Annotated in this window: 55 protein-coding genes, 1 pseudogene and 1 other annotated feature (1 of these 57 running past the window's edge); of the genes and pseudogenes, 45 read left to right on the forward strand and 11 right to left on the reverse strand. The window is 26.1% G+C overall.

Going from position 1 to position 57,671, the window contains the following annotated elements; genetic code table 11:
• Positions 1-262: 262 nt before the first annotated feature.
• Positions 263-424 carry a hypothetical protein gene (locus tag ABUA17_RS04560; RefSeq protein ID WP_172676141.1) on the reverse strand — a complete coding sequence of 54 codons (162 nt, stop codon included), beginning with the start codon at positions 422-424 and terminating at the stop codon, positions 263-265.
• A gap of 247 nt (positions 425-671) precedes the next feature.
• Between ABUA17_RS04560 and ABUA17_RS04565 the strand changes: the two genes are divergently transcribed.
• The 5 genes from ABUA17_RS04565 (at position 672) to ABUA17_RS04585 (ending at position 7,139) form a co-directional block, all read left to right on the forward strand.
• Positions 672-2,435 carry an aminopeptidase P family protein gene (locus tag ABUA17_RS04565; protein WP_042399648.1) on the forward strand — a complete coding sequence of 588 codons (1,764 nt, stop codon included), beginning with the start codon at positions 672-674 and terminating at the stop codon, positions 2,433-2,435.
• A 368-nt stretch (positions 2,436-2,803) separates the two neighbouring features.
• The gene (locus ABUA17_RS04570) at positions 2,804-3,619 is read left to right on the forward strand and encodes a hypothetical protein (protein ID WP_055291155.1); all 816 of its coding nucleotides are present in this window, start codon (positions 2,804-2,806) and stop codon (positions 3,617-3,619) included.
• Positions 3,620-3,630: 11 nt separating this feature from the next.
• Positions 3,631-4,761 carry an ATP-binding protein gene (locus ABUA17_RS04575; protein ID WP_055291157.1) on the forward strand — a complete coding sequence of 377 codons (1,131 nt, stop codon included), beginning with the start codon at positions 3,631-3,633 and terminating at the stop codon, positions 4,759-4,761.
• 3 nt (positions 4,762-4,764) lie between these two features.
• Complete coding sequence (locus ABUA17_RS04580; RefSeq protein WP_055275465.1) at positions 4,765-6,171, forward strand: vWA domain-containing protein; 1,407 nt, start codon at positions 4,765-4,767, stop codon at positions 6,169-6,171.
• A gap of 68 nt (positions 6,172-6,239) precedes the next feature.
• The gene (locus ABUA17_RS04585; protein WP_042399693.1) at positions 6,240-7,139 is read left to right on the forward strand and encodes a tetratricopeptide repeat protein; all 900 of its coding nucleotides are present in this window, start codon (positions 6,240-6,242) and stop codon (positions 7,137-7,139) included.
• A gap of 53 nt (positions 7,140-7,192) precedes the next feature.
• On the opposite strand, the gene queF is transcribed toward ABUA17_RS04585, so the two are convergent.
• Positions 7,193-7,675 carry a preQ(1) synthase gene (queF, locus tag ABUA17_RS04590; protein WP_042399636.1) on the reverse strand — a complete coding sequence of 161 codons (483 nt, stop codon included), beginning with the start codon at positions 7,673-7,675 and terminating at the stop codon, positions 7,193-7,195.
• Between the two features lie 3 nt (positions 7,676-7,678).
• Positions 7,679-8,158, reverse strand: a complete 480-nt coding sequence (locus ABUA17_RS04595; protein ID WP_242833253.1) for a QueT transporter family protein — start codon at positions 8,156-8,158, stop codon at positions 7,679-7,681.
• Positions 8,159-8,553: 395 nt separating this feature from the next.
• Between ABUA17_RS04595 and ABUA17_RS04600 the strand changes: the two genes are divergently transcribed.
• The gene (locus tag ABUA17_RS04600) at positions 8,554-9,141 is read left to right on the forward strand and encodes an ECF transporter S component (protein WP_042399633.1); all 588 of its coding nucleotides are present in this window, start codon (positions 8,554-8,556) and stop codon (positions 9,139-9,141) included.
• Positions 9,142-9,277: 136 nt separating this feature from the next.
• Here the strand turns inward: ABUA17_RS04600 and ABUA17_RS04605 are convergent, their stop codons facing one another.
• Positions 9,278-9,904: a DUF362 domain-containing protein gene (locus ABUA17_RS04605; protein ID WP_082423869.1), complete on the reverse strand. Its 627-nt coding sequence runs from the start codon at positions 9,902-9,904 to the stop codon at positions 9,278-9,280.
• A gap of 195 nt (positions 9,905-10,099) precedes the next feature.
• On the opposite strand from ABUA17_RS04605, the gene ABUA17_RS04610 reads away from it, so the two are divergent.
• From ABUA17_RS04610 to ABUA17_RS04620, 3 genes are all read left to right on the forward strand, one after another.
• On the forward strand, positions 10,100-11,515 hold the full coding sequence (locus ABUA17_RS04610) for an MATE family efflux transporter (RefSeq protein ID WP_055275463.1): 1,416 nt from the start codon (positions 10,100-10,102) through the stop codon (positions 11,513-11,515).
• 228 nt (positions 11,516-11,743) lie between these two features.
• On the forward strand, positions 11,744-12,190 hold the full coding sequence (locus ABUA17_RS04615; protein WP_055291161.1) for a MarR family winged helix-turn-helix transcriptional regulator: 447 nt from the start codon (positions 11,744-11,746) through the stop codon (positions 12,188-12,190).
• Positions 12,190-13,248, forward strand: a complete 1,059-nt coding sequence (locus ABUA17_RS04620) for an FUSC family protein (RefSeq protein ID WP_055291163.1) — start codon at positions 12,190-12,192, stop codon at positions 13,246-13,248. Before ABUA17_RS04615 ends, ABUA17_RS04620 begins: the two co-directional genes overlap by 1 nt.
• A gap of 140 nt (positions 13,249-13,388) precedes the next feature.
• Here the strand turns inward: ABUA17_RS04620 and ABUA17_RS04625 are convergent, their stop codons facing one another.
• A complete protein-coding gene (locus ABUA17_RS04625; protein ID WP_055291164.1) occupies positions 13,389-14,429 on the reverse strand; it encodes a hypothetical protein in 1,041 nt (346 codons plus the stop codon).
• A gap of 288 nt (positions 14,430-14,717) precedes the next feature.
• On the opposite strand from ABUA17_RS04625, the gene ABUA17_RS04630 reads away from it, so the two are divergent.
• From ABUA17_RS04630 to ABUA17_RS04655, 6 genes and pseudogenes are all read left to right on the forward strand, one after another.
• Positions 14,718-15,248 carry a hypothetical protein gene (locus ABUA17_RS04630; RefSeq protein WP_042399615.1) on the forward strand — a complete coding sequence of 177 codons (531 nt, stop codon included), beginning with the start codon at positions 14,718-14,720 and terminating at the stop codon, positions 15,246-15,248.
• Positions 15,249-15,322: 74 nt separating this feature from the next.
• The gene (locus ABUA17_RS04635; protein WP_055291166.1) at positions 15,323-15,952 is read left to right on the forward strand and encodes a histidine phosphatase family protein; all 630 of its coding nucleotides are present in this window, start codon (positions 15,323-15,325) and stop codon (positions 15,950-15,952) included.
• Between the two features lie 162 nt (positions 15,953-16,114).
• Positions 16,115-17,242, forward strand: a complete 1,128-nt coding sequence (gene fliB, locus ABUA17_RS04640) for a flagellin lysine-N-methylase (RefSeq protein ID WP_055291168.1) — start codon at positions 16,115-16,117, stop codon at positions 17,240-17,242.
• Between the two features lie 333 nt (positions 17,243-17,575).
• Entirely contained in the window at positions 17,576-19,537 is a 1,962-nt protein-coding gene (locus ABUA17_RS04645) for a sensor histidine kinase (RefSeq protein ID WP_042399605.1), read from the forward strand.
• 65 nt (positions 19,538-19,602) lie between these two features.
• Positions 19,603-19,862, forward strand: a binding site (T-box leader).
• Between the two features lie 100 nt (positions 19,863-19,962).
• The gene (locus ABUA17_RS04650; protein ID WP_042399598.1) at positions 19,963-20,460 is read left to right on the forward strand and encodes a DUF2798 domain-containing protein; all 498 of its coding nucleotides are present in this window, start codon (positions 19,963-19,965) and stop codon (positions 20,458-20,460) included.
• Between the two features lie 99 nt (positions 20,461-20,559).
• Positions 20,560-20,742: pseudogene (locus ABUA17_RS04655) on the forward strand (HsmA family protein); the annotation flags it as partial.
• 85 nt (positions 20,743-20,827) lie between these two features.
• Here ABUA17_RS04655 and ABUA17_RS04660 read toward each other — a convergent pair.
• A complete protein-coding gene (locus ABUA17_RS04660) occupies positions 20,828-21,178 on the reverse strand; it encodes a DUF6568 family protein (protein ID WP_042399595.1) in 351 nt (116 codons plus the stop codon).
• Between the two features lie 103 nt (positions 21,179-21,281).
• Positions 21,282-22,697 carry a spore germination protein gene (locus ABUA17_RS04665; protein ID WP_349817877.1) on the reverse strand — a complete coding sequence of 472 codons (1,416 nt, stop codon included), beginning with the start codon at positions 22,695-22,697 and terminating at the stop codon, positions 21,282-21,284.
• Between the two features lie 553 nt (positions 22,698-23,250).
• Here ABUA17_RS04665 and ABUA17_RS04670 point away from each other — a divergent pair.
• The 6 genes from ABUA17_RS04670 (at position 23,251) to ABUA17_RS04695 (ending at position 29,904) form a co-directional block, all read left to right on the forward strand.
• Positions 23,251-23,922, forward strand: a complete 672-nt coding sequence (locus ABUA17_RS04670) for a response regulator transcription factor (protein WP_042399590.1) — start codon at positions 23,251-23,253, stop codon at positions 23,920-23,922.
• An 18-nt stretch (positions 23,923-23,940) separates the two neighbouring features.
• Positions 23,941-24,951, forward strand: coding sequence for a sensor histidine kinase (locus ABUA17_RS04675; protein WP_042399587.1), 1,011 nt, complete (start codon positions 23,941-23,943; stop codon positions 24,949-24,951).
• A gap of 393 nt (positions 24,952-25,344) precedes the next feature.
• Complete coding sequence (locus ABUA17_RS04680; RefSeq protein WP_055276159.1) at positions 25,345-26,112, forward strand: ABC transporter ATP-binding protein; 768 nt, start codon at positions 25,345-25,347, stop codon at positions 26,110-26,112.
• A complete protein-coding gene (locus ABUA17_RS04685) occupies positions 26,102-28,111 on the forward strand; it encodes an ABC transporter permease (protein WP_055291170.1) in 2,010 nt (669 codons plus the stop codon). Before ABUA17_RS04680 ends, ABUA17_RS04685 begins: the two co-directional genes overlap by 11 nt.
• Before the next feature lie 216 nt (positions 28,112-28,327).
• Positions 28,328-28,909: a hypothetical protein gene (locus tag ABUA17_RS04690; RefSeq protein WP_055291172.1), complete on the forward strand. Its 582-nt coding sequence runs from the start codon at positions 28,328-28,330 to the stop codon at positions 28,907-28,909.
• Between the two features lie 338 nt (positions 28,910-29,247).
• Positions 29,248-29,904: a helix-turn-helix transcriptional regulator gene (locus tag ABUA17_RS04695; protein WP_042399575.1), complete on the forward strand. Its 657-nt coding sequence runs from the start codon at positions 29,248-29,250 to the stop codon at positions 29,902-29,904.
• Between the two features lie 189 nt (positions 29,905-30,093).
• On the opposite strand, the gene ABUA17_RS04700 is transcribed toward ABUA17_RS04695, so the two are convergent.
• Positions 30,094-30,276: a hypothetical protein gene (locus ABUA17_RS04700; RefSeq protein WP_055276165.1), complete on the reverse strand. Its 183-nt coding sequence runs from the start codon at positions 30,274-30,276 to the stop codon at positions 30,094-30,096.
• A 296-nt stretch (positions 30,277-30,572) separates the two neighbouring features.
• Between ABUA17_RS04700 and ABUA17_RS04705 the strand changes: the two genes are divergently transcribed.
• The 3 genes from ABUA17_RS04705 to recA all read left to right on the forward strand — a co-directional run bounded on the left by ABUA17_RS04705 (position 30,573) and on the right by recA (position 33,254).
• Positions 30,573-31,487 carry a Ppx/GppA family phosphatase gene (locus ABUA17_RS04705; RefSeq protein ID WP_195951109.1) on the forward strand — a complete coding sequence of 305 codons (915 nt, stop codon included), beginning with the start codon at positions 30,573-30,575 and terminating at the stop codon, positions 31,485-31,487.
• Positions 31,488-31,590: 103 nt separating this feature from the next.
• Positions 31,591-31,917 carry a DUF1622 domain-containing protein gene (locus ABUA17_RS04710; protein WP_042399683.1) on the forward strand — a complete coding sequence of 109 codons (327 nt, stop codon included), beginning with the start codon at positions 31,591-31,593 and terminating at the stop codon, positions 31,915-31,917.
• 308 nt (positions 31,918-32,225) lie between these two features.
• Positions 32,226-33,254, forward strand: a complete 1,029-nt coding sequence (gene recA / locus ABUA17_RS04715) for a recombinase RecA (RefSeq protein ID WP_052330700.1) — start codon at positions 32,226-32,228, stop codon at positions 33,252-33,254.
• Between the two features lie 51 nt (positions 33,255-33,305).
• On the opposite strand, the gene ABUA17_RS04720 is transcribed toward recA, so the two are convergent.
• The gene (locus ABUA17_RS04720; RefSeq protein ID WP_042399570.1) at positions 33,306-33,953 is read right to left on the reverse strand and encodes a guanylate kinase; all 648 of its coding nucleotides are present in this window, start codon (positions 33,951-33,953) and stop codon (positions 33,306-33,308) included.
• Between the two features lie 812 nt (positions 33,954-34,765).
• Between ABUA17_RS04720 and abc-f the strand changes: the two genes are divergently transcribed.
• The 7 genes from abc-f to ABUA17_RS04755 all read left to right on the forward strand — a co-directional run bounded on the left by abc-f (position 34,766) and on the right by ABUA17_RS04755 (position 39,506).
• Positions 34,766-36,712, forward strand: a complete 1,947-nt coding sequence (abc-f, locus tag ABUA17_RS04725; protein ID WP_042399568.1) for a ribosomal protection-like ABC-F family protein — start codon at positions 34,766-34,768, stop codon at positions 36,710-36,712.
• A 48-nt stretch (positions 36,713-36,760) separates the two neighbouring features.
• A complete protein-coding gene (locus tag ABUA17_RS04730; RefSeq protein WP_042399567.1) occupies positions 36,761-36,967 on the forward strand; it encodes a P-loop NTPase family protein in 207 nt (68 codons plus the stop codon).
• A 123-nt stretch (positions 36,968-37,090) separates the two neighbouring features.
• Positions 37,091-37,597 carry a P-loop NTPase family protein gene (locus ABUA17_RS04735; protein WP_042399566.1) on the forward strand — a complete coding sequence of 169 codons (507 nt, stop codon included), beginning with the start codon at positions 37,091-37,093 and terminating at the stop codon, positions 37,595-37,597.
• A gap of 134 nt (positions 37,598-37,731) precedes the next feature.
• Positions 37,732-38,145, forward strand: coding sequence for a type VII toxin-antitoxin system MntA family adenylyltransferase antitoxin (mntA, locus tag ABUA17_RS04740; RefSeq protein ID WP_042399565.1), 414 nt, complete (start codon positions 37,732-37,734; stop codon positions 38,143-38,145).
• The gene (locus tag ABUA17_RS04745) at positions 38,142-38,567 is read left to right on the forward strand and encodes a HepT-like ribonuclease domain-containing protein (RefSeq protein ID WP_042399564.1); all 426 of its coding nucleotides are present in this window, start codon (positions 38,142-38,144) and stop codon (positions 38,565-38,567) included. The genes mntA and ABUA17_RS04745 overlap by 4 nt, the downstream gene beginning before the upstream one ends.
• A 195-nt stretch (positions 38,568-38,762) precedes the next feature.
• Positions 38,763-39,257 carry an NUDIX hydrolase gene (locus ABUA17_RS04750; protein ID WP_042399563.1) on the forward strand — a complete coding sequence of 165 codons (495 nt, stop codon included), beginning with the start codon at positions 38,763-38,765 and terminating at the stop codon, positions 39,255-39,257.
• 99 nt (positions 39,258-39,356) lie between these two features.
• Positions 39,357-39,506, forward strand: a complete 150-nt coding sequence (locus ABUA17_RS04755; RefSeq protein WP_172676155.1) for a hypothetical protein — start codon at positions 39,357-39,359, stop codon at positions 39,504-39,506.
• Positions 39,507-39,758: 252 nt separating this feature from the next.
• Here the strand turns inward: ABUA17_RS04755 and ABUA17_RS04760 are convergent, their stop codons facing one another.
• Positions 39,759-41,498: an ABC-F family ATP-binding cassette domain-containing protein gene (locus tag ABUA17_RS04760; RefSeq protein WP_349817876.1), complete on the reverse strand. Its 1,740-nt coding sequence runs from the start codon at positions 41,496-41,498 to the stop codon at positions 39,759-39,761.
• A 430-nt stretch (positions 41,499-41,928) separates the two neighbouring features.
• Here ABUA17_RS04760 and ABUA17_RS04765 point away from each other — a divergent pair, with 430 nt between their 5' ends.
• From ABUA17_RS04765 to ABUA17_RS04820, 12 genes are all read left to right on the forward strand, one after another.
• Positions 41,929-43,317: an MATE family efflux transporter gene (locus ABUA17_RS04765; RefSeq protein WP_078061413.1), complete on the forward strand. Its 1,389-nt coding sequence runs from the start codon at positions 41,929-41,931 to the stop codon at positions 43,315-43,317.
• A gap of 330 nt (positions 43,318-43,647) precedes the next feature.
• Positions 43,648-45,006, forward strand: a complete 1,359-nt coding sequence (locus ABUA17_RS04770) for a dicarboxylate/amino acid:cation symporter (protein WP_349817875.1) — start codon at positions 43,648-43,650, stop codon at positions 45,004-45,006.
• Between the two features lie 190 nt (positions 45,007-45,196).
• The gene (locus ABUA17_RS04775; RefSeq protein WP_042402994.1) at positions 45,197-45,625 is read left to right on the forward strand and encodes a hypothetical protein; all 429 of its coding nucleotides are present in this window, start codon (positions 45,197-45,199) and stop codon (positions 45,623-45,625) included.
• On the forward strand, positions 45,622-46,227 hold the full coding sequence (locus ABUA17_RS04780; RefSeq protein ID WP_349817874.1) for an EFR1 family ferrodoxin: 606 nt from the start codon (positions 45,622-45,624) through the stop codon (positions 46,225-46,227). Before ABUA17_RS04775 ends, ABUA17_RS04780 begins: the two co-directional genes overlap by 4 nt.
• 420 nt (positions 46,228-46,647) lie before the next feature.
• On the forward strand, positions 46,648-47,154 hold the full coding sequence (locus ABUA17_RS04785) for a GNAT family N-acetyltransferase (protein WP_042400186.1): 507 nt from the start codon (positions 46,648-46,650) through the stop codon (positions 47,152-47,154).
• A 366-nt stretch (positions 47,155-47,520) separates the two neighbouring features.
• Positions 47,521-47,628, forward strand: a complete 108-nt coding sequence (locus tag ABUA17_RS04790) for a CarD family transcriptional regulator (RefSeq protein WP_341349578.1) — start codon at positions 47,521-47,523, stop codon at positions 47,626-47,628.
• Entirely contained in the window at positions 47,609-47,920 is a 312-nt protein-coding gene (locus ABUA17_RS04795) for a hypothetical protein (RefSeq protein ID WP_242833260.1), read from the forward strand. The genes ABUA17_RS04790 and ABUA17_RS04795 overlap by 20 nt, the downstream gene beginning before the upstream one ends.
• A gap of 263 nt (positions 47,921-48,183) precedes the next feature.
• The gene (locus ABUA17_RS04800; protein ID WP_042400188.1) at positions 48,184-49,167 is read left to right on the forward strand and encodes a LacI family DNA-binding transcriptional regulator; all 984 of its coding nucleotides are present in this window, start codon (positions 48,184-48,186) and stop codon (positions 49,165-49,167) included.
• A 168-nt stretch (positions 49,168-49,335) separates the two neighbouring features.
• Positions 49,336-50,574 (forward strand): MFS transporter, encoded by a 1,239-nt coding sequence (locus tag ABUA17_RS04805; RefSeq protein ID WP_042400191.1) that lies wholly within the window; start codon positions 49,336-49,338, stop codon positions 50,572-50,574.
• A gap of 18 nt (positions 50,575-50,592) precedes the next feature.
• Positions 50,593-52,071: a glycoside hydrolase family 32 protein gene (locus ABUA17_RS04810; RefSeq protein ID WP_042400194.1), complete on the forward strand. Its 1,479-nt coding sequence runs from the start codon at positions 50,593-50,595 to the stop codon at positions 52,069-52,071.
• Positions 52,072-52,501: 430 nt separating this feature from the next.
• The gene (locus tag ABUA17_RS04815; RefSeq protein WP_042400197.1) at positions 52,502-52,810 is read left to right on the forward strand and encodes an MGMT family protein; all 309 of its coding nucleotides are present in this window, start codon (positions 52,502-52,504) and stop codon (positions 52,808-52,810) included.
• Between the two features lie 9 nt (positions 52,811-52,819).
• Positions 52,820-53,902, forward strand: coding sequence for an HRDC domain-containing protein (locus ABUA17_RS04820; protein WP_042400200.1), 1,083 nt, complete (start codon positions 52,820-52,822; stop codon positions 53,900-53,902).
• A gap of 281 nt (positions 53,903-54,183) precedes the next feature.
• On the opposite strand, the gene ABUA17_RS04825 is transcribed toward ABUA17_RS04820, so the two are convergent.
• The gene (locus tag ABUA17_RS04825; protein WP_052330715.1) at positions 54,184-55,062 is read right to left on the reverse strand and encodes an AraC family transcriptional regulator; all 879 of its coding nucleotides are present in this window, start codon (positions 55,060-55,062) and stop codon (positions 54,184-54,186) included.
• 165 nt (positions 55,063-55,227) lie between these two features.
• Here ABUA17_RS04825 and ABUA17_RS04830 point away from each other — a divergent pair, with 165 nt between their 5' ends.
• Both ABUA17_RS04830 and ABUA17_RS04835 read left to right on the forward strand, forming a co-directional pair.
• Positions 55,228-56,865, forward strand: a complete 1,638-nt coding sequence (locus ABUA17_RS04830) for a glycoside hydrolase family 13 protein (RefSeq protein WP_042400203.1) — start codon at positions 55,228-55,230, stop codon at positions 56,863-56,865.
• 114 nt (positions 56,866-56,979) lie between these two features.
• A protein-coding gene (locus tag ABUA17_RS04835) for a sucrose-specific PTS transporter subunit IIBC (RefSeq protein ID WP_042400207.1) crosses the window boundary here: on the forward strand, positions 56,980-57,671 show its 5' portion. 745 nt of this gene lie beyond the right edge of the window; only the first 692 of its 1,437 coding nucleotides appear in the window; the start codon lies at positions 56,980-56,982; its stop codon lies off the right edge, out of view.

Consider the following 57,671-nt stretch of genomic DNA (forward strand, 5'->3'; position numbering starts at 1 on the left):
TATTTAATTGTGAAACTTGCTGAATAACATTATTAACTCTTGGCATAAAAAACCTCCTAAATAGTAGTTATATTATATATTATAACCATATTTATAGAGGTTAATCAAATTTCAACAGTTTATTAAAACAAAGCCTTTTATTTATAATACAAAAAAAGTTAGGATGGAGATGATATCCTAACTTTTTATTGTTTTAAAAGTACCAATTTTATTGGTATTAGTATGAGGCATATCAAAAAAAAATAGGTTTGGCTAAGTGTACTTAGAAACAAAGGAATAATAAAGGCCATATTAACCAAGCATTACCAAATCCACAGTTTCCAAATCCACAACCATTATTGAAATTTCCACAGCATCTATTATTCATACAAGAGTTGTTATTTCTACAACAATTTCTTCTACAATTATTACAATTGTTTCTCATGTTTACTCCTCCTATAAATAGTAAAGCTTGTTTTTAGAGCTAAACTATTTTGCTTATACTATAATATACTCAAAGGTAGTAATTTGGTGCACATAACAACAAGAAATGTAAATAAAAATATATTTATTTTACTTAATTTTTAAGAAGAAGCACGCTATAGAGAATAATATTGAGAATCTATTTTATTATTTTAATAAATAATATAAAATAATAGTAATCAAAAGGAGAAATAAAAAGAAAAGAGGGAATAAAAATGAGTAGACTTTTAAAGTTAAGAGAATCAATGAAAAAATATAATATAAATTATTATATAATTCCAAGTTCAGATCCACATCAAAGTGAATATGTAGCAGAGTACTATACGGGTAGAGCTGCGATTTCAGGTTTTACTGGATCAGCAGGAACATTATTAGTTGGAGAAAATGAAGCTAAGTTATGGACTGATGGAAGATATTTTATTCAAGCTGCAGAACAGTTAAATGGAACAGGAATAGACTTAATGAAAATGGCTACACCAGGCTATGATACTATAAATGAGTGGATAGAAAAGAATGTGTATGAAGGAGAAACTATAGGGTTTGATGGAAATTGCTATAGTGTTAATCAATATAAAGAACTATTAAATATAAGTAAAAAGAACAACTTTAATATAAAAATGGACAAAGATCTATTAGAAGAGGTTTGGGAAAATCGACCTAGTTTACCTAAATCAAAAATATTTATTCATGATGTAAAGTATTGTGGAAAAACTGCTAATGAAAAGTTAAAAGCTGTAAGACTCGTTATGAAGGAAAAGAATGTAGAAAGTTATTTATTAACTTCCTTAGATGATATAGCTTGGTTATTTAACATAAGAGGAAATGATGTTTTGTTTAATCCAGTAGCATTAAGCTATTCAATAATCACTGATACCGAAGCTAAACTATTTATTGATAAAAGCAAGGTAAATAAGGAAGTTGAAGATGAGTTAAAATTACAAGGAATTGAAGTGTTTGAATACCTAGAAATTGAAGAAGAAATAAAGAAACTTAATGGTAAAGTGCTAATAGACCCTGCAAAAGTTAATGCAAAATTATACTCTTTATTAAAATGTGAAATAAAAGAAGAGGTAAACTTAACAACTAATTTAAAAGCAATAAAAAATAATGTTGAAATAGAAAGCTTAAAGAATTGCCATATTAAAGATGGAGTTGCAATGGTTAAGTTTATCAAATATTTAAGAGATAATATAGGAAAAGAAAAGATTACAGAATTATCAGCTAGTAAGGTATTAACTGAACTTAGAAGTAAGGAAGAACTAGCAATGGGTGATAGTTTTGGAACTATAGCAGGGTATAAAGAACATGCAGCAATGATGCATTATAGTGCTACAGAGGAAAGTGCTTATGAGCTTAAAGAAGAAGGATTATTTTTAGTAGATTCAGGTGGACAATATTTAGATGGAACAACAGATATAACAAGAACTTTTGTTTTAGGAAATATTACAGAAGAAGAAAAAAGGGATTTTACGTTAGTATTAAAGGGACATATTAATTTAGCTAATGCAAAATTCTTAAAGGGTGCTACTGGAGGAAACTTAGATGTATTGGCAAGGGGACCTTTATGGCAATATGGATTAGATTATAAGTGTGGAACAGGTCATGGAGTTGGATTTTTCTTAAATGTTCATGAAGGCCCACAAGGAATAAGACCGTATGGAAATAATGTAGTTTTAGAGCCAGGAATGATATTAACTAATGAACCAGGTGTTTATAAAGAAGGTAAATTTGGAATAAGAATTGAAAATATTATGGTAGTAGTTGAAGATGAAACTAATGATAATGGAGAGTTTTATAGATTTGATACAATATCATACTGCCCTATAGATTTAAATGGAGTTAAGGTTGAGTTATTAAATGATGATGAAAAAGCATGGCTAAATAACTATCATAAGAAAGTATATGATAATCTTTCTCCTTATTTAAATGAAGAAGAAAAAGAAGTTTTAAAAATGGAAACTAGAGAAATATAAATATTGTGTAGGAATTTAGTTGATTTATATGATATAGAAAGAAATATTATATTGTAATACAAATTGTTTATGGAATTTTAATATAGAAATAAAGAAAAAATAAATGGAGTATCGTAAGGGAAGTTATATTAATTTCTGTAGATAACCCATTTATTTTTTTATATATTAAATGAAGAGAAGTAGTATAAAATATATACTTACATATAAGAAAAATTAAAAAAAGAGAGAAATATGAGTATAATTTAAAAAAATAATATATCAGACTATATTTATCTACTTTAAAATAATTTAAAAAGTATTATAATTAATATAAGTAATAATTATTATTAAATAAAAATTAAAGTTAATAATAAGAATGAGGTAAAAATATGGATGAAGCAAAAACTATAGAGATGATAAAGAAAAATCCAAGTATTATAAAAAATATAGATAATCCTACTGAGGAAATGAAATTAATAGCCATTAATAAAAATGGACTTTTATTAAGATATATAAATAATCCTACATTAGAAATGCAGGAAATTGCTATGAATAATAATCCTAGAGCTATTGAGTTTATAGAAAATCCTACGGAAAAAATGATGATTGAAGCAGTAAATAATGGATGGAGCAATTTAAATTATATTAAAAATCCAAGTTATAATGTTATTAAATTAGCTATAGAGCAAAGGGGATGGGCAATTAGATATGTTAAGGAGCCTAGTGAAGAGTTACAATTATTAGCTGTAATGAGGGATTACGATTCAATCAAATATATTAAGGAGCCATATGAAAGTGTTCAAGAGGCAGCTGTAAATATAAGTTATGATGCGTTAAGATATATAAATTCACCTTGCTATAAAGCTGAGGTTGCAGCTATTAAAAATAACGAAGCAGCAGTAAAATTTATAACCGATTTAAATAAAGATAAAATATTAAACTTTTTAAAGGTAAATATTTTAGTAATTAGATATATTACAAGAAGTATGCTAAATGAAATTTCTCATGAAGAATTAGAAGAAATATTTAAAGAAGTATTATCAAAAGATGATGTTGATGAAAAGTATGTTAGAGATTTCTTAAATTGTAGTATTATTGATAGAAATAGTGAAATAATTGATATTGATAAAATTATGTTTATATATAAGTATGGAAGTAAAAAAACAAAAAGAATTGCTGTAGATGAAAAACTAAAGATGATGTAAGGGGAAGAAAAATGAATTTTATAGATACGTTAAGAAGTGTAGAATTAGTATTAGCAACAGAGGAAGTGCCTTTAGTAGTTGGAGAAAGTGGAATAGGAAAAACAGCTTTAGCTAAAAGATTAGCTAAAGAAAATAAGTGGAAATTAATAGTTATTGATGGTAATCTTCTTAAAGAAGGTGAAATAGGGGGATTACCGACTGTAGAGTCATATATAGCTATGGATTCTAATGGAGATAAATTTGAAAAGAAGACAACAATATATGCTGTTCATACAAAGTTAAGGGAAATTGATGAAGAAATAGCTAAGGGTAATAAGGTACTTTTATTTATTGATGAAATAAATCGTTGTGAGCATACAGTTCAACAAGAACTTATGAATTTAATATTAAATAGAGAGATAAATGGATACAAATTACATGATAATGTAAATATATTAGCAGCAATGAATCCATCAAGTAAATATGGCTCTGACTTTGATTATCAAGTAGTTGATATGGATGCTGCTCAAGAAAATAGATTTGTATGGCTTAATATGGAAAGTGATCATAATGTTTGGTTAAAGTGGGCAATGGAAGCTGGAATTGAGCAAGAAGTAATAGAATTTATTTCAACATTCCCAGAATATTTACATAAGATAAATGAAGATGATGTAAGAGCAACGCCAAGAAGTTATGAAAGAGTTTCTAAAGCGCTTAAAATTTATAAAGAAAAGAAAGACTCTATACCTAGAGCTGTATTTTTAAATGTTATAAAAGGTAATGTAGGAAAAGTTATAGCAGAAGAATTTATAAGTTTCATCGAAGCTGAACATAGTCCTTTAATATCATTTGAGGAAGTATTTGCTGGAGATACCTTAAGTGAGGAAGTTATAGAAAAAGTAAAAAATGAAAGTCATACTAGACTTTATTTAAGTGCAATGAATATTTTAAAATCTTTAGAAGAAAATATCAAAAATTTTGGTGATGAAGATTCTTATTATATTAATAGATTTATTGAGTTCTTAAAAGAGTATCCTGTAGATTTAATGGTAGGAATTATGAAGGATATGAAAAATGCTTATCCTGAAAGCTATAAGAGGGCTTTAGAAAATGAAACGTTTGTAGAAAGTTATTTTGAATCTTATAGTTCAATAAGGGGATAATGTATGGAAGGAAATTTTGAAAGCATAAAGAATGTACTTTATAATGAAGCTAGTGAATTAGTTAATAGTTCAGCTATGTTTAAAGCATTGCGTGCTAAAGAAAAAATTGATGTAGATATACCTAAAGAGTTTGCCGAGAAATTTTTTAAGATTATAGATAAAGTAAATTTAAGTCTTATGGAAGAAAAGGATAATTTTTATGGATACTTTTTATTTCAAATGGGTAGGGAAATACGCTTTGATATAAATAGTCCAACTGGTATAAATTTTAAAGGGGCTAAATATGTTATATATTTTAATCCAATAATATTTTTACAGCTTAATATAAAACAAATGGAAAGTACTATTAAGCATGAAATTCATCATGTATTATCTATGCATTTAGCAAGAGCAAAAGAATTAAGAGGAAAGTTTAGTACACTTGCAATTAATTTAGCCATGGACATAGTAGTAAATCAATACTTAAATAATTTACCACCATATGCAACTACTTTAAAAGGTGTAAACTTAAAGTATGAATTAAATCTTGAGCCTTATAATTCATTTGAATATTATGCTGAAAATATTCAAAATGTTTTAAATGTATTAGAAGAAAGTGATGAAGGGGAAGAGGATGATAGCTGGGGAGAAGAATTAGAAAATGGATATGATCCAGAAACTACTCATGATCTTTGGGATGAAAGTGAAAACATAGATGAAAAAACTCTTAGGGATTTTACTGAAAAGTTTATAAGTAACTCTGAGAAAGGTGTAATACCTATTCATATAGAAGGAATGATCGATTCATTGAAAAAAAGCAAGGGAGAGCTTCCTTGGAATTTATTCCTTAAAAAATTAATGGGTACAGTAGAAAGTAATAAAAAGAAAACTATAACAAGAAGAAATAGAAGACAGCCTAATAGATTAGATTTAAGAGGTGAACTTAGAAATCATAAAGCTGAAATTGCAGTTGCAATTGATATAAGTGGTAGTATTAGCGATGAAGAGTTTAAGCAAGCAGTTAAAGAAGTTTTATCTATAGTAAAAAATTATAATCATGAAATAACTATAATAGAATGTGATAAAGACATTAAACGAGCGTATAAGGTTAAAACTATAAAGGATGTAAAAGAAAGATGTTCTTCTGGTGGAGGAACTAGATTTACTCCTGTCTTTGAATATGCAAATAATAAAAATATTAATTTATTAATTTATTTCACTGATGGTAAGGGAGAAGATAAATTAGGGGTAATACCTAGAGGATATAAAGTATTATGGGTTATTTCAGGAAGAGGAGAAGGAATTTCATTAAAAGAATCTTATGGAGCTGTTAAAAAGCTTAGTAAAGTTGAAATAAAAGATAATACACTAGATATGAAAGATGTTAGAAATGATGGTTATTCAATGAATAACCAAGAACCGATATTTTAAGTGATAATAAGTACAGATTTTATTTAGTATATATTGCAAAAGGAGAATTTACTTTGGATAAGACATACATGTTTGATAACTATATATCAATAGGACGAAACTTTATGACTGAAAAGAATTATTTAAAAGCTTTAAAGTTCTTTAAAAAAGCATATAATTGTCCAGAAGGAAAAGAAGATATAGATTTAATTTTGGATTTAGCATTTCTTTATGATAAAATAGCAAACTTTGATTTAGCTGAAAAAATGTATAGAAAAGTAATAGAATTAGATGATACTAATGCTATAGCTTATTATGGTTTAGGTATAATTTATGATGATGATGAATTATATGAGGAAGCTATTGAATATTATAAGAAAGCTATAGAAAATGATAATAAATACGAAAAGGCATATTTCTTTTTAGCTAATGCTTATGATGAATTAGGAAATAAAGAAGAGGCTATAAAGAATTACAAGGAAGTATTAAAGATAAATCCGAAGGATTTATGGGCAAATGCAAATTTAGGATGTATTTATGATGAATTAGGAGATACAAAACTTGCTTTAGAATATATGGAAAAAGCTTTAGAAATAGATAGTAAGCATTTTAGAATTCTTTTTAATATGGGTGTATTTAATAAGAAGTTAGGAAATTTAAAATTAGCAGAAGAATATTATAAAAAGTCTATAGAAGAAAATCCGTATTATCCATACAGTTATTTGAATTATGCTGTAATGTATAGAGAAAAAGAAGATTATAATAGAGCAATTGAAATAATTAATGAAGGAATCTTAGAAAATAAAGATGAAGGATTCTTATATTACAATAGGGCTTGCTTTTACGTATGTATAAATAAATTAGACTTAGCATTAGAAGATATACTTAAATCTATTGAGCTAAATGATTTTTTTGAGGAATATATGAAAGAAGACGAAGACCTTGATGCTATTAGGAAACTAGAAAAATATAAAGAGATATTTGGATAAAAATACAGTAGACAAATTTGTTTTCATACAAATTTGTCTACTGTTTATTTTAATTATCTATTATCTATTTTTTCAGGATATAAATCATGATTAGCTAATCTATTAAAAGCAATTTCCTCCCATTTTGTACCTGGTTTTCCATAGTTACAGTAAGGATCAATTGAAATACCGCCTCTTGGAGTGAATTTACCCCAAACTTCAATATACTTAGGGTCCATAAGCTTAATTAAATCCTTCATAATTATATTCATACAGTCTTCATGGAAATCACCGTGATTTCTAAAACTAAATAAATATAATTTTAATGACTTACTTTCAACCATTTTTATATTTGGTACATATGATATGTAAATTGTAGCAAAATCAGGTTGAGCAGTAATTGGACAAAGGCTTGTAAATTCAGGGCAGTTAAACTTTACAAAATAATCATTGTTTGGATGTTTATTGTCAAAGGTTTCTAAAATATCTGGATTATATCCAAATTCATATTTTATATTTTGATTTCCAAGTAAATTTAATTCTAAATCATTTCTCATGGGTTATTCTCCAATCTTATTTTTTAAAGCATTAATTAAAAATAAACCTAATATTGCAGGTATAACTTGTCCTAAACACAAGCTAATAGCTAATGCACTATAAGGAACATTTAATAACATTGATAGCCAAATAGGTACTATTAAACCAGGAATAAAGATTATTGGTAATATAGTAAAGTAAATATTTAATTTATATTTACGAACAGCATAAACTAATAAAGCTGTTATTATTCCAACTAATCCTCCTCCGATAATATCAAATATACCTAATCCGCCAAGTAGCATGTTAGATAAAACGTTCGCAAGTCCCAAAGGTAAAGCTAGGAATGGAAAAATATAAGATAATGAATATAAACTAGTTGCTAAACGAACTTGTATAGCACCAAAGGCAAAGCTTTGAGTTATTACCATTATTACAACATATAGAGCAATAACAATTGCTGAAATTGTTATTTTTCTTGTTTTAGTCATAGTATTTTCCATAAATATCACCTCCAGAAAATAAAAAAAGGATGGAAAAAATCCATCCTAAATAAACAATAATAGTATTTCTATTATTAATCCCTAGTTTTATTTTGAGACAGGATGGTTACGAACTGTCTTATATTAAATTATTATTCAACTTTGCTCTTAGAGAAAAGTTGAATTTTAGATTAACTAAATTAAAAATCTAGAATCTCACTTAAGTATATAGTGCTTATGTGGATAAGTCAACCAATTAATAAATAATAGAGGAGGAGAGGATAATATAGTAAAAATGAATATTTAATTTTAAAACAAAATGAATAATATGATAATTTGTATGCATACAATTGATTTATTTGTTTTATTAGGTATAAAATGGATATAAAGTTTTATAAATAAGGGGGCAAATATTAATGAATAACCAAATAAGATTTAAAAAATTAATTCAAACTGCATTATTAGCAGCATTATGTTTTGTATCTTTTACTTACTTACAAATTAAAATTCCAGTACCAGGTGGAGATGCAACTTCACTTCATATTGGAAATGCATTTTGTGTTTTAGCAGCTTTATTGCTTGGAGGATGGTACGGAGGATTAGCTGGAGCAATAGGAATGACAATTGCTGATTTACTTGATCCAGTATATATATTAGTAGCACCTAAAACATTTGTTTTAAAATTATGTATAGGATTAATAACTGGATTAATTGCACATAAAATAGCAAAAATAAGTGAAAGTAATGATAGTAAATATATTTTTAAGTGGAGTTTAATAGCATCAATAGGTGGACTTGCTTTTAATGTAATTGCAGATCCTATAGTAGGCTTTTTCTATAAGCAATATATACTTGGACAACCTCAAGATGCAGCTATGATTTTAGCAAAATTAAGTGCTGCAACTACATTCATAAATGCTGTGGTATCAGTAATTTTAGTAGCAATTATATATAATGCAATAAGACCAATACTAAAAAAATCAGGTTTATTACTACCGGTTTAGTTAGTTAAGAGTTAAGGTTGAAAACATACGGTTTTCTTTGAATGACAAGGGTGAAGAAAGTTTCAAGTGACAAGTTAAGGAATAAATTATATTTTAGCTTATCACTTGTTACTGAATCCTCTTTTCAAAATTTAGATTAATCAATAGAAAAGTCTTTTCCATAAGCACATTTGTTAAAGTGCTTTTCAGCATCAATTAATCTCATACCTAAAATTTTAATAGGGGAGCTAGAATCAGTAGTAACTTCTCCGCAACCAAGACCTTTATTTATTGACTTATATAAATAATTTATAGCTTGAGGCTTAAACCCAAGTAGTCTAGCAGCAACAGTATCTGTAGCAATAGGATCAGTTCCGCATAAAACTAAGCCAGTATGATTACCAATTCCTTTATGAGGCCCAGTTCCAACCATTGCAGGGCTTGCGCTTACAATAGAAAGATCTATAGTGAACTTTTCGAGCATAGCACTTATAAATCCATGCAAATCTTTATGGATACCTAAATTCTTTTTTGGATAACCTTGTTCTTCACCAGTTGGCCATCCCATAGCTATATTTTTAATAGATGCAGAAATAGTAGCTTCTTCATGAATTTTTAATTGAGTAAATGATATTAAAAATGTCATTTCATCATATAGTTTATTTAAAGCTATTGATTTTGGACAACTATGATTAAGTGGAAGATTAATAAAAGGCCCATTATTTAAATTTATAAATTCAACATTTTCTGATTTAATAACATCCATAAAACCAATATCAATCATTAATTATTAGTTTTAGCAAAATTTAATATTTTATTTGATGTTTATTCTTATTGTAGAAATATATAAATAGTATAAGAAAATACATGGAAGTTTCTGTGAATTTGTAATAATATATAGTTTGGTAAAAAGATTATATAGTCAATGTTAGAAATAAGTAAAAAATAAAATTAAATATAAATATGAAGAGGAAAAATTATGAGGAGTAATGAAGTTAAAGATTTAACACAAGGAAATGTATTTAAGCTTATTTTAGGATTTTCAGTACCACTGCTGTTAGGAATGTTATTTCAACAATTCTATAGTATGGTGGATACAATTATTGTTGGTAAATATTTAGGGGTAAGTGCTTTAGCTGAAGTAGGTTCAACTGGTTCAATAAACTTTATGATAATTGGATTTTGTATGGGAGTATGTAATGGGTTTGCTATACCTGTTGCACAAAAATTTGGAGCAAATAATTATAAGAAGTTACGTAAGTATGTATTTAATAGTGCTGTTTTAGCAGCTATTTTTTCTATTGTTATGACTATGATTGTATGTGTTCTTTGTAGAAGTATTTTGGAATGGATGAATACACCAAGTGATATTATAGATGGAGCATATAGTTATATTTTTGTAATATTTTTAGGAATACCAGCAACATATCTTTATAATTTATCATCAGGAATTATTCGTTCTCTTGGAGATAGTAAAACACCGTTAATGTTTTTAATTATGTCATCAATAATAAATATAGTTTTAGATTTAGTATTTATAATTGTGTTTAAAATGGGTGTTGCAGGGGCTGCATGGGCAACAATTATAGCACAGGCCGTGGCTGGAATTTGGTGTACTATATTTATGATGAAAAAATATAAGATACTAAAGTTTGAAAAAGATGAGTTAAAATTAAATGGACATTATATAAGTAGGCTTTGTTATATGGGCATTCCAATGGGATTACAATACTCCATTACTGCTATAGGAAGTGTAATTTTACAAACGGCAGTAAACGGGCTTGGATCTCTTGTTGTAGCAGCTGTTACGGCTTCAAGTAAAATTTCAATGTTCTTATGTTGTCCTTTTGATGCTTTAGGGTCAACTATGGCAACATATGCGGGACAAAATGTAGGAGCAAAAAAATTAAGTCGTATCAGTGAAGGAATAAAGAAAAGTTTATTAATTGGATCAGTATATTCTATAATAGCATTAGTAGTATCAATTTTCTTTGGTGAAACTATAGCATTATTATTTGTTAATGCAGGAGAAACAGAACTGCTTTTAATGGTTAAGCAATGTTTAGTAACATCAGCAGCATTTTTTATACCACTATGTATTGTAAATGTTGTTCGTTTCACAATTCAAGGTATGGGATATTCAACATTTGCAATTTTTGCAGGTATTTGTGAAATGATAGCAAGGGCACTTTGTGGATTTATTTTAGTACCTATGTTTGGATTTACAGCTGTTTGTTTTGCAAGTCCTATTGCTTGGATATTTGCAGATGCATTTTTATTGCCAGGATATAAAAATGTATCTAATAAGCTAAAGAAAAAGATAGAGATCTCAGAAATAGATTATAAAAACAATAAAGATGAAAAAATTGAAGAAAGTATTACTTTAATAGATTAAAAATATAAGATTAATTATTTTATATAAAAATTATATATTAGTTAATAATAAGAATGGTATCATGATTTAGCAATGATATCATTTTTTTATTGAATTATTTTATCATAGTAGTTTAAGTTGTTTTAGACTAAGTGTTTGACAAAAAAAAACTTTTAGAATAAAATAAATTTAAAAGTAGTTCACAAAGTAAACTACTTTTTCTTATATTAGTTAGAGGGTGTTGTGATTATGGAAAATAATGATTGGATAACAATGGTTGAGAATATGAATGAAATCAGATTATTTAGTAGATTACTTATACGTCGTGTTACAAAAGAACATGAAATATCAACTCAGCATTTAGATTTATTATCTCAACTTATAATTAATAATGGAGGAATGACTCCGTTAAGGCTTAGTAAGGCGATGTGTGTTAGTAAAACTATAATAAGTAGATTAATAGAGGGGTTAAGCCAAGCTGGATATGTAGTTAAAAAGCAAGATTCTCATGATAAAAGAAGTTATAGTATTTTTATTACAGAAGCTGGTGAAAAAAAAGTAGATGAAATATTTAAGTTCTATTTAGGGCCAATATATAATCTGCGAAGAAAATTAGGTGATAAGGATTTTTCAGAATTAATGTATTTTATAGAAATGGCTAATAAAAAAATAGGAGAAGAGGGGGAATTAGAATAATGAGTTTTTATCAAGCTATACAATTAGGAGCTAATAGTTTAAAACCACTAATAAAGAATGCTGAAAGCAAAGAAATAAGAAATAAGTATATAGCAGCAATTATATTAAGAACAGTGTTAAATCTTATGTTTTGTATGTTTGTTATTGTTAGTTTTGGGGCAGTTTTTGGATCGGAAAATAGTATAGTTGGAGTTGTAGCAGTTTTAGCTTTATTACATTTTAGATTTTCAAATTTAGATTTTAATGTTGGACAATCAGCATTAACTATATTTGGGGTATTTTGCATTTTTGCAGTGGTGCCTTATTTTGCAAGTATATCAAATCCCATATTAGGATTTGTAATAAATTTTCTTTCAATAATAAGTATATTAATTTTAACATGCCATAATGTAAAATTATTTAATCATAGTATACTTGTATTATCATATCTTCTTTTATATGGATATAAGATTGATAATGAACAAGTTCTTTTTAATCGTATTATAGGATTAATTTTTGCAGGGATTTTAGTGACATCAATATTTTATATAAAACAAAGAAAAATAAAGTTTGAAAATAAATTTTCTAATATTATAAAAGATATTGATTTTAATACAGAAAGAACAAAATGGCAATTTAAATTTGCTTTTGTGGTAACTTCATCAGTATTAATTGGAGAGCTTTTACACATTCCAAGAGCTATGTGGATAGGAATTGCATGTATGTCAATATTTCATCCAGATAGGGAGCAGATAGAAATACGTTATAAAGATAGAATGAAATATATGATTATTGGATCTATAATATATGGATGTATTTATATTTTACTTCCAGAGGAATTTAGAAGTTTTATAGGGCTTATGGGTGGAATAATGGTTGGATTTAGTGCAACTTATAAATGGCAAGTAGTATTTAATGCATTTGGTGCCTTAGCTGCAGCAACACCTATTTTAGGACTTGGAGGAGCGATAATATTCCGTATTATAAATAATGTTTTTGGAGCATTATATAGTAAGGGATTCGATTATATAACTAACAGCATAAATAAAAAGGTATTAATGAATGTAAATGAAGCATAGAAGCTTTCTATAATAATTAATCATAATACTAATTTTTTATTGTACTTTATCAGTGGAGAACGAAAAAATGGATTATCTTAAGGAGTTAATATAAAATTCCTTTAAATAATCCATTTGTTTTTTTATTTAAAATCAAGTAATTAATAACTAAATAAGGCAAAGCAAACTAACGATTTATCTGTATTTATAGGTGCATAACCACAAGTAACAAGGTAATCCTCTTTAGATAAAATTAAATCTGTAGTTTCACTAGGGTACAGCAATTCTGTAGTACTCCATAAACTTTCTTGGTTATTGCTTCCTATACATTCAATAAAAGCATGAGAGTTATTATTAATTGTTGAAGATCCAGAAATAATATAATTACCTTCTTTTGATTGAATTATATTATTTAATTTATAATTGGAATTTTTTTTCGACCATACAATATTACCAATAGAATTTATTTCGAAGATAATAGATTTTGCTACTACAGCAAAATGTCCATTTTTCATTTCAATAATAGATGAATTTACAATATCGCTATCTATAAATTCACTATAAATCCTATCCCATAATTTTTTTCCATTTGAATCTATTCTTAATATAAAAATATTATTTAAAGATGAATTTAATGTATTTATAGCTCCAGACAACATAAATCCATTATCCATGGTTTCGACTATTGAAAAAGCAACACCTATATCGAATAATTCATCCCACTGTAACTCATATTCATTATTAAATTTGAAGATTCTAGTCTTATAAGAAATACCATTATAAAATAAACTAGTTATGGCAAATCCACCATCAGATGTGGCACAAATATCATAACCTTCAGATTGCATACCAACAAATCCTAGTGTTTTTTGCCAAACAATATTTCCGTTTTCATCTAGTTTAACTATCCAAGTATATTCATCACTAGCATATTCAGAATAATAATATATACCGGTAGCTACTAAATCACCATTAGTTGTTTGAATTATTGAAGTAAAAAATTGAGGAAGTGGGGAACTATATATTTTTTTCCAAATTACATTACCTTTGTAATTCACTCTTATAGCAAAGGCAGATGAATGAGAGTCTTTATTATGAGCTTTTCCAACAATTATATAATCACCATTTTGGCACTCAATAATTGAGTTTGGTGTTAGCGAATAATCAAAGCTATAAGTAGTAGCAAATTTAAGTTTTGTCATAATATAAACAACCTCTTTATAAAGTTACTTTTGGTAAAAATAACTAAAACATTCTAATGTAAAATATGTAAAAGGCGAGGAAAATGTTACTGCTAAGAAAGAGTGATAGATTGAATATGAATTTGTTAAGGAGTTTAATGTAATGCTAAATAAAATGGATATATTAATAAATGATGAGGTTAATGAAATAAGATTCATTACTTTTAAAAGTTTAGTAATAAATGATATGTTATAATTACAAATAGTAGATAAGGAAAATTAGTATGAAATACTAGGGAGGAAAATCACATGAAATTAAAAAAGATGATAGTAGGAGTAACAAAGACCGATATAAAGAACTTTTTAAAGTTACAAAATAAAATTAATATAACTGATATATTTATTAATGATGAAATAAGATTAATTGGAATAGTTCAATTTTTAGGAATGAATATAAATATTGAAACAGAATTAAACATTTCAAAGGTTAAATTTAATAGTGTTTATTTAAATATAAACAGTTTTAAAATTTTAAAAATGAATATAGTGAATTCTATATCAAAAAAAGTTTTTAATTATGTAATAAATGTTTTTACTGATTTAGAAGGTATAAGCTTTGAGGGAAATGATTTTAAATTAGAAGTAGATAAACTTATTAATAGATATTATAAAGAACAAGGACTAATTGATTTAAATAAGATGCAAGTAACTGAGGTATCAATAATTAACAAAGAAATAGAAATAGTTTTTGGTGGAATTGATATTGATACTGAAGTAATTAGAAAAGAATATGGTGTAGATGAAATTCCATATGTTGAAGCTGAAATAGTAAGTGAGTAGCAATAGATGAACTATCTATATAAGTAATGAAATATATAATTATAAAAGGTAATATATTATGAGGGGATTAGTTTATGAATACAACAATTTATTTAACAAGACATGGTCAAACTTTATGGAACTTGGAAAAAAGATTACAGGGAAGAGGAAACTCACCATTAACTGAAGATGGAATAGAAAGAGCTAAAGAGCTACGAGATAGACTTAAAAATATACATATAGATATTATTTATTCTAGCCCAATTGAAAGAGCATTTGAAACAGCTAAAATTATTAAAGGTGATAAAGATGTTGAAATTATAACTGATGACGGATTTATGGAAATGTGTTTTGGTGATTATGAAGGAAGAAAAACTGATGAGGTTATGAAAGAAAATCCTAATTGGGATATAGGCCTAATTATGAAAGGTAATACTGAATTATCAGCACCAAACGGTGAAAATTTAAATGAAGTTAGGGCTAGGGTTGCTAATACTATGAATAAAATAATAAAAGCAAATATAGGAAAAACTATTTTAATTGTAGCTCATGGAATAACTCTTAAAGCTATTATGTATTACTTTAAAGACAATGAGGTAAATTCAGAAGTTATGGGACAAGCAACTTTAACTAAAATTAATGTAGATGAAAATAATAATTTTAATATTGAATTTAAAAATGATAGTAGCCATTTTACAGTAAAAGATCAAAAATTAGGGTGGTAGATGTTAAAGTATTATTCAAACAATATAAAACAATGTACTGAAAAATTTATTTTAAGTTATTTTATAAAATGAAAGTAATTGATAATTATATTAAGTATAATATAATTTCTTAAGCATGTAGCTTATAATAAAGTAATAACATCGAAATGGAGTTAGTGACATATGAATAAAGAAGTGAAAATTTTTAAGATACAAAATTATGATTATTTTAGATGTACTGCTGATAAATGTAAGTTTACATGTTGTTCAGGATGGGATGTAAATATTGATAATAACACTTATATTAAGTGGAAGAATAATAAAAAAAATTATATATTACAAAATGTAATAGAAATAATTAATGATGATGAAGTTGAGTATTTTATAAATAAAGAAACTCAAGAAAAGTGTCCATTTTTAGATAATAAGGGATTGTGTAATATAGTAAAAAATGATGGTGAGGAATGTTTATCATTAACATGTAAAAAGTTCCCTAGAATTGAAAATGTACTTGAAGGAAGAAAAGAAATTACATTATCATGCGCATGTCCAGAAGTTGTAGAAAATATAAGTAAATTAAAAGGAAAAATTAAAATGATTTCTTCAGATAATAAAATAATGGAGGAAAAATCTACAATGTATAAGGTTAGGGAATTATTAATTTATATTATTCAAGAGAAAAAGTTGTCATTAGATGATAAATTAATACTTTGTTTTGATATATTAATTAATATGTTAAGTAATGATATAAGTAAAAATCAAATATTAAAAGAATATAAAAGTGATAAATATATTAGTAACGTACTAAGAGCATTTAGTGAAATTGAATTTAATATAGAAGAAGCAATAGAGGAATTAAATTATTTATTTTTAGATATTACTGAAAATTATAAGGATGTTGAAGGATTAGAAAATTCATTAAGAGAAATATATAAATTTTCAGAAAGTAAGAAAGATAAGAATTATATTAATAAATGGATAATCTATAAAAAAACATTTGAACAATATAATGAGTTAATAGAAAATTGTATAGTATCTAAAATCTTAAGTGAGTGTACTAGTGAAGATTTTCAAGAGCTTGCACTTAGTTTTCAACTTATAATATTAGAATATTTATTAATGAGATATACGGTATTTTTAAAATATTATACTAATAATAAAAATGAAATATCAATTGAAGATATTAAGGAATATATTGTAGTATTTTCTAGAGTTATTTCAAATAATTCTGAAGCTGTTTTAGAGTTTTTAGAGGATGGATTTGGAAAAGCAATTTTAGATATTGGATATATTAAATTAATTATGATATAGAATAAAAATATTATAGTGTTGAATATTAATATTGGTAATCAATTTTTAAAGAATAAAGAAGAAGTTTATATTTTAAATACTTATTTTAACCTTAATCAAATATAAGAAGTTGATTAAGGTTTTTTATTTTTAATGAGTTATAGATTTGTAATATTCCTAAATTAATGTAAAAAAGTGAAAAATGTGGCAAAAAGGAGTTTTGAATATTAAATAAAATGTTTAATCATAATAAAAAAATATAGAAAAATAAAGAAAAAGGGTATAAAATATAAAAAAAGGTATTAATACAGAAAAACTTTTGTTGAGTATTAATGGTTAAAGGGGAGATGTTGTATGGGAGAGGTATCTATAAAAAAAAACACTGTAGCTGAAAAGGCAAGTGATATAATAAGTGTTTTTTTAATGTTAGCTTTAGTTCTGATAACATTTTTTGTTTATAAAATATTTATAACAGGCAATAATAAAGAATATTTATCAGCTACATTAGAATTATTAAAGATGATTAATAGTTTTTTAGCTATTATTTCAGTTATAAGTTGTTCAATTTTATATAAAAAAACAAAGAAAAATACAGTATTTACATTAATATTAGTATATATAGGGTTAGTTATTGGAATAATTACAGATCAATTTGATTATTTTACTTTTATAAGTAATGAATTTTATATTTCTGATTATATAATGATTTCTACATCAATATTAAGAATGCTAATACTTTACACTATTCTTTTTCCAAAAAGTAAATTATATAAATTTATAAAAGAGAATAGGGGTTTTTCATTAATATTTGTTGTTATATATTCATTTATAGTAGGAATAATTGAAAAGTATTTAAGAGGAACAATTTTAAATATACCTGATAGTGTATTTGTATACTATAATGTATTTTTATTTATCTCATATTATATTATTGCCATCAGGTTGATTTTTATATCATTAAAGGAAAAAAGTGTAATAGTAGGATGTTTTAGTGTTAGCTTAGCTTTATTAGGAATAAAGGCTATATATGCAATATATGCTCATACTGGTTTATATTTTGATATAATGCTAACATCAATATTAATTACCTATATATCTTTTATTAGTGTAATTATTGGAACAGTAATAGAATTATATTTATTGTATGAAGAATCAAAAATTCTAAATGAAGAATTGCAAAAATTTTATAATTTAGCGCATTATAATAGTCATACATATATGTTTATTTGTGATAATAAGTTTAATGTATCTTATATGAATAACAAAATTAAAGAAGGATTTTCAAATGATATCAGTAATGAGAAATTTAGAGAATTAATACTTGAAATTGAAGATGTAAAAGAGAAAATACCAGAAATATTAAGGGAATTAAAAAGAACTGGAATGTGGAGAGGGATACTTACAGATGTTAAAAAAGATGAAATAATTGATTGTTTTATTCAACTTATTCATTCAGATAAAGGTGAAAATCAAATTTTGGTTAGTTATATTAATATTTCTAATAATATTAGACTAGAATCTGAAATTCAGGCTCATAAACTAAATGATATAAAAAAAGCCGAGTTTATATCTACTCTTTCACATGAATTAAAAACACCATTAAATATTTTTGCTTCGAGTGTGCAACTTTTAGATAGTTTTAGTGATGGTGATAAAGAAGAGTTTGTTTATAAATATAAAAAACATAGTCCATATTTAGCTTTAAATTGTAAGAGGATGTTAAGACTAATAAATAATATAATAGATTTAACAAAAATAGATGTAGGAATGATAAAACCTAATTTTGGGAACTATGAAATAGTATCACTTATAGAGGAGATAGCTTTATCCATAATTCCATATGGAATGTCTAAAAATATTGATATTGAATTTGATACTAATGTAGAGGAACATTATATTAAATGTGATCCTAATATGATTGAAAAAATAGTATTGAATTTACTGTCTAATGCTATTAAATATTCAAAAAATAATGGATATATAAAAATAAATTTAATTTTAGAAAGTGATATAATAAGATTTATTGTTAGTGATAATGGAATTGGTATCGATGAAAAAATAAAGGGTAAAATATTTGATAGATTTTCAAGAGGAGATAATTCGTTAAATAGATTAAATGAAGGTAGCGGAGTAGGTTTAAGTATAGTAAAATCAATGATAGATATTCATAATGGAAATGTAACTGTAGAAAGTGTTTTAGGTAAAGGAAGTACTTTTGAAGTTCAGTTACCAAACATAAAAATAGAAGATGAATTAGAGGAAATATATGAATATAATCGTGATAAAACAGTTTTAGAATTATCAGATATTTATTAAATTAATTTATATTATAAATATTTTGTTGACAAAAAATAATAATGGAATATAATGAATTATAATAATATAAAGCTTTGAAGAGAAAGAGTAAAATTAATAGAGTTATAAAGAGAGGTTCCGGTTGGTGAAAGGAACATAACAAGTTAATTTGAATACATCTCTGAGCAGCACTCCGAAAGATAACAACCAGTAGGCAGATGTCGTAATGCACACGTTATAGTGCTAGAGTATAACCAAAATTTTTTTGGCGTACTTGAAGAGGTTGTTATTGTAAGATAATGATAAATTTAGGTGGTAACACGTGAGTAATGCTCTCGTCCTATTCATATAGGATGAGAGCTTTTTTATATGACGAATTGTCAAGCTAAGTGTTGCACTTAGCTTGACAATTCGTCATATAAAATAGTTTAAGGGAGAAAAATAATATGGAATTTTATATGAAGTTACCAAGAAATAAAAAGGAGATGACAATTTTTATAGCAATTATTTCAGTTATATCTGTATGTATAATTGCACCACTAATAACTTGCTTTGAAATTGGATTTAATATTACTGTATGGGGAGAAGCTATGAGAGTTGTACCATTCATATGGATTAGTGTTATTATAGTTGTTTTACTTACACATAAGCCAGCGGACTGGTTAACTGGAAAAATAATAAAAAAAGAAGATAGTTTTAATGCACATATTATAGTAAACACATTATGTACAGTATTCTTAATGTCAATATTACTAACGATAATTGGAACATGGATTGGTTTTGGGAAAATTACTATGGAGCCGATTTATAACTTCTTTTATAAATGGCCAAGAAATTTTGCAATTGCATTTGCTGTAGAGATTTTTATAGCACAACCTATTGCTAGATTTGTAATGAAAAAGATGCATGAAGTACAAGAAAAAGTTGTTCAAAATGAATGCTAATTAGTGCTATTAAAGTTATAAAAGTAGAAATAGTTATTTGATACTACAGGAACTTTAAATATGTCAAGAAGTTGATTCTATTTCAAGTTCAAGTAAATTATTCATGGTATAACAGGAACTTTAGCTATAGTTTTAATGTTATTTCATGTAGGATGGGTAACTTGGGTATTATATAAAAATAATGAAGAGCAAAAAGCTAAATTTCATAAGTTTAGTATATTTGTATGGGCAGTATGGCTTATACCATATGTTATAGGTATGATTATTGGAATGGGTGCTTAGTTAAAAGGATAAATTAAGAAAAAATAAAAGCAAGTAGTATTTTCAAAAGTAAATACAGCTTGCTTTTATTATTATACTTAAAATATTAATTTATCATTTTTAAAATTTCATCTTCTGGAGTAGAAGAATCACATTTAACTTCTATTTTGCCACTTTTATTAACAATAAATCCAGGAACAGTTACAATATTATATTTTTCTCTAAATGCCTTAAGATTATTATCAGAGAAAGACTCACTATTTACATAATATATAGTTGTATTAATTTCATCTGATAATCCACTTAATTTTTTAGCAAATTTACGACAATAAGGACAAGTTTCTCTTCCTATATAAACAACAGCTAAGTTTTCTTCAGACAATAATTTATCTGCTTGTGTAGAATTTATTTCTTTAAATACTTGAATATCTTCTTTATATGTATTTTCATCAAACATTTAAAAACCTCCGAGTCTTTTAATATATTAAATTTTAGTTTTATTATATCAAATTAATTTAAGTATTATATTTAATATATAAAAAACTAATCTTTATAATTTACTATTTTTTACTTGCTGTTTTCTTAGTTCTAAATAATAAGTGCTTTAAAGCGCTCCAATTGAAAGGTATTAATGGATAAAGATAACTTTCACCAGTAAGTGTTTTAGTTGAAGCTACAATTGCTATACTTATAATTATTCCCGCAATAAAGCCCCAAGTACCAAAGAGGCCAGTAAATACAAGTAGGATTAATCTAATAAACTTTAATGCAAATGTTAACTCTACACTAGGTTGAACAAAGCTTGAAAGAGAAACAATTGCCATATATAAGATACTTTGAGGAATAAACCATCCAGATTGAACAGCATAATCACCTAATATTAAACCACCAATAATTGATAAAGATGTTCCTAAAACATTTGGTGTATTTAATGAAGCTAATTTTAAACCATCTACAGCAAATTCACCAATAATAAATTGTAAGAATAATGGTATTGTATATGAATCTTTAGGCAATAAAAAACTAAGTGGACCAGCAAGCCAAGTTGGATTATCTGTAAGTAAAACATATACCGGTGTTAAAAATACATTTACTAAAAGTACTAATGCTCTAATTAGTTTTTGATAGTTACCTGTAAGCACTGGCATATAATAATAATCTATAGATTGAATAAAGTCAAAAACATTAGATGGAAATATTAAAGCAGATGGCATATTATCTATCAATATAATAACACTACCTTCAATTATCTGTGCAGCTGCAACATCAGGTCTTTCAGTAAATTTCACCTTAGGAAATGGATTAAGCCAACTTGATGAATTAAGTAATTCTATTAAACTTTGATCTCCTAAAGTTAATGATTTAACTTTTAAATTATCAATCATATCTCTAATTTTACTAAGGGTATCTTCTTTAACTGTTCCTGCTAAAAATCCAATAGCAATATCGGTTTTTGAAATACTACCTATATTATGCATTTCAAAAGTAAGGTGAGGATCGCGAATTCTTCTTCTGATTAAAGCTGTATTAAAAACTATTGTTTCAACAAAGCCATCGTGGGCACCCCTAAGAACCTTTTCTTTTTCAGGTTCTTCAACACCTCTTGCAGGATAAGTTCTATAATCTAATAGTACTGCTTCATCAAAGTTTTCGCATAACATAGCTGTTTGACCACAAAGTATAGCAGTAATTATATTACCAATATCACTTTCGGTAGAAGCTTCAATTGAGCATAGGGCTTTTTCAACTAAATCTGTAGCGTTTTTTATGCTATTAAAATCTTTTTCATCTAAATTATAAATATCTCTACGAACATATTCCATATTTGTATCTTTTACAAAGCCATCAAGAAAATAAAAGTAATACTTATGATTATGGACTTCTATTATTCTTTCAATTACATCAAAGCTTTTACCTAAATTTAATTCTTCCCGTAATTTCTTTACATTAATATTAATATCATTAGTTAGTTTCATAGCTTTCTCCTTTAAATAATAAGACTAAATATATTTTTTACTATTTTTTATCTAATATTCAAAGATTAAATAAGATAAGTTTTTAAATATAAGTAATGAATAAATTTAGTAGTTTTGGGAAAATAATTTATAGGATAAAAGATAATGACTATAGTATTAATTTAAGTATGAGATATTATAAATAGCAAAGTATTTTGGACTCTAATTAAAAGTTACAATTATTTTGGACTCTAATTAAAAGTTACAATAATGAAAGATAAATGTAATAAACATAAATATGAAAATAAAGAATTAATTAATATAATAAAAGTACATCGTAAGATAAAACAAGGAGCTGATTATTGATGAAAAAAATAATTGAAGTTATAAAAGTAGTTGGATTAGTAATGTTTGCTGGTTATGATGAAGAAAAATTTAAATTAGTTCGAAGATAAAAATTATGTTTAATATACATATTGGTAAATGAAATATATTATAATGTTAATTAAGCTTTGATTAATATATATAAATATTAACAAAGCTTTTTATTTTATAATTATATGAGGAGTATAAAATGAGTAAAATTTTTATTGTGGAAGATGAAAAAACAATTAGAGATGAGTTAAGTATTTTTTTATCTAGATATGGATATCAAATAGAAGCACCAGATAACTTTGAAAATGTAATAGAAAATATAAAAGAAAGTAAGGCTGACCTAATATTGTTAGATATAAATTTACCTATATTTGACGGATATTACATATGTAGAGAAGTTAGAAAGTTTTCAGAAATTCCAATAATAGTTGTAACTAGTAGGGATAGTGATATTGATGAATTAATGAGTATGAATTTAGGTGCTGATGATTTTGTAACCAAACCATATAATACACAAATTTTATTAGCAAGAATTGAATCAATTTTAAAGAGAGTAAATAGAAATTCGACTCAAGTAGATATATTAGAATATAAAGACATGAAAGTAAATTTATCAAATGGAACAATAAGTTATAATGATAAAACTATTGAAATAACAAAAAATGAATTAAAGATTCTTTCTTATTTAATAAAAAATAAAGGAAAAATAGTATCTAGAGAAAACTTAATGAATTATCTTTGGGATTGTGAAATGTTTATAGATGATAATACTTTATCTGTAAATGTTACAAGAATAAGAAAAAAGCTTGATGAAATAGGAATTAAAAATGTAATAGAAACAAGAAGAGGGTTAGGATATATTATTCCATAAGATAAAAGGAAGTAAAATATGAGCATAATTGAATTTATAAAGGAAAGAATGATTTTTTTAATAATTAATTTGATAATGTTTTTATTAGTAGCAATATTAATGAAAATAGTAAAAGTATCAATAAATATAATATTAATATTATTTTTAATATGGTTTGGCCCGATTCTAATATATATGTTTTTGGAATTTATTAAATATAGAAGATATTTAAATAATTTAATTAATACAGTAGAAAATTTGGATAGAAAATATTTATTGCCAGAAGTTATTGAAGAGCCTAGATTTCAAGAAGCAAGAATTATAAATGATGTTTTAAAACAATGTAATAAATCTATGCACGAAAAAGTTAAGCATTATAAAGATGAACAAATTGAATACAGGGAATATATTGAAACATGGGTACATGAAATAAAAACTCCAATTGCATCAGCTAAGCTTATTTTAGAAAATGATAATAGTAATTTAAGCGAAAGAATTAATTATGAAATGAAAAGAGTAGAAGGATTTATTGAACAAGTTTTATATTATGCTAGGAGTAGTGATGTAAGTAAAGATTATATCATTAAAGAATTTTCATTAAGAAGTGTAGTTATGAAATCTGTTAAAAGCAATAGCAGGGATTTCATAAATAAGAATATAAAATTAGATATTAGAGGTATAGAAGGTAATATTTTTAGTGATGAAAAATGGGTAGAATTTATTATAAATCAAATTATAATAAATGCAGTGAAGTTTTCTATACCTAATGAAGGAAAAGTTTCGATATATTCAAAAGTAAATGAAAATAATATTATTTTAACTATAGAAGACAATGGTGTTGGAATAAATGAAAAAGATATAGATAGGGTATTTGAAAAAGGGTTTACTGGAGAAAATGGACGGAAATTTGGAAAATCTACAGGAATAGGACTTTATTTATGTAAAAAGCTTTGTGATAAATTAGGTATTGGAATAAGTTTAAATTCAAAAGAAAATATAGGAACTAAAGTAAATATAGTTTTTCCGCAAGGAAAGTTTACTGATTTTTAAATTATTATGTAATAACTATGGAAGTAGTAAAATAAAAAAGTTGAACTTTAAATATTTCTATAAAGGTATAGGAATGAAAAGAGTTTAACTTTTTTATTTTTTTATTTTTTTATTGTAATAAAGACAAACCTTTTGATAATTTCATAAGAGCAGTAGAACTATAGTAGGAGAAGTGAGTTTTTTATTGAAAATATATTAATGTAACTTAAATAAATTAAAAGTTTTAATATTATTAAAGTTACGATTTTGTAAGATTACTGAAATGTAATTCAATATGTACTTTGCTAACATTAATATAAAATAAATAATGAAGACAGCGATGATTACAAATACTTAAAGTAAGAAGATAGTTTGTTAAATTAAGAGATATAAAATAATTGGAGGGAAGATTAGATGAAAAATATATTAAAAGTTGAAAAAATAGAAAAATATTATGGAAATAAAGATAATATAACAAAAGCCATTGATAATATCAGTTTTAGAGTGGATAAAGGTGAATTTGTTGGAATAATGGGGCCATCAGGAAGTGGTAAAACAACATTGCTTAATTGTATTTCTACAATAGATACCGTAACTACAGGTAATATTATAATAAATGATAAAGATATTACTAAAATGAAATCAAAACAATTAGAAAACTTTAGAAAAGATGAACTGGGATTTATATTCCAAGATTTTAATCTTTTAGATACATTAACAGCTTATGAAAATATAGCATTAGCATTAACAATACAAGGAGTTAAAACTAGTGAGGTAGATAATAAAATAAAAAAGGTTGCAGAGAACTTAGGCATTATAGAAGTTTTAAATAAATATCCATATCAAATGTCTGGAGGGCAAAAGCAAAGGGTTGCTTCTGCAAGAGCTATTGTAACAAGTCCATCATTAATTTTAGCTGATGAACCTACAGGTGCATTAGATTCAAAATCTTCAAGATTACTTTTAGATTCTTTTGAAAAATTAAATAAAGATTTACAAGCAACAATTTTAATGGTTACTCATGATGCTTTTACTGCAAGTTATGCTCATAGAATTTTATTTATTAAGGATGGTAAAGTTTTTAATGAATTAGTAAGAGGTAATGATACAAGAAGAGAATTTTTTAATAGAATAATTGAAGTAGTAACATTGCTTGGAGGGGATGTAGAAAATGTATTCTAAAATAGCAATAAATAACGTAAAAAAGAGCTTTAAAGATTATACAATATACTTTTTAACTATAGCTTTTGCAGTTTGTATATTTTATAGTTTTAATTCAATAGAATCTCAAAAAGCACTATTAGATATGAATAAAAATCAGGCAGAATATATGTCACTTGTAACAACATTAATATCATATGTTTCTGTATTTGTATCATTTATTTTAGGTGGATTGATACTATATGCAAATAATTTTTTAATTAAAAAAAGAAAAAAAGAACTTGGAATTTATATGACTCTTGGAATGAGTAAAAGAAAAATATCAAAGATATTATTAAGTGAAACTTTAATAGTTGGGGTCTTATCACTTATAGCAGGTTTGTTATTAGGATTAGTTGTATCACAAGGTTTATCATTATTTACAGCTAAGTTATTTGACGTTGGAATGACAGAATTTAAATTTATAATATCAAGTAGTGCTATTTTAAAAACAGTATTATACTTTGCTTTAATATTTGGTGTTTTAATGATATTTAATACAAGGATTATAGCTAAATATAAATTAATTGATATGTTAACTGCAGCAAGAAAAAGTGAAGATATTAAAATAAAGAATCCAATAATTTCATCAATTATATTTATTTCAGGTATTATAATTTTAGGAACAGCTTATTATTTAGTAACTAAAAGTGGGCTAAATCCAGACAAGTTAGGATTTAAGCTTTCTATAGTATTTGGAATAATTGGAACGGCAGGATTTTTCTATGGAATCGCAGGGTTCTTATTAGGGGTAATTCAAAGAAGTAAAAATATATATCTAAAAAAATTAAATATTTTTGTTACGAGACAAATTAGTAGTAAAGTAAATACAAACTTTGTATCAATGACAGTAATTTCACTTATGTTATTTATAACTATAGTACTTTTATCAACTGGTTTAAGCTTTAAAAGTGCTTTAGAAAAAGGTATAGTTGTTCCATTTGATGCTTCAGTAAAGTTATTTACAGATGAAGAAAATAAGTATAAAAGTATGGAAGATGTATTTAAAGCTATAAATTATGATTTTAATGGAAAAGAGCCTATATTTATCAATGGTTATATAATAGATGGTATAGATGCTAATATGATATTAAAAGATTATGCAGTAGGAGAATTTAAAAAAAGCTTAGATAATGGAAAACACAGATGGGAATATATAGATGCTATTAAAATTTCAGATTATAATAAAATAAGAAGTTTATATGGTGAAGAACCATTAAGTATAAATGATAATGAAATATTAGTTACATCTAATTTTACAGAAGCTAAGGATTCAGTAAAAAACTTTATTAAAAATAGTCCACAGGTTAGTATAGCTGGAAAAGAGTATAAGGTAGCTAATAAAGAATATTTAAATGAAGCTGTATATAATTCTGAATTAGCAGATAATGTACTTACGATTATAGTACCAGATGATTTTAAGGATATGACTTTAAATGCAGCATATATGAATATGAATTATAAGAATCCTAATGATCCTGCTGAAGAAGAGGATATGAATAGTCTATTTGATTCTTTTAGAAGATATGATGAAATTTATGATTTACCAATGATAAGGGCTACAAAAAGCCAAGTTTATGAGGCTAGCAAAGGACTTACTACAATGATACTTTATATAGGATTATATTTAGGAGTTGTATTTTTAATTTCTAGTGCAGCAGTTCTTGCTCTTCAACAATTATCAGAAGCTAGTGATAGTAGTGATAGATATAAGGCATTAAAGAAAATTGGTGCAACAGAAAAGATGATAAATAAAACTATATTTACTCAAACTGCAATTTATTTTGCAATGCCATTAATACTTGCAATAGTAAGTTCAATTGTTGGGATATCAGTAGTAAATAAGTTTATAGCTTTATATGGAAAGCCTAATATAGGCCCAACAGCATTACTAACTTTAGGTATACTTGTTATAGTATATGGAGGATATTTCTATGTAACATATGCAGGTTATAAGAGCATAGTTAAAAATTCAAAATAAAATATTATAGTAAAGTAAGAACTCTATAGGTTTTATATCTATAGAGTTTTTACTATTTAAAGTATATTAATTAATGATAAAGGTTTAGATAGAGAATATGGATTTAATAATAGAGAATGATATAGTTTTTTATTTGTATATAATTTTTGTGTGAATGTAACAGTAAACAAGGTTGCAACATAATATATATTATAAAAAAATAGGGGGGGAGATATTATGAGCAAATCAAGTGTTACTAAAGCTTTAAAGTTTATTTTGAATTCAGATTTATTAGATTTAACAATTGATACAAGTGCAGCACACTATGGATTAAGATTTTATACTGAATTTAATAGAATAGATGCTGTAGATGAGATGCCAAAGTTAGTAGTTAATAATAATCTAGTAAGTTGCACTGCTAATATTATTACTCCAGTAGATTATCCAAGTAGGTTTGATAACCTAATGAGAGAAATATTTATTCCAGTAACAGATATTATTGGCATTGCATTAGTAGTAAAAGAAGAGAAATTAGATGAATTCATGGATCAATTATCTAAGATATATGATTGGAGTAGATTGCCAAGTGAAAGTGACGCTAATTGTAATAGCGAAATAGCAGAATTCTTAACTCAAAATAATGATATAGAGAATTTTGATATTGCTCTTGATGCAATAGATCGTTCAAATAACCCAGCAAGAGGAAAAGTTATTTGTATAGATAATGATTTAATATGGATTAAGGGAACAGATACGGATGTGCCACCAACTTTTTATATTGTTCAAATAAATAAAATACCATTTATTTGTAAAAGTTAAAATTAAGCAAGCTCAAGAGTATAATATTTTTGAGCTTTTATTTTATATTCTGATGAATTAGTATTTATATAATTACTATTGAATACTATAAAAAAGTAAGTTAAATTATATTTAGAATTTTTTATTTAAAAGTAAGTTATGTAATATGGATATATAATAATCCACAGATTGAGTAGAAATAGTTAACAATTATAAATAGTAATTAGTTATAAAAAGAAACTATTTTTGGTTGTTATATACATATGTTTTTATAAAATCTTATAATATGGACTATATGAGTCTTATTTATAGGCTAATATATAATAAAAAAACTTAATAAAGTATGTGAGGCAGTATTAATGAGATTATTAGATATTATATTTTATTTATTAAGAAAAGGCTCTAAAATTACAATGAATGAATTAGCGGAATATTTTAATGTATCTATTAAGACTATACAAAGAGATTTAGATAAATTATCAGTAGTAGGAATTCCATTAATAATTCATAGAGGTAAAAATGGAGGCGTAGAAATAGATAGGAGTTATAATATATCAAGACTAATGCTAAGATATGAGGATTATGAAAATTTAATATTTGCAATGTATATCGCTGAAAGTATTAGTAAAAATTTAAGAAAATCCTATTTGAGTGATAGGTTTAGAATAATAGATAATGATAGATATTCTCAAATTTTAAGTAAATATAAGAAACGATATATATTAGATTATAAAGATGAATTTGATATAAAAAATGAAGTATGTAAAATGATTGATAATGCTTTGGATAATAAATTTTATATAGAAGTTTATATTAATGATAGAAAAATAGAAGTATTTCCCATTTGTTATGTTATACGAAATGAAGGATTATATTTGTATTGTTATAATGGAGAGTATTTACTTATTTATGTAAATGAAATCAAAGATGTTTTAATTATTAATAAAATTTATGAAGGAAAGATAATAAGTTATGAACATAATAAGGAGAAATTATACATAAATAGTGTTTTGTAAGTTAAAGATATTTCAATATATTGTGAAGTAAAAGAAATAGAGAGATAAGTTATTAATCTTATTGAAAATATATTTAAATTTATTTAAATATATGGTGAAAATGTGATGATAAAAGATATTAATAATATTTTTATAAAAGATAATTGTAATCCCCCTGTTTTTAGAACAGAGGGGCTTTTTAGAATACTTTTATTTAGCTGCAGGTTCCCATTTGCAACGAACTGGTGAAACGATAGCTTCTTCTTTTTTTAATTCCTTAAATGCTTTATCTATATCTTTACGATCAAGTCCTGATAGTTTTTCAACTTCTCCAGCACTAACAGGTTTTCCAGCTTCTCTCATAACATTTAAAATAGTTTCTTTAATATCCATAATATAGCCTCCTTGAAGATAATAATTATTAGTTAATATTATATATTTATTATTAACATAAATCAATAAATATAATCAATATCTTACAATTTTTATAAAATAATTTATTGTTTTTTAGAAAATAAATAATTATGTTAAAGGTATAATAGAGGCTAATTAAAATAATAAACAAAATATAAATGTCTTTAATTAATAATTGAGGACATTTTGTTTTATTTAAAGTGTTCTATATTGTAAAATATAAGAAATAATATAGTATAAAAAATTATTTAATAGTTAATTGAGAGGTAAGTAAAATGAATAGAGGGGCAATAATAGATATTGGATCTAATTCTGTGAGACTAATAATTTATCATATAAATGAACATTCAAATTTTGAAGTAATTGATGAAGCAAAAGAGACTATTAGATTAGGTAGCTATTTAACAAAAAATAATTATTTAATTGATGATGGAATAGAGATAGCCATTAATGTATTAAAAAGATTTAAAGACATATGTCAAAGGTATGAAGTTGTAGAAATTTATGTTGTTGCAACAGAAGCAGTTAGAAAAGCTGTTAATAGAAGTTATATATGTAATAGAATTGAATCAGAATTGGGGTTAAATGTAAATATATTATCAGGAAAAGAAGAAGCTAGATATGGATATTTGGCAGTTAAAAATTCAATGAAGGAAAAAGATGCTGTTTTATTGGATTTAGGTGGTTCAAGTATGGAGATTACTCTTATGGAAAAAGGAGAATTTAAAGAAACCATAAGTTTACCATTAGGATGTATTCCGCTTACTAAGATGTTTAATAATATTGAATCTGATGATGAAAATATTGAACTAGAAAAATTTATTAATAATAAGCTTGATGAAATATCTTGGTTAACAAAAAATAATAAATTGAATGTAATTGGAATTGGTGGTATTGCTAAGCATATAGGGAGGGTAGCTAAGGGGGATAAAAATTATCCTAAGGAATCACTTCACGATTATAGTATGACAAGAGAAGAAGTATCTAAAATATATAGTGATTTTTTTAAGTTATCTATAAATGAAAGAAATAATTTTAAGGGTTTATCTAAGAAGAGAGCAGAAATATTTGCAGCACCGCTTGGGGCTATTTTAGTAATACTTAGATATTTTAATTCAGAGAAGTTTATAATAAGTGCATTAGGACTTAGAGAAGGTATAATTTATGAAGAAATTATAAATAAGAAATAAAGTTATATTAAAAATAAGTATTATTCATATATCTATTAAATTGAAGATAAGAAGTGTATCATGTATAATTATTCCTGCAAATGAAAACATAGGAGGAATAATTATGTTAAGTAACTTTTTAGAAATAGTAATCCCTGAAATTATTCATTTACTTGAAGCTATGGGGGTAATTATAATTTTTATAGGTGCTATTAAAGCGTTTTGGAAGTATTTTTGTAATTTAATAAAGGGGACAAACTATCCAATAAAAATTCAATTTGCGGAAGCACTAACTTTAGCTTTAGAATTTAAAATGGGTGCAGAAATATTAAAAACAGTAATAGTAAGATCCTTAGATGAAATGTATATTTTAGCAGCTATAATACTATTAAGAGCAATATTAGCTTTTGTAATTCATTGGGAAATAAAGGCCGAGAATCATGTAAAATAAATTAGAAAATCAATATTATTCATGTATTAAACAATATTGTATAAATTATTATAGTTTATTTTATATTTACACTAAAAATAAAAAATATTGAAAATTTAAATAGTTTATAAGAAGAAGTTTAAGCATATAATTTAAAAGTTTTTTAACTTGTAGTATTACATTAGAAAATAAAATTATGTTATACTTAAAAGAGTAAATGCGTTGTACCGATGGTTATACCACTTGCCGTCGATACAATGCATTTTTTATTTTATAAAAGGTAAAAGTAGTATTAATAAAAAGTGGATAAAAGAGAATGGAGAGAAAAAATGGATATTGATAAGAAGAAAATGGCAGCTATAGAAACAGTTATGAATCAAATTGAAAAACAATACGGAAAAGGTTCTATAGTTAAATTGGGTTCAAATAAAACACTAGATATAGAGTCTATACCTACAGGTTCATTAGCTTTAGATATAGCATTAGGAATAGGGGGAGTTCCAAAGGGAAGAATAATAGAAATATATGGACCAGAATCGTCAGGTAAGACAACTATATCATTAAGTATAATAGCTGAAGCACAAAAATTAGGAGGAGCAGCAGCTTTTGTTGATGCAGAGCATGCATTAGATCCAACATATGCTAAAAAATTAGGAGTTAATACAGATGAATTAATAGTCAGTCAACCAGATACTGGAGAACAAGCTTTAGAAATAGTAGAAGCTCTTGTAAGATCTAATGCTATAGACGTATTAATAGTTGATTCTGTAGCAGCATTAGTACCAAGAGCTGAGATAGAAGGAGAAATGGGAGATTCACATATAGGATTGCAAGCTAGATTAATGTCTCAAGCATTGAGAAAATTAACAGCGGCTATTAATAAATCAAATTGTATTGTGATATTTATAAATCAATTGAGAGAAAAGATAGGTATTATGTTTGGTAATCCAGAGACAACAGCAGGTGGAAGAGCACTTAAGTTTTATGCATCTGTAAGGCTAGATATAAGAAAGATTGATACAATAAAGAATGGAGATACTTTTTTAGGAAATAGGGCTAGGGTAAAAGTTATAAAAAATAAAGTTGCATCACCCTTTAAACAGGCTGAATTTGATATTATGTATAATGAAGGGATATCTAAGGAAGGTAATTTAGTAGATGTTGGAGTGAATGAAGAGATAGTTCAAAAGAGTGGTGCATGGTTTGCTTATAATGACATAAGATTAGGTCAGGGAAGAGAAAATGCAAAAATATATTTAAAAGAAAACCCTGAAATAGCTCTTGAAATTGAAAATAAAATTAGAGCAAAGCATGACTTACCGCTATGTAATGAACAAATTTATAAGGATGAAAAATAGAGTTTAAATTAAAATAGAGTATAAGTAAAAATACTATTGCCAGACATAAATTTATCTGGCAATAGTATTTTTTATAATTTCAATTATATCTAATAAAACAAAATCAATTCTTTTATTAACATTAATAATAAAATCTGCTTTGTTTTTGTAAGACATGATATGTAAGTTAGTAGTTCTTGTTAGCATTGATGCAGGATCATCATTTCTAAAATTCATTCTCTTTTCCATAACATCCACAGGGATATCTAGGTAAATAGTAATTGCTTGGGATTTTAAAAGTTCTTTCATTTTTATAGCACCTTTATCATCTAAAACAATAATTGAATTTCCTATATTCAATGAATTATTTATAGATTCTAAGCAAGTTCCATAGTAGTTTCCGAAGTTTTCAACATATTCTAAAAAGTCATCATTACTAATTTTTTTTTCAAATTCATCTTTATTATAAAAATAATAGTCAACACCATGTATTTCTTTTTCTCTTGGAGGTCTTGAAGTAGATGTAATGATTTTATTAAAAGGAGACTTTTCCAAGGTGTTAATTGCTATATTTAAATTTTCTAACATTGATGATTTATCTAAATCATTAACTACATTAATTAGATTTTGCAAAAAATTAACATCTTTATGTACTAAAAAGTTGGAAATTAGAGTCTTTCCTGCTGCTGATGGACCAACTAATATAAATAATTTATTCATAAAACACACCTTTTTAATAATTTTTATAGTATTTGATTTGTACATTATAGCATGTTTTGAATATTGATTGGATATTAAATTAATAGAAATTATTAATTATAGATTTTCACTATCTTGAATTAATTTTTTTTTATATCTTCATTCCTTGTAGCCAAGTAAGTACGGAAACGAACTGCACAATGATTATCTAGTTATAGATGTTTTATATTTGATTTAAATACATATTATGGTATAATAAAGGAAAAGATGCTGAAAGGGGAATGTAAGTTATGAGACCAGCTAATTGCTAATATAAATTAAATTTTAATTTTATATTGATTTTATAATGAGTAAAAATTGACCTAATTATATAGGTTTTATTGTTGTGCTCTTTATAGAATAAGGCATTTAGAAGGTAACTTACTTTACTGAAATAGGCATTATAGTTTTTAGATATAAGTTTAAATAAATAATATATTAATTATATAAACACATATTATTATAAAATAACATAACAAAAAGTTTACGTTATTTATAGTATCTTTGTGGAGTATAATTAATTGTTTGACTATGAATATTTGGAGATTATAGGTTAATAATGTGATTTCAGACTGTAGGGAGAGTATATCTTTTTACAGTTTTTTTGTTTTTATCTTAAGACTGACCGTTGTAATAACCTAGAATATTGGGTGATTGATAACAAGGAGTAGTTTTTAGCTAACAAATTCTTAGATTAAGTTTGAGTTAAAAGTATATATGAAGCTAAGAGTTAAGTTTATAGCTTTGTGCCTTTCTATTTAGAGTTTTAGTAGAAAAAGAAAGAAGGCGTATTTATGTTTGAATTATCGTTAGTTAATGTAAAAAAATATATGGAAGCAACACTTGTTCTTAAGAATATTAATTTTCAAATATATTCAGGAGAAAAGGTTGGTATCGTTGGTGTCAATGGAAGTGGTAAAACTACGGTTTTAAAACTTATTGCAGGAATATTGCCAATGGATTATTGTGTTGGATATCCAGGGGCTACTAGTCCTGGGTATGATGAAGGATTTATTAATAAGCCAAGTGGAGCTACATGTGCATATTTAGAGCAAATTCCACAATATGAAAATGGAATAAAGGTTATTGATGTTTTAAAGATGGCTTTTAGTGAAGTTTATGAAATAGAAGAAAAAATGCATAAGTTAGAAGATGAGATGAAAGTGTTGAAAGGAGAAGAACTTGAGAGAAGTTTAAAACAATATAGTAGATTAGTTCAAAGCTATGAAGTTAAAGGTGGTTATAATACTGAAGAAAAATTAGCAAAGATATGTACAGGATTAAAATTTACACAAAACTTTTTAGATAAAGAATTTAATTTATTAAGTGGTGGTGAAAAAACTACAGTTATATTAGGAAAATTATTAATGGATAATCCAGATATTTTATTATTAGATGAGCCTACAAATCATTTAGATATGGATTCTATTGAATGGCTTGAAAGATATCTTAATAATTATGATGGTATTGTAATCATAGTATCTCATGATAGATATTTCCTAGATAATGTAGTTAGTAAAATTATAGAAATTGAAGATATGGAAAGTAAAACTTATAAAGGTAATTACTCAAGTTATGTTAAGCAAAAAGAAGAAAAGTTACTTGAACAAATGCATAACTATAAAGAACAACAAAAAGAAATTAAAAGCATGGAAAGTACTATAAAGGACCTTAGAGATTGGGCAATACGAGCTGATAATAGTAAATTCTTTAAAAGAGCTGCTAGTATGGAAAAAAGGCTTGAAAGAATGAAAAGTAATGAGGATGCACAAAAGCCAAAGATTGAAAATAAAACTATGAAGCTAAACTTCAAAAATAGTGAAAGATCAGGAGAAGAAACTATAAAAGCTAAGGGCTTATGTAAAAGTTATATTGATAAGGTAATTTTTAATGAAGCTGATTTATTAATTAATTTTAAAGAAAGAGTTGCTTTAGTTGGTCCTAATGGAAGTGGAAAGACAACATTTTTAAAGATGCTATTAGGAGAAGAAGCTCCAGACAAAGGAACAGTAGAATTAGGTGATAATGTAAAGGTGGGTTATTTACCACAAGTTATTACTTTTGATAATGAAGAGTATACTGTGATTCAGGCTTTTAGAGATGATATTTCAATATTAGAAGGGCAAGCAAGGGAATATTTATCTAAGTTTATGTTCTTTGGTAATAGTGTGTTTAAAAAAGTTAAAGCCTTATCAGGAGGAGAAAGAATAAGATTGAAACTTTCAATGCTTTTATATGAGAATATTAACTTATTGATATTAGATGAACCAACTAATCATCTTGATATAGATTCTATAGAAACTTTAGAAGAAGCTTTAGAAGAATTTAAAGGAACTATTTTCTTTATATCACATGATAGGTATTTCATTAATAAGATTGGTGAAAGAATAATTGCAATTGAAGATAATAAATTTAAAAGTTATCTTGGAAATTATGATTACTATAAAGAAATACAGGATAGGGTAAAACTAGAAAAGGAAATTAATGATTTACAGAAAGAAAAAGTTATAAAAAAGGAAAAGAAGAAAAAAGAAATAGATGAAGTAAAAAAGAGAGAAAATGAAATAAAGAAACTTGAAATAAAGATTAAAAAGCTTGAAAAGGAACTTGAAGGGATTGAGTTAACTATGAGCAATTTAGAGTTAAATTATGAAGAACTTAATGAACTATTTTCTAAAAAAGAAGAATTAAGTGAAGAGTTAGAAAAGGTTATGGAAGAATGGATAGAGTTGAATAGTTAAAAAGAGTTTAGAGGTAAAATATCAGTATAGGTTTATGAGGGGAAATGTATGAATAGTAGATTAATATTAGTTGAGGGTATACCAGGTGCAGGTAAAACTACAACTGCAAGAAAAATAAAGGAAAAGTTAATAGATGAGGGAAAAGAGGCAATTCTTTATGAAGAAGGAATGTCACATCCAGCAGATATGGCATGGAATGCTTGTTTAAAAGAAGATGAATATAATGATTTTATTAAGAAGTGTTCTGAAATGTAGGAAGGTTCAAAGAAGAGTATAAGTAAAGAAGAGTTAATTAGTAGAATTCAAAGACAAACACGAATAGAAGATAATAATGTTATTTTAGCTTATACTAAAATAGATTTTCCAGAAGATTGTTATTTGAGTTTAATAGGTGATGTTGCTTCAAAGGAAATATGTGATGGTAGAAAAAGCTTAGATGAATTTAGAGATATACATTTAAGAAGATGGAGTAAATTTGCAGAGCAGGCTTTGTTAAATGATAATATTTATATTTTTGAATGTGCATTTCTACAAAATCATATATTTGAATTGTTAGGTGTATATGAAAAAAGTGATGAAGAAATATATTTATATCTTAAAAGCTTATTAGAAACAGTAAAATCCTTAAGTCCATCTATTGTTTATATTGAGCCTTCAAGTGTAGAAGATATAATAATTCAAGCAGCAAATGAGAGCAAGTCACCAGAGGGTTCAAGGCCAGATTGGATTGATGAAGTTGCAAATTGGGTTAGTAATGTGAATTTTGGTAAGAGTCATAACTTAAAGGGGATAGAAGGAGTATTTTATTTTTGTAAGGAAAGACTGAGAATTGATAAGCTAATGATAGAGAAGTTAAATGTTCCAGTAACTATAATTAAAAGATAAGATAATAATATTATTAGGAACACCTATTTAAACGTAGGTGTTTTTATTTTAAAACTTTTAGAGAAATAAACAAGGAATATTATGCTATAATTAGTACATAATCAATAATATTAGATAAAGAAGAGAGGAGTAAAATGGAGAATATACAGTTAGAAATATTAGATAAATTAAAGAGTAAAGAATTAAAGAATTATCTTAGTAAGTTAGATATAAATAATGCTTTAGTTTTTGGTAGTATAATTACTGACAATTTTAATGAAGAGTCTGATGTGGATATAGCTATATTAGGAACCTCAAAGTTAACAATTAAAGAAATTTTAAAATTAGAATTATTTTTAGAAGATCTTTTAGAAAGAAATATAGATGTAATTGATTTAAATAGTGATAACTTAGATATATTTATTAAAATAGATATTCTAAATGATGGTAAAAGTATTTATACAACTGATAATAATAAATTTTTAGAAAAATTTATAGAAAAAGTTGATTGGTATTATAGAGAAAATGAGTATTATTTTAAGTGTAGAAGAAGGGAATTGTTATCATGAATCAAGAAAGATTAATAAAAATAATTGAAGATATGACTGAAGTAATAAAGAATTTGAAAGATTGTAAGCAATTATTGCAAGATTTAGAAGAAGATAATAAAACAATTTTTATAGAATTTGGGCTAAAGCAAATATTTGTAGATTTTTTTATAACAGTTGAAAATTTAACTTCTATGATCTTAAAAGAGTTAAAGAAATATAAAATAGGAATAGATATGAAAGCATCGCTTATTATTTTAGTTGAAAATAAAGTTATAGGTGAAGAGACGTATGAATTCTTAAATGGAGCAAGATTGCTTAGAAATAGAATTTCACATAGATATAAAGAACCGTCAAGAGAAGAGCTTTTAGAATTTATAAATGATAATATAAATGAATTTGAAAAGGTGTTGGATATAGCAAAAAGTTATATTAAAGCCTAGTTAATTAAAGAGAATGGTAAGTGAAAATTGAGGATCTAAAATAGATTCTCTTTTTCTTTGGAAAAATATAGATTATAATTAGTAAAAAGCAATAAAAGGAGATAATATGTGGAATGGTAGATATGCTGAATGCATTTCTGTAGATGATACTATTAAAAGAATAACAAAATAGAATAAAGTTAGGAGGTTATATGTATGGAATTATGGGATGGATATAATGAAAATGAAGAAAAAATAGGTGTTGATATAGTCAGAGGAGAGAAAATAAGTAAAGGGATTTTGCATGCAGTAGTTGATGTTATTGTATATCATGAGGATGGAACTTTTTTATTAATGCAAAGAGATTGGAATAAACCTAATAAACCAGGCCTTTGGGAAGCTGGAGCTAGTGGAAGTGTAGTAAAAGGTGAAGAGTTTTTAGATGCAGCAAAAAGAGAATTGTTTGAAGAGACAGGTATTAAAGCTAATAATTTAGAGCTTATTTATACAATAAAAAAGGTAGAGAAAAATACATTTTATAAGATGTATACATGTAGATGCAATATAAAGAAAGATTCAATTATATTACAAGATGGGGAAACTATTGATTATAAGTGGGTTACAAAAAATGAATTAATTAATTTAATTGATTCTGATAATTTTGTTAGTCCAGATAAGAGTAAACTTCTTCAGTTTATTGAAGTACTATAATAATATGAAGAACTAAATGTCAGCCTTAGGTAATTATTATAAAAATAAGAGGGAAAGATAATAACGAATGATATTTATAATATTTAAGAGGTGAAGGTAATGAGTACAAAATATAAAAATACTAAAAAGAAAATGGCATCTTTAGGATTAAAAAAGGATAGCAATGGAGACTATGTCTACATTGACCCTAATGATACTACTTCAGAGTTTGTACCGGTAAGAAACAAAAATAAAGAAGGTAATAAATAATATAAAAGGTATTAGAAAGTTTCAATAAGTAGTCTTTACATTTGCTCAAAAATCCACTGCAGAAATGTCGTGTTTTTTGATATAATGGAATAATAAATTAGATATTGAGATATGATCTGAGGAGAGATAGATAAATTTGTGTAAATCACAAATATAGATGTAGTACTGGTATACATAGGCATTAATAGTTATTATGAAAAACTCGACAACACTAAGATGTATTGTCGAGTTTTATTGTCTATTTGATTGAATTTATAGTAATTTAACAAGCTTTTCTAGTTGTTCAGATAATTCTTTTGCAAGTATAAAATTATTATCTCTTAAAGCTAATTCAATATTTGTTTCAACTGATTTTTTCTTTTGTTCAATTTTTAAATAATCTTTATTAAAATGATTAGCATAAATTATATCTTTAAAATGGTTTATGTTAATTTTTCTAATTTTCTTATCTTCAATAAGTAAAACATAATCCATACAATTTGCTATAGTATAGTAATCATGAGATACCATTAAAATAGCACCTTTGTAGTTTTTAATAGCCTTTTCTAATGCTATTTGTGAATATGTATCTAAATGACTTGTAGGTTCATCAAGAAGAAGAAGATCAGCTCCAACTTCACAAAGCTTAGCTAATTGAATTAAATTCTTTTCTCCACCAGATAAAGTTCCTATCTTTTGATTAAGTAACTCTTCATCAAAGTTATAACCAGCAAGATATTCTTTAATATCATCATAGGTTTTAAAACCAAGGTCAAAGAATTCTTCAGCTATAGTATTAGAATAATTTAATGTTTGGCCTTGAAGCTGAGATAAATAACCTATCTTAGTATCTTTATCTATTTCAATGGAAGGATTATTATTTTTAAATATCTCTTGGAAAAGTGTAGTTTTACCAGTACCATTTGAACCAACAAGAGCTACTTTATCAGTAGATTTAATTTCAAAATTAACATCTTCTAAAAGCACTTCATCAAAAGCAAGATTATAATCAGTTACTTTTAAAGCTGTTTTTTCTTCAATTTCATTTGCTGTAACGAAAATTATATTTGGTTCTTTAATCTCTACAAATGGAGCTTTAATTCTACGTTTTTCTAATCTTTCTTGGAATTTAACTCTAGCTCTTAAAGTTTTTCCTCTAAATTGTTCTGCATTTTCAGATGCTAGCTCTCTTAATCTATCTATTATTTCATCATTTCTTTCAATTTCTTCAGTATCAGCGGCAGCTAATTCTTGTAATTCAATTTTAGTTTGAAGTAATGAGAAATTATACTCAACATATCCTCCATCAAACTCTTGAATTTCCATGTTTTCAAGATGAATAATTTTGTTGAAACAATGATTCAATAAGTATCTATTATGGGTAATAATCAATGTTGTTCCCTTGTGTGAATTAATTAGATTTTTAAGAGCATTAAGGTTTGTAAAATCTAAAAATACATCAGGCTCATCCATAATAAGTAGATCAGGATTAGTTAGCATTGACTTAATTACCTGAATAAGCTTGAATTCTCCACCACTAAGTTCAGATATCATTAAGTCTTTAGACTTAATTAATTCTATAAGGTTTAATTTTTTATCAATCATGTTTTCATAGTCATCACCATTAATTGCTTCAAATGCATCTAATGCTTCTTGATATTTTTCAAGTAAAGTTTCAATATTAGAAGATGTTTCCATTTCAGTACATATAGCAGTTATTTCATTTTGTAATTTAATGAAGTCTTCTGCTAAATATTCAAAAACTGTGATTTCTTTTGTTTTATCAATTTCTTGGAATTGACGTACATAACCAATTCTACAGTTTGGATCAATTTCTAATTTGCCATCAAACATATATTTTTCAGGATCCATAATTATATCTATAAGTGTACTTTTTCCACTACCATTTGTTCCTATAAAGGCACAATGTTGTCCCTCTTCTAGTGTGAAGGAAATATTATTATATAGATTTTTCTGTGGAAATGAGTAGGATAAGTTTTCAACTTTTATCATAGTATTACCTCTCTTTATCATTAAAAAAGAGCCTATAAACTGAATACTTAGCTTCAGATAAAAATAAGCTCTTTAATATATTATTTTATCAATTGAAATTTTACAGTTGATAAAGATATTTTTAGTTTAATATTGATAGCTTAACACTTTTTTTAACTAAGTTCAATCATTTCATATGAGCAAGAAAAAGTTCTATGAGATTACTTTTTTTAAGCAATAATTAATTGGAATTAATATACAAAAAAGAACTTTGACAAATTGAAAAATATGATATAAAATAAAGTTAATCGAGTTGCAAGAAAGCGTAAATCCAGATGGATTTGCGCTTTCTTTTTTTTATTAAAAATGAAAAACTTACTAAAATGGTTGTGATAGTTTTCCGTAAAAGCTATCTCATATGAAAGGAGAAAATTTGGAAAAAGAAATTAAAATGAACAAAATGGGAACAGTAGCAGTTCCAAAGATTATGCTTAGTATGGGAATACCAATGGTTTTATCAATGGTATTACAAGCTTGCTATAATATAGTTGATAGTATGTTTGTTGCTAGAATTCCTGATTCAGAAGGATTAATTCATGCAGGAGAGTATGCTGTAAATGCTCTTACTTTAGCATTTCCTATACAGATGCTTATTGTAGCATTTGGAATAGGAACAGGGATTGGTGTTAATGCATTACTGTCAAAAACACTTGGAGAAAATAACCCTAAGAAGGTAGCAAGAGTTGCTGGAAACGGGGTATCACTAGGTATTATTATTTATGTATTCTTTTTTATATTTGGAATATTAGGAATTAACATTTATTTAAGAAGTCAGACTTCTAATGTTATTATTTTATCAATGGGAAGAACCTATTTAATGATTTGTACATTATTATCAATAGGGATGATTATGTTTTCTATTTATGAAAAGCTTCTACAATCAACAGGAAAAACTATATATTCTACAATGGCACAACTTGTAGGAGCTATTACGAATATTATATTAGATCCAATATTAATATTTGGATGGTTTGGTTGTCCGCAAATGGGCATTGCTGGTGCTGCTTATGCAACAGTAATTGGACAAGGAGTATCAATGTTAATGGCAATGTACTTCCATTATAAGAAAAACAAAGAAGTGTTAAATGGATTAAATTATTTAAAATTAGATAAAAAAATAGTTAAAGAAATATATAGTGTAGGGCTTCCTGCTATTATAATGCAAGCTTTAATGTCATTTATGACATATGGGATAAACATTATATTTGGAGCAGTATCTATGGCAGCAGTAACAGCTTATGGTATTTTTTATAAGATACAACAATTTATTTTCTTTGCAGCCTTTGGTTTAAGAGATGCAATTACTCCAATTGTCGCTTTTAATTATGGTTTAGAAGATCACAAGAGAGTAAAGGATGGAATTAAATATGGTATTTTATATACTAGTATTATAATGATTGTTGGAACTTTAGGACTCCAAATTTTTGCACAACCTTTAGCTAGTTTATTTGGTTTATCAGATGAAACAGCAAGACTTTGTATTTTAGCAATACGTATTATTTCAGTAGGATTTTTATTTGCAGGATGGAATATTGCAATTCAAGGTGTTTTCCAAGCCTTAGGATGTGGAGTAAGTTCATTAGTAATTTCACTTTTAAGATTATGTGTTGTTGTATTACCTCTTGCTTGGTTATTGTCTAAGTTTTCAAATGGAATAAATATAATGTGGTTTTCATTTCCAATAGCTGAAGCTGTTGCTTTAGTAGTGGCAGTTGTTCTTATGATAAAGGCTAATAGAAGCAAGATTATGACTATGAAGAAATATAGTGAATCAGCATAAGCAAAAATAGTAACAAAATAATTTAAAAATTGACAAAGTAGATATCGCGTGGTAATATAAACAAAAAAATCCCTTTAAATTGATTCGAGAAATCAGTAAGGAAGTTATGATATACTTGCAAAATGACTTTATGTTGAGATAAATGTACTTAGTATTAAGCAGCGTGTTTAATGATTGAATAGTACATTTATAGAAGAAAAAAAGTTGTTTATATTGAGATTATATTAGTCTTCCTATTTGGAAGACTTTTTTTTATGTCATTCAATTAAAGTATATTAAGCCTTATATAGTTATTTGAATTAGGGAGTGACTAGCAAGGAGAGGCAAAAAATGAACAAAAAAATTAACAGTAGCAATAAGCTAGCAATTAAAATGGTAGTAGCTCTTATTTTAGGATTAGCAGCTGGCATAGGATTTATAGTTCTTAGAGAGAACTTAATGGGAAATGGTAATGGTCATATCTGGACAAGTATTAATAATATTTTATTCCAAGATATATCACAAGAAGGAGCAACAAGTGCTCTTGGTATATTTTATATAGTTGGTCAATTGTTTGTAAATTCACTTCAATTAGTAATAGTACCAATGGTGTTTACATCAATAGCATTAGCTATGTGTAAGATAAGTGATACTAAAAAGCTTGGGCGTATTTCATACAAGACTATATTAGGATTTTTATCAACTTCAGTATTTGCATTAGCATTAGCAGGAGCAATAGGATTTATAATAAAGAACTTAGGATTATTTACAGCTAATGTTGAAAATGTAACAGCACAAGCAGGTGTTGTAAGCTCAAGAAATCCATTATTAATAATAGTTCAAGCAATACCAAATAATATTTTATCAGCATTTTCAACTAATAGCAGTATATTGGCAGTAGTTTTTGTTGCTGTAGTATTAGGTCTTTGTATTAATTACTTAGGTGATAAAGTAAAAGTATTAAAAACTTTATTAGAAGAAGTAAACTCAATCATAACGGTATTTTTAAGCTTTATAATAACTAAGTTTGGACCAGTAGCAATATTTGTTCTTATAACAAGAACATTTGCAATATATGGTGTAGAGAACTTAAAGCCTGCACTTGTATATGTTGTTACAACGCTAATAGCATTACTATTATTCTTAATATTTGGATATGCAATATTTATAGCAATTGGAGCTAGACTTAACCCAATTAAGTTTGTAAAGAAAATAGGTAAAGTAGCATTATTTGGATTTTCTACTTCATCATCTGCAGCAACATTGCCTTTAAATACTAAAACTACAGTTGAGGAGTTAGGTGTTAGCGCAGATATAACATCGTTTGTATTACCTCTTGGAATGACTATAAATATGAATGGAACAGCAATAATGCAGGTTATAGCTGCAATATTTATAGCAACAAGTGCAGGGTATGATGTAACAATAGCAAATATAGTAGTTATTGCATTACTTGCATTAATAGCATCAGTTGGTACACCAGCAGCGCCAGGTGCAGGAGCAATAATACTTTTCACAGTATTAACTGGAATGGGATATAATAATGATGCGGCAATTCTTGCTTATTCATTAATCCTTGCAATAAATAGACCAATAGAAATGTTAGTAACTTCTTTAAATGTAGTTGGAGATGCTGCAACAAGTGTAGTAGTTGCAAAATCTGAAGGAATGCTTGATGAAGAAGTATATAATATCGAAGATGTAAAATAGCAGGTGTATTTTAAAGAGAATGTATTGAATTTATAATGAAAAAGTTCACGATATTAGTATCGTGAACTTTTTTTAAAAATAAATTCACTATGAAATTTTTTAAAATTAAGGAAATGAAGAATATAATTTAAATTTTGTAAATCATAATATTCATAATGCAGGTTATGAAAAGATAGGATCTTTTAAAGATATGAATATATCAGATATCATTTCAATTATAAATGTTAATATAAAAGGAATGACAGCAATTAATATTGAAGATTACAAGAGTATTGAACCAGATAAACGTACACAAGTACTATTTGAAAGATTATATGAATTCTTTGAAAAGGAAAAAGATATTGTAAATCGCATTATGATGCACAATGAAATAGATGGTAAAATGGCAGAATTGTTGAAACGCTTCATGCTTTTAAAAATAAGAGAAATAATATCTTCATGCGAATGTGTTGAAAAGCATAGTATGCAATTAGAAATTATAATAATGCATTACAGTAATACTTTACAAATGGTTTTAGAATTTTGCTTTTTAAGGAAAGATTCAATTTCAAAAGAAGAAGCTAGAATAAGTATTGATTATTTATTAGGATCATTAGAAAAGAAAGGAAAGTTATTATGATACTATATTTTTCAGCAACAGGAAATTCTAAATATGTAGCAGAAAGAATTGCAAAAGCAACAAATGATGAATGTATATTTATACTGGATATTATGAAAGATGAAAAATGCTTTTTATCTATCAAGGAAAATGAAAATGTAGGAATAGTTTCACCAACATATGCATGGGGATGTCCTTCTGTAATTATAGATTTTTTGAATAAAGTTTCTTTTAGTGGAAAAAAGAAGAGTTATTTTTACTATATAGCAACTTATGGAACAACACCAGGTAATAATGGCTATTTGGCTGATAAAAATCTATCGCAAAATACAGGTATAAAATTTTATGCTTTTTTTAGTGTGAAAATGCCGGATACATGGACACCTATATTTGATTTATCTAATAAAGAAACGGTAGCTGTAATAAATAAGAATGCTGAACCGCAGATAGATGAAATAATTCAAAAGATACAACAGAAATCTTCTGGAAATTTCATGAGAAATAAACTACCTAAATTTGTAGCACCATCTTATAAGCCATATTATGAAAATATGAGAAAAACTAAGCATTTCACTGTGGATGATAGCTGTATTGGATGCAGATTGTGTGAGGAAATGGGATAAATAGATGATTTATTAAAAGGATATTAAGGGATAGATTTATAAAGTAGTTAATTTTAAAGGGCGTGATTAGATACCAACATAAAACAATAAGTGTTAAATTCAATAGAGCATAAAGCATTTTAAACATAGTTCTTAGATTTCTTTATAAAGTTTTCTTAATAACGTATATATACTTAAAAATGTAATAAAAATCCTTTTAATAACTTTAAGTGGAAATTAAATGCTAAAAGTGGAAAATATAACTTGTTAAGAAAAAGAGTCAAAAGTTAAGATAAACACTTAAAAGATAAGTTAAACTTAAATAATTAAAGATATAGCTTTTTACTTATATTCACATTAGTAGTAATATTTATAGCAAGACTAGTCAAAAAATAATTTTTAAATTTTAAAATTAACAATAAAAGTTAAGGAGTGTAACTAGTGGAAACTATTGGTATAAAACTAAGCCGAGAAGTATATAAATCAGATGCAGAAAAAATGGCTGATTGGCTTAGCGATAAAGAAATATCAAGTAATTTAAATGAAGGAGTAAATGCAAAGGAAAATCTAATCAATATTATAAATAGAATAGATATGCCTATATTAACTCATTTATTTAATAATAATTGTAGTTTTTTTACTATTAAAAGCGCATATGAAACAATAGTTTTTTTAAGGTTAATACCAAAGAATGATGGAGTTGAGATAGTAATTGCTGTTGGAGAAAAAGAGTTGTGGGGGAAAGGTATAGGGCATAAAGCTGTGCTAGAAGCCTTAAAAAAAGCTTTTTTTGATATGAGAACAGAGAAGGTAGTTGCAAAAATAAAAAAGACAAATAAAAGATCAAGAAATTTATTTAAAGGAATTGGATTTATGGAAGTTAAAGAGTTAGAAAGAGAAATTGAATATAAAATAACTAAAGAAACTTTTTTTAAAATAGCTTCATAATATTATAAATTATAGGTATGACTTTGATGACACATATAGTAACTTCTGAATAAGTATCATTACTATGTAAATACTAATATGTGTTTATAAATATAAATATAAAACTTTTGAATACTTAAATTAATTAATGATAACGATTTAAACCATATCGAATGAGAAGATATTACCATTAGATGGGAGTGGCGAAAGCCACCTTTTTTTATAAGTAAAGAAAATGTGATACATCTAATGCTAGTAATTAAAAAGAAGATTTTATTAAGGATAGATTTTTAAATCTATACCTGAACACTAATATAAATTATATATAACATTAAAAAGTGTAGGAAAATCTACACTTTTTAATATTATTGAGGAGGATGATTTTTCATGTTTAAGATTGATGATTATATAATGTACGGTATGACAGGGGTATGTAAAGTTATAGATATAACTAATGAGAAATTTTTAAATTCCAATGCGAAAGATAATTTCTAAAGGATATATGACTTCATTAATAAATGATATGACTAATATGGAGACGTTATGGATAGATGATGAAAAAACAAGAAATAAGCAATTCAAAACAATGCTTAAAAGTGGTAAATGTGAGGATTTAATTAAATTAATATTTAATAAAAGGTATTCAAAATCTATTAGTAAAAAATTAAATAAGGCTGACAAGGAGATTATAAAAGAAGCAGAAAGATTATTAAATGAAGAGTTTGCAGTTATTTTAAATATTTCTCCTAATGAAGTAAACTCATATATATCAAGTCAAATATCTTAATAAGGTATTTTTATACTATGTTGGTATGTGTTTTGAGAATTATCTTCACCATAAAATTTACGATAGAAATATCGTGTATTTTTTAATTGTTAAAATATATTACTTTCACAACTTCATTTTATACCCAATATTATGTAAGAAAATATTTAAAAATATTATAAAGCAGGTTTTGAATAAGAGAAAATAAGAGAATTATAAATGATAAAAGAATCTGTATATGTGATATAATTTATTTAATGTTAGTAATTAAGAAGGGAAAGTATATGAAAGTTAAAATACAAGATGTAGCTAAAAAGGCAGGGGTTTCACCAACTACTGTATCAAGGGTTCTTAATAATAGAGGATATATAAGTGAGGAAACAAGGGAAAAGGTTAATAGAGCAATGAAGGAACTTAATTATGTTCCAAATGATGTTGCACGTTCATTATTTAATAAAAGAACTAATTTAATAGGATTAATTATACCTACTGTAAGTAATCCTTTTTTCGGAGAACTCACTTTTTATATAGAGACTATTTGTAATTCTATTGGATATAAAGTTTTGATTTGTAACAGTCTTAATAATATTGAAAATGAAAAAAAATATTTAGAAATGCTTATGAGAAACCAAGTTGATGGAATTATAGTTGGAACACATAATCAGGGGATATTAGATTATAAAAATGATAATTTAGCTGTTGTATCTATTGATACATATTTATCAGAAAATATACCAATCATAGGATCGGATAATTATAATGGAGGAAAGATAGCAACAGAACTTTTATTAGATAAAGGATGTAGGAATATAATTAATATAGATGGAGAAGTTAATTTAAGAACACAAGCAAGATTAAGAAAAATTGCATATGAAGATGTAATGAGGGCAAGTAATCAATTACCTATAACTTATGAAGTTATGGGGGCATTTGATAGTAAAAATCAAATTGAGATTGCAAAGCAAATCTTAAATGAACATCCAGAAGTAGATGGAATTTTTGCAACAAATGATTTATTTGCAGCAGCCTTTATAAATGAAGCTAGAAAGCGTGGCAGAAAAATACCAGAAGATATAAAAGTGGTGGGGTATGATGGAACTGAGACAAGTAGAAGCTTGTTGCCAGATTTAACAACTATAAAACAACCAATAGAGCTCATAGCAAAAACATCAATTGATGTATTGATAAAGGAAATTGAAGGAGATTTCTCCTGTAAAAAGTCTCAGATAGCACTTCCAGTATCACTTTTAAAGGGTAAAACCACATAAAATTATAAAAAATTTATATTTATGGATAACATACTAAAAGATATTAATAGGTTTTAGTATGTTATTTTTTTACAAAAAAATATATGAAACCGGTTGACATATGAAAGCGGTTGACATATAATTTATTTAACAAATAAAAATGTTTACAAAAAGAGGGGGATTTTAAAAATGTCAAAATCAAAAGTAGTGTATTTAAAATTGAGTGCTTATTTCTTTTTCTTCTTTGTAACTTGGTCAGCAAGTTATTCATTATTCTCTATTTGGCTTGGACAAGAAATAAATTTAAGTGGAGCAGATACTGGTATTGTATTTTCTGTAAACGCTATCTTTGCTTTATGCATGCAACCTTTATATGGTTATATTTCTGATAAGATAGGATTAAGAAAAAGTATACTTACATTTATAAGTGTATTATTAATTTTTGTGGGACCATTTTATATATATGTTTATGGACCTTTATTAAAATACAATACAATTTTAGGTGCAGTAGTTGGTGGAATTTATTTAGGAACAGCATTTTTAGCTGGTGTTGGAGCAATTGAATCTTATGTAGAAAAAATAGGGCGTAAGTATAATTTTGAATATGGACGTTCTAGAATGTGGGGGTCATTAGGATGGGCTGCTGCTACTTTTTTTGCTGGACAGTTATTCAATATCAATCCTAATATTAATTTTTGGATTGCATCTATTTCAGCTATCATATTATTCTTTATAATCTTATCTATATCAATAGAAATGAGTGATGAAGATTTAGAAAAAGCTCAATCTGTCAAAATAAAAGATGTGTGTTTGCTTTTCAAATTAAAAGAGTTTTGGCTTTTTATACTTTATGTAATCGGTGTAACTTGTTTCTATAATGTTTATGATCAACAATTTCCGTTATATTATTCATCTATGTTTAGTTCAAAAGAAATAGGTAATCAGATATTTGGTTACTTGAATTCATTGCAAGTATTTTTAGAAGCAGGAATGATGTTCATGGCACCATTTATAGTAAATAAAATTGGTGCTAAAAAGGGATTAATTCTTGCAGGATTGTTAATGAGCTTTAGAATTATAGGTTCAGGATTAGCAACAGAGCCAATATTAATATCATGCATGAAATTACTACATTCAGTTGAATTACCAATAATGCTCATTGCAGTATTTAAATATTTAGCAGCTAATTTTGATACTCGTTTATCTTCAATACTATATTTAGTTGGTTATCAGTTTGCTTCTCAAGTAGGTGCAACAGTATTATCACCAGTAATAGGTAGATTTTATGATACTGTAGGTTTCAGCAGTACTTATATTATAATGGGATGTATAGTTTTAGTATTTACAATAATATCAATGTTTACTTTAGCTAGTACAAAAAAAGAAAATCTAGATACGACAAAAGTAGGAAACGTAAATAGTTTATAAAGTGGAGGGAAAATAATAATGTTAGATAAAAGAATTTTAAAAGCAGAAGAAGTTTTAAAAAAGGAAAAAGAAAATGTAAATAAGGAATATAGACTTGGATATCATATTATGGCACCAGCTAATTGGATTAATGATCCTAATGGACTTATTCAATATAAAGGAGAATATCATGCGTTTTATCAACATCATCCTTATGATGAAAACTGGGGGCCTATGCATTGGGGACATGTTAAAAGTAAGGATTTAGTAAATTGGGAACATTGCCCTGTTGCATTAGCACCAGGAGATGAATTTGATAAGGGAGGGTGTTTTTCAGGAAGTGCAGTAGAGGATGATGGAAATCTTGTTTTAATTTATACAGGACATAATTATATAGATAAAGAAAAAGATATATTTTTCGAAAATCAAAATATTGCAGTAAGTAAAGATGGTGGAATTACTTTTGAAAAATATGAAAACAATCCTGTTATAGCTAAACCACCTGTAGATAGTATACATCACTTTAGGGATCCTAAAGTTTGGAAACATGAGGACAAGTGGTACATGGTTGTTGGAAATTCTACAAAGGATAATATAGGAAGAGTAATATTATATACTTCTTCAGATTTATATAAATGGGATTATGTTGGAACACTTGCAACAAGCAAAGGTGAGCTAGGGTATATGTGGGAGTGTCCTGATTTCTTTAAGCTGGGAGATAAGTATGTATTGAGTTTTTCACCACAAGGAATTGAAAAGAAAGATGGCAAATATCCTAATTTATTTCAAACTGGATATATAGTTGGAGATTATGATTATTCTAATAATAAATTTGAACATGGAACATTTAATGAATTTGATAATGGACATGATTTTTATGCTGTTCAAACATTTTTAGATGATAAAGGACGCAGAATTGCAATAGGATGGATGGATATGTGGGAATCTGATATGCCTACTAAAAAAGATGGATGGTGTGGAGCATTAACCCTTCCACGTGAATTAACATTAAGCTCTGATAATAAGATAATGATGAATCCAGTTGAGGAATTAAAAACACTAAGAGAAGAGTGTATTTTACAAGAAGAAAATATAGATGTATATGAAAATAAGAGTTATGAATTAAAAACAAATGAAAGAATGATGGAACTTAACATTACATTTGATTTATCTGAATTTGATGCAGATAAAGTTGGAGTTAAGATAAAAGGAAGTGAGGAAGAAGAATTAAGTTTAAATTATAATAAAGATATTTCAGAGTTAATTCTTGAATGCTCTAAATGTGGTAAAAATAAGGATGGGGCTAGAAAGGCTATTTTAAATAAGCAAGAAGAATTTTCATTAAGAATATTTATAGATAGATCATCAGTTGAAGTATTTGTTAATAATGGAGAGGCTACAATGACAAGTAGAATTTATCCTAAGAATAAATTTGATGAACTTGAAATTTACTCAAATGGTAATGGAGCAAAAATTAAATGCATAGAAGTATGGAAATTAAGAGATGTATGGAAATAATTTTATAATTGCTTTTATTAAAGGATGTTTATTTTAATTAAGAATTAATAGATAATGTTATAAGTAAATTTAATACAATAAAAAGAGCAACCAAGTTGATATGATCTCTTTATAGTAGACAGTTTAAATAATAAAACTGTAACTATAGAGGGAGCATATCACAAAGTAGTTGCTCTTTTATTTTACATTATAAAAATTAAATTAGTTATTAATATTATCTATTTTTATAGGATTAAAACATACTTCAAAGTCTTTACAATGGAATAGGATATACTTAGAGAATATAACATGGTAAAAGAGTTACCAGTAAGTGAACATGGTGGAGTGATGCTTTATTTATAATAATGAAATGATAGAAGAAGTAATTATTAAAAAACAGTGCAAAATATAATAATATCTTAAAGTAAGGAGTTGTATCATAGGTGAATATATGAAAAAGGTTATTAATGAACAATTAATTTATGAAATACTTTCTGTTGTAGAAGAAATCCCTGAAGGGAAAGTAGCTACATATGGACAAATTGCTAAACTTATTGGCAGAGACAAAAATGCACGTCTTGTTGGGAAGGTTCTTAGCCAGGCAGAATTTTATGGGAAATATCCATGCCATCGTGTGGTAAATTATGCTGGCAGACTAGCCCCGGGGTGGAAGGAACAACGATTTTTACTATTAGGAGAAGGTGTATCTTTTAAGGATGAGAATCATGTTGATATGAAGAAAAATCAGTGGGATTATTAGGAGTTAGGTATGGCGATATTTAAAAATTTACTAGGAATAAGGGAAATTAAATCTCCTATATTTTATAAAGAATTTAAAGAAGAAAATAGACAATTATTTGATTTAATAGAGTTAAGGGATAAAGTTAAATCAAATAAAAAAGAATATATAGAAAGGGATATAACATTTTTAAAAGCAGGAATTCAGGGAGAAAGGAATGTATATTTTGAGATTAAGAATTCCTTTATTCCTATGATATGTCTACATGATATAAGGATACAAGATGGAGATTATGTTGCGCAATTAGATTTTATACTAATAACAGCACAGTTTATTATGATTTTAGAAACTAAAAAGCTTAATGGTGATATATACGTAAATCAATCAGGAGACTTTATTAGATACATAAAAAATAGAAATGGAGAAGTTATTAAGAAAGAAGGAATTTATAGTCCTATAGCGCAAAATGGTAGGCATGTAAGAATAGTGAAGAATATGCTTATTAAAAATGGCATTATTAAGAATTTACCTGTTATATCTGGTGTAGTTATAGCTAATCCAAAGAGTATAGTTAATAAATCGAAGGCTCCAAGTAAAATTAAGTATGAAATCTTTAGATATGATCAATTGACTGATGTAATAAGTAATAAAATTAATTATTATAAGAAGGATTATAATATATTTGAGGATATAATGAAGAATATAGGTGAATTTTTCATTAAAAATAATAAATCAATAACATTTGATTATAATAAAAAGTATTCTTTAACAGAAGAGGATTTTATTAAACAAGGTGTTGAAGAAACATTTAAGGAAAGTGTTAAAGAGGAGATTGTGGAAAGTGTTATTGAGAAAGTAGTAGAAGCTAAAATAGAAGTGGGAGTTAAAAAAGAAAAATCATATGAAGAATTGGTTGATGAATTAAAGCAGTATAGGTTAAATAAAGCAAAGGAAGAAAAAGTGAAACCGTATTTTGTTTATAATAATGAAATGATGGAAGAAATAATTAAGATGAAACCTAAAAATGAGGAAGAACTTATTGCTATTAGAGGTTTTGGACCAGTTAAAATTGAAAAATATGGACAGGATATAATAGATATAATTAAATTATAAGTTTGGATAGAAAATATTTTGAGAATGTATAATGAAATAAGGGATAGGGGTAAGGAACGCATTGACTACACCATTAAACCAATGAAAATAATTTCAGTGTATTATATAATGATTTAGAATTGGTAATAATGAACCGTATCATAAATAAGTGAGGTTTTTACTGAAATTGGATTATTAATATAGGTGAGAGCTTATTTATGATTCGCATCAACAATAAAATCCACTAAAATATAAGAAATGTTTTAGTGGATTTTTTAATTTGTAGTATAAATATATTATTGTTATAAAGATTTTCTGTATTGGGAAGGTGTACAGTTTTTATACTTTTTGAATTGCTTTACAAAATAACTAAAGTTATCTATTCCAACACTTAATGCAATATTAGAAATTGAGAGTGTTTCAGTTTGCAGAAGTTCTGTAGCTTTTTCGATTCTATAACTATTAATATATTCTACAGGTGTTTTTCCAATTACACTTTTAAAAAACCTACAAAAATATTGAACATTCATATTTGCTTCTAAAGCTAAATCTTCAATATATATTTTATCATTGTAATTTTCATGAATATAGTTAAGTATTTTTTTTATTAAATCTATCTTATAATCTTTTTTTATAGATTTAATATTTTTCTTATTTAATAACATATCTTCAGAAATTAATAGTGAAATTATCTTGTATAAAGATGATTTGATATTTAACTGCCATCCATTATTAGAAGTTTTATATATATTTATCATATCTAAAATCTCTTTAAGTATTTTTTTTTTAACTTTACTGTTTTTCGGAAGTGATGTTGGAAAACTAATTATATTATTTAATATAGGTATAATATAATTTATTTCACAATAGTCGAAATATGAACTACTTAATATTTGGGGTGAAAAAACAATAGCATGATGTAAAGATGCTTTATTATCTACTGAATTAATAAGATGTAATTGTTCTGAATTTATAAAGAAATAATCTCCAGGTTTTGCAATTATAGTAACCATATCAATATCAATTTTTAATTCACCCTTTTCTATATATATAATTTCAATTTCATTGTGCCAGTGAAAAGGGACAGAATAATTTCCTATTGAATCTAAGTGACTGTATATGTGAAAAGGAAACATAGCAGTTCCATGATTGGATTTTTCTTTTAAGTTTATATTTGCCATAAAAATAAACCTCCTTAAAAAAGTCAAAATAATGTTATTTTAGGATAAAATAGAGCAAGTTTAAAAAAAAAATAGTATGTATAATACAATTATAGATTGATATAAATGAAAATCAATATATATTTTTAGCATAAAAGAAAAAGTTATAAATAGGTAGGTGATTTTATGGAGCGCAAGTGGTGGCATGACTCAATAGTATATCAAATTTATCCACGTAGTTATATGGATAGTAATAATGATGGAATTGGAGATTTGAGAGGAATAATATCAAAGTTAGGTTATTTAAGAGATTTAGGTATAGATGTAATTTGGCTTAGTCCAGTATATAAATCTCCTAATGTAGATAATGGTTATGACATAAGCGATTACTATGACATAATGGATGAATTTGGAACAATGGATGATATGAAGGAATTAATTAATAAGGCTAAAGAATTTAATATTAAAATTCTTATGGATTTAGTTGTTAATCATACATCTGATAAACATAAGTGGTTCATTGAGGCAATAAAAGGAAAGGATAATCCTTATAGAGATTTTTATATTTGGAGAGACCCAGTAGATGGGGGTGTTCCAAATGAACTTCAATCAAATTTTGGAGGACCAGCATGGACTTATGATGAGGCATCGGGTCAATATTATTTCCATTTACATGATAAGAGACAACCAGACTTAAATTGGGAAAATCCCTTAGTAAGAGAAAAAATATATGAAATGATTAATTTTTGGTTAGAACTTGGAGTAGGTGGATTTAGATTAGATGTTATAGATTTAATAGGTAAAGATGTAGATAAACTAATAACTAAAAATGGACCTAAGTTACATGAATATTTACAAGAGATGAATAAAAGAACTTTTGGAGGATATGACTCATTAACTGTTGGAGAAACATGGGGAGCAACACCAGAAATAGCTAAGTTATATAGTTCACCAAATAGAAAAGAATTAAGTATGGTATTCCAGTTTGAAGTTATTTCATTAGATAAACAAGAAGGTAAAAGTAGATGGGATTTAGCACCTTTAGATTTCATAAAGTTTAAAGAAACTTTTAAGAAATGGCAAGTAGAATTATACGAAGAAGGTTGGAATAGTTTATTTGGAAATAATCATGATCTTCCAAGAATGGTTTCAAGGTGGGGAAATGATAAAGAATTTAGAGTTGAAAGTGCAAAAATGTTAGCTACTATGTTGCATATGCAAAAGGGGACGCCTTACATTTATCAAGGTGAAGAAATAGGAATGACTAATATAAGACTTAATTCTATAAAAGATTACAATGATATAGAAACTTTAAATGTTTATAAAGCGCGAAGAGCTTTAGGATATAGCGAGCAAGATGTTATGAATTCTATTTATGCAAAGAGTAGAGATAATGGAAGAACTCCAATGCAATGGAGCAAAGAAAAAAATGCAGGTTTTACAGAAGGAAAAGCATGGTTACATATAAATGATAATTATCGTTATATAAATGTAGAAGATTCAATTAATGATGAAAATTCAATATTAAATTATTATAAGAAACTAATAAAACTAAGAAGAGAGAATGATGTAATTAAATATGGGACTTTTGAATTGATTTTAGATAATCATAAAGAGGTATTTGCATATATAAGGAAGTATAAAAATATAGAACTTTTAGTAATATGCAATTTCTATAGTAATAATATAGAAATTGAATTACCAAATGAATATAGTGAGTATTCCTATGAAACTTTATTAACAAATTATACTGATAGTGCAAAGTTTAGCAATGTTATAAGTTTAAGACCATATGAAACAATAGTTTATAAGTTTAAAAAATAATTTTGGAGCGGCTATTGATAATACATCAATTAAAGATTTATTATCAAAGCCAATCTATAAAATAAATTTATATAATTAATGAAAACGATTTTTAAGAAAGGTGGAGAGAAAAATATGGCTACAGAGCAAAAAATAAAAACTAGCTCAAAAGAAATTTTAGACATAATTGGTGGAAAGGATAATATTATAAGTGCAGCTCACTGTGCAACCAGATTAAGATTAGTTTTAAAAGATGAAAGTATAGTTGATTTAGATAGGTTATCAGATGTTGAAATAGTAAAAGGTTATTTTTCAAATTCAGGTCAATTTCAGATAATAATTGGTAGTGGAACTGTTGATGAAGTATATAAAGAAATAATTGCTTTAGCAGGAATAACAGAATCTAGCAAAGAGGAGATTAAAAAGAAAGCAGATGAGAAATTGAATCCTCTTCAAGCATTAGTTAAGACATTATCTAATTTATTCGTTCCAATATTACCAGCATTAATTGCTAGTGGTTTATTAATGGGAATAAATAATGTGCTAACATCGCAAGATTTGTTTATTCAAGGTAAATCTATAGTAGAAGCATATCCTCAAATTGCAGATTTAGCTAGGCTAATAAATACTTTTGCAAATGCAGCATATGTATTTTTACCAATATTAATAGCATTTTCAGCTACTAAGTTATTTGGAGGAAATCCGTATTTAGGAGCAGTTATTGGAATGATAATGGTTCATCCAGATTTATTAAATGGATATAGTTATGGGGCTGCAGTTGTTGATGGAACAATTCCAACTTGGAATATATTTGGATTAAGTATAGA

The organism is Clostridium sp. RTP31139st1_H3_RTP31139_211217, assembly GCF_040227035.1.
GTDB lineage: Bacteria > Bacillota > Clostridia > Clostridiales > Clostridiaceae > Clostridium > Clostridium saudiense.

What these genes read in the sequence shown, in the direction of transcription:
- ABUA17_RS04560 (WP_172676141.1), bottom strand. Translation starts at nt 424, where the DNA reads ATGAGAAACAATTGTAATAATTGTAGAAGAAATTGTTGTAGAAATAAC.
- ABUA17_RS04570 (WP_055291155.1), top strand. Translation starts at nt 2,804, where the DNA reads ATGGATGAAGCAAAAACTATAGAGATGATAAAGAAAAATCCAAGTATT.
- ABUA17_RS04575 (WP_055291157.1), top strand. Translation starts at nt 3,631, where the DNA reads ATGAATTTTATAGATACGTTAAGAAGTGTAGAATTAGTATTAGCAACA.
- ABUA17_RS04580 (WP_055275465.1), top strand. Translation starts at nt 4,765, where the DNA reads ATGGAAGGAAATTTTGAAAGCATAAAGAATGTACTTTATAATGAAGCT.
- ABUA17_RS04585 (WP_042399693.1), top strand. Translation starts at nt 6,240, where the DNA reads ATGTTTGATAACTATATATCAATAGGACGAAACTTTATGACTGAAAAG.
- queF (WP_042399636.1), bottom strand. Translation starts at nt 7,675, where the DNA reads ATGAGAAATGATTTAGAATTAAATTTACTTGGAAATCAAAATATAAAA.
- ABUA17_RS04595 (WP_242833253.1), bottom strand. Translation starts at nt 8,158, where the DNA reads ATGGAAAATACTATGACTAAAACAAGAAAAATAACAATTTCAGCAATT.
- ABUA17_RS04600 (WP_042399633.1), top strand. Translation starts at nt 8,554, where the DNA reads ATGAATAACCAAATAAGATTTAAAAAATTAATTCAAACTGCATTATTA.
- ABUA17_RS04605 (WP_082423869.1), bottom strand. Translation starts at nt 9,904, where the DNA reads ATGATTGATATTGGTTTTATGGATGTTATTAAATCAGAAAATGTTGAA.
- ABUA17_RS04610 (WP_055275463.1), top strand. Translation starts at nt 10,100, where the DNA reads ATGAGGAGTAATGAAGTTAAAGATTTAACACAAGGAAATGTATTTAAG.
- ABUA17_RS04615 (WP_055291161.1), top strand. Translation starts at nt 11,744, where the DNA reads ATGGAAAATAATGATTGGATAACAATGGTTGAGAATATGAATGAAATC.
- ABUA17_RS04620 (WP_055291163.1), top strand. Translation starts at nt 12,190, where the DNA reads ATGAGTTTTTATCAAGCTATACAATTAGGAGCTAATAGTTTAAAACCA.
- ABUA17_RS04625 (WP_055291164.1), bottom strand. Translation starts at nt 14,429, where the DNA reads ATGACAAAACTTAAATTTGCTACTACTTATAGCTTTGATTATTCGCTA.
- ABUA17_RS04630 (WP_042399615.1), top strand. Translation starts at nt 14,718, where the DNA reads ATGAAATTAAAAAAGATGATAGTAGGAGTAACAAAGACCGATATAAAG.
- ABUA17_RS04635 (WP_055291166.1), top strand. Translation starts at nt 15,323, where the DNA reads ATGAATACAACAATTTATTTAACAAGACATGGTCAAACTTTATGGAAC.
- fliB (WP_055291168.1), top strand. Translation starts at nt 16,115, where the DNA reads ATGAATAAAGAAGTGAAAATTTTTAAGATACAAAATTATGATTATTTT.
- ABUA17_RS04645 (WP_042399605.1), top strand. Translation starts at nt 17,576, where the DNA reads ATGGGAGAGGTATCTATAAAAAAAAACACTGTAGCTGAAAAGGCAAGT.
- ABUA17_RS04650 (WP_042399598.1), top strand. Translation starts at nt 19,963, where the DNA reads ATGGAATTTTATATGAAGTTACCAAGAAATAAAAAGGAGATGACAATT.
- ABUA17_RS04660 (WP_042399595.1), bottom strand. Translation starts at nt 21,178, where the DNA reads ATGTTTGATGAAAATACATATAAAGAAGATATTCAAGTATTTAAAGAA.
- ABUA17_RS04665 (WP_349817877.1), bottom strand. Translation starts at nt 22,697, where the DNA reads ATGAAACTAACTAATGATATTAATATTAATGTAAAGAAATTACGGGAA.
- ABUA17_RS04670 (WP_042399590.1), top strand. Translation starts at nt 23,251, where the DNA reads ATGAGTAAAATTTTTATTGTGGAAGATGAAAAAACAATTAGAGATGAG.
- ABUA17_RS04675 (WP_042399587.1), top strand. Translation starts at nt 23,941, where the DNA reads ATGAGCATAATTGAATTTATAAAGGAAAGAATGATTTTTTTAATAATT.
- ABUA17_RS04680 (WP_055276159.1), top strand. Translation starts at nt 25,345, where the DNA reads ATGAAAAATATATTAAAAGTTGAAAAAATAGAAAAATATTATGGAAAT.
- ABUA17_RS04685 (WP_055291170.1), top strand. Translation starts at nt 26,102, where the DNA reads ATGTATTCTAAAATAGCAATAAATAACGTAAAAAAGAGCTTTAAAGAT.
- ABUA17_RS04690 (WP_055291172.1), top strand. Translation starts at nt 28,328, where the DNA reads ATGAGCAAATCAAGTGTTACTAAAGCTTTAAAGTTTATTTTGAATTCA.
- ABUA17_RS04695 (WP_042399575.1), top strand. Translation starts at nt 29,248, where the DNA reads ATGAGATTATTAGATATTATATTTTATTTATTAAGAAAAGGCTCTAAA.
- ABUA17_RS04700 (WP_055276165.1), bottom strand. Translation starts at nt 30,276, where the DNA reads ATGGATATTAAAGAAACTATTTTAAATGTTATGAGAGAAGCTGGAAAA.
- ABUA17_RS04705 (WP_195951109.1), top strand. Translation starts at nt 30,573, where the DNA reads ATGAATAGAGGGGCAATAATAGATATTGGATCTAATTCTGTGAGACTA.
- ABUA17_RS04710 (WP_042399683.1), top strand. Translation starts at nt 31,591, where the DNA reads ATGTTAAGTAACTTTTTAGAAATAGTAATCCCTGAAATTATTCATTTA.
- recA (WP_052330700.1), top strand. Translation starts at nt 32,226, where the DNA reads ATGGATATTGATAAGAAGAAAATGGCAGCTATAGAAACAGTTATGAAT.
- ABUA17_RS04720 (WP_042399570.1), bottom strand. Translation starts at nt 33,953, where the DNA reads ATGAATAAATTATTTATATTAGTTGGTCCATCAGCAGCAGGAAAGACT.
- abc-f (WP_042399568.1), top strand. Translation starts at nt 34,766, where the DNA reads ATGTTTGAATTATCGTTAGTTAATGTAAAAAAATATATGGAAGCAACA.
- ABUA17_RS04730 (WP_042399567.1), top strand. Translation starts at nt 36,761, where the DNA reads ATGAATAGTAGATTAATATTAGTTGAGGGTATACCAGGTGCAGGTAAA.
- mntA (WP_042399565.1), top strand. Translation starts at nt 37,732, where the DNA reads ATGGAGAATATACAGTTAGAAATATTAGATAAATTAAAGAGTAAAGAA.
- ABUA17_RS04745 (WP_042399564.1), top strand. Translation starts at nt 38,142, where the DNA reads ATGAATCAAGAAAGATTAATAAAAATAATTGAAGATATGACTGAAGTA.
- ABUA17_RS04750 (WP_042399563.1), top strand. Translation starts at nt 38,763, where the DNA reads ATGGAATTATGGGATGGATATAATGAAAATGAAGAAAAAATAGGTGTT.
- ABUA17_RS04755 (WP_172676155.1), top strand. Translation starts at nt 39,357, where the DNA reads ATGAGTACAAAATATAAAAATACTAAAAAGAAAATGGCATCTTTAGGA.
- ABUA17_RS04760 (WP_349817876.1), bottom strand. Translation starts at nt 41,498, where the DNA reads ATGATAAAAGTTGAAAACTTATCCTACTCATTTCCACAGAAAAATCTA.
- ABUA17_RS04765 (WP_078061413.1), top strand. Translation starts at nt 41,929, where the DNA reads ATGAACAAAATGGGAACAGTAGCAGTTCCAAAGATTATGCTTAGTATG.
- ABUA17_RS04770 (WP_349817875.1), top strand. Translation starts at nt 43,648, where the DNA reads ATGAACAAAAAAATTAACAGTAGCAATAAGCTAGCAATTAAAATGGTA.
- ABUA17_RS04775 (WP_042402994.1), top strand. Translation starts at nt 45,197, where the DNA reads ATGAATATATCAGATATCATTTCAATTATAAATGTTAATATAAAAGGA.
- ABUA17_RS04780 (WP_349817874.1), top strand. Translation starts at nt 45,622, where the DNA reads ATGATACTATATTTTTCAGCAACAGGAAATTCTAAATATGTAGCAGAA.
- ABUA17_RS04790 (WP_341349578.1), top strand. Translation starts at nt 47,521, where the DNA reads ATGTTTAAGATTGATGATTATATAATGTACGGTATGACAGGGGTATGT.
- ABUA17_RS04795 (WP_242833260.1), top strand. Translation starts at nt 47,609, where the DNA reads ATGCGAAAGATAATTTCTAAAGGATATATGACTTCATTAATAAATGAT.
- ABUA17_RS04800 (WP_042400188.1), top strand. Translation starts at nt 48,184, where the DNA reads ATGAAAGTTAAAATACAAGATGTAGCTAAAAAGGCAGGGGTTTCACCA.
- ABUA17_RS04805 (WP_042400191.1), top strand. Translation starts at nt 49,336, where the DNA reads ATGTCAAAATCAAAAGTAGTGTATTTAAAATTGAGTGCTTATTTCTTT.
- ABUA17_RS04810 (WP_042400194.1), top strand. Translation starts at nt 50,593, where the DNA reads ATGTTAGATAAAAGAATTTTAAAAGCAGAAGAAGTTTTAAAAAAGGAA.
- ABUA17_RS04815 (WP_042400197.1), top strand. Translation starts at nt 52,502, where the DNA reads ATGAAAAAGGTTATTAATGAACAATTAATTTATGAAATACTTTCTGTT.
- ABUA17_RS04820 (WP_042400200.1), top strand. Translation starts at nt 52,820, where the DNA reads ATGGCGATATTTAAAAATTTACTAGGAATAAGGGAAATTAAATCTCCT.
- ABUA17_RS04825 (WP_052330715.1), bottom strand. Translation starts at nt 55,062, where the DNA reads ATGGCAAATATAAACTTAAAAGAAAAATCCAATCATGGAACTGCTATG.
- ABUA17_RS04830 (WP_042400203.1), top strand. Translation starts at nt 55,228, where the DNA reads ATGGAGCGCAAGTGGTGGCATGACTCAATAGTATATCAAATTTATCCA.